This window comes from Sphingomonas sp. Root720, from assembly GCF_001428605.1.
Lineage (GTDB): Bacteria > Pseudomonadota > Alphaproteobacteria > Sphingomonadales > Sphingomonadaceae > Rhizorhabdus.
Genome location: NZ_LMID01000010.1, coordinates 674,242 through 731,052 on the forward strand (window position 1 = coordinate 674,242; position 56,811 = coordinate 731,052).

Annotated in this window: 52 protein-coding genes (2 of these 52 cut by a window edge); 16 read left to right on the forward strand and 36 right to left on the reverse strand. The window is 67.9% G+C overall.

Features of this window, described 5'->3' with window-relative positions; translation table 11 throughout:
• The 3 genes in view from ASE22_RS10540 to ASE22_RS10550 are tightly spaced (at most 17 nt apart) and all read right to left on the reverse strand, a layout consistent with a single transcriptional unit that may run on beyond the window.
• Positions 1 to 77, reverse strand: the start of a protein-coding gene (locus tag ASE22_RS10540; RefSeq protein WP_056358496.1) for an aldehyde dehydrogenase family protein. Its footprint begins 1,342 nt before the window's first position; the window shows 77 of its 1,419 coding nt (coding positions 1-77); it begins with the start codon at positions 75 to 77; its stop codon lies off the left edge, out of view.
• Between the two features lie 17 nt (positions 78 to 94).
• A complete protein-coding gene (locus ASE22_RS10545; RefSeq protein WP_056358499.1) occupies positions 95 to 1,018 on the reverse strand; it encodes a DUF6282 family protein in 924 nt (307 codons plus the stop codon).
• On the reverse strand, positions 1,015 to 1,935 hold the full coding sequence (locus ASE22_RS10550; RefSeq protein WP_056358502.1) for a hypothetical protein: 921 nt from the start codon (positions 1,933 to 1,935) through the stop codon (positions 1,015 to 1,017). The genes ASE22_RS10545 and ASE22_RS10550 overlap by 4 nt, the downstream gene beginning before the upstream one ends.
• A 221-nt stretch (positions 1,936 to 2,156) precedes the next feature.
• Between ASE22_RS10550 and ASE22_RS10555 the strand changes: the two genes are divergently transcribed.
• The 3 genes from ASE22_RS10555 to ASE22_RS10565 are packed head-to-tail and all read left to right on the forward strand — an operon-like array spanning position 2,157 to position 5,561.
• The gene (locus ASE22_RS10555; RefSeq protein WP_200933272.1) at positions 2,157 to 4,343 is read left to right on the forward strand and encodes an acetate--CoA ligase family protein; all 2,187 of its coding nucleotides are present in this window, start codon (positions 2,157 to 2,159) and stop codon (positions 4,341 to 4,343) included.
• 28 nt (positions 4,344 to 4,371) lie between these two features.
• A complete protein-coding gene (locus ASE22_RS10560) occupies positions 4,372 to 5,232 on the forward strand; it encodes a p-hydroxycinnamoyl CoA hydratase/lyase (protein ID WP_200933271.1) in 861 nt (286 codons plus the stop codon).
• Positions 5,232 to 5,561 carry a carboxymuconolactone decarboxylase family protein gene (locus tag ASE22_RS10565; RefSeq protein WP_056358509.1) on the forward strand — a complete coding sequence of 110 codons (330 nt, stop codon included), beginning with the start codon at positions 5,232 to 5,234 and terminating at the stop codon, positions 5,559 to 5,561. Before ASE22_RS10560 ends, ASE22_RS10565 begins: the two co-directional genes overlap by 1 nt.
• A gap of 126 nt (positions 5,562 to 5,687) precedes the next feature.
• Here ASE22_RS10565 and ASE22_RS10570 read toward each other — a convergent pair whose 3' ends face one another.
• Positions 5,688 to 6,482, reverse strand: coding sequence for a CoA-transferase subunit beta (locus tag ASE22_RS10570; RefSeq protein ID WP_056358511.1), 795 nt, complete (start codon positions 6,480 to 6,482; stop codon positions 5,688 to 5,690).
• A gap of 2 nt (positions 6,483 to 6,484) precedes the next feature.
• Positions 6,485 to 7,369, reverse strand: a complete 885-nt coding sequence (locus ASE22_RS10575; RefSeq protein ID WP_056358514.1) for a CoA transferase subunit A — start codon at positions 7,367 to 7,369, stop codon at positions 6,485 to 6,487.
• A 172-nt stretch (positions 7,370 to 7,541) separates the two neighbouring features.
• Between ASE22_RS10575 and ASE22_RS10580 the strand changes: the two genes are divergently transcribed.
• Positions 7,542 to 8,738, forward strand: a complete 1,197-nt coding sequence (locus ASE22_RS10580; RefSeq protein WP_082545802.1) for a helix-turn-helix transcriptional regulator — start codon at positions 7,542 to 7,544, stop codon at positions 8,736 to 8,738.
• Here the strand turns inward: ASE22_RS10580 and ASE22_RS26185 are convergent.
• Positions 8,652 to 9,410, reverse strand: a complete 759-nt coding sequence (locus ASE22_RS26185; protein ID WP_056550275.1) for an SDR family NAD(P)-dependent oxidoreductase — start codon at positions 9,408 to 9,410, stop codon at positions 8,652 to 8,654. The genes ASE22_RS10580 and ASE22_RS26185 overlap by 87 nt on opposite strands.
• A gap of 132 nt (positions 9,411 to 9,542) precedes the next feature.
• Between ASE22_RS26185 and ASE22_RS10590 the strand changes: the two genes are divergently transcribed.
• The 4 genes from ASE22_RS10590 to ASE22_RS10605 all read left to right on the forward strand — a co-directional run bounded on the left by ASE22_RS10590 (position 9,543) and on the right by ASE22_RS10605 (position 15,404).
• Positions 9,543 to 10,676, forward strand: a complete 1,134-nt coding sequence (locus ASE22_RS10590) for an LLM class flavin-dependent oxidoreductase (RefSeq protein ID WP_056358837.1) — start codon at positions 9,543 to 9,545, stop codon at positions 10,674 to 10,676.
• Positions 10,677 to 10,857: 181 nt separating this feature from the next.
• Entirely contained in the window at positions 10,858 to 13,140 is a 2,283-nt protein-coding gene (locus ASE22_RS10595) for a TonB-dependent receptor (RefSeq protein WP_056358521.1), read from the forward strand.
• A gap of 108 nt (positions 13,141 to 13,248) precedes the next feature.
• Positions 13,249 to 14,343 (forward strand): NAD(P)H-dependent amine dehydrogenase family protein, encoded by a 1,095-nt coding sequence (locus ASE22_RS10600; RefSeq protein ID WP_056358525.1) that lies wholly within the window; start codon positions 13,249 to 13,251, stop codon positions 14,341 to 14,343.
• An 8-nt stretch (positions 14,344 to 14,351) separates the two neighbouring features.
• The gene (locus ASE22_RS10605) at positions 14,352 to 15,404 is read left to right on the forward strand and encodes an amidohydrolase family protein (protein WP_056358528.1); all 1,053 of its coding nucleotides are present in this window, start codon (positions 14,352 to 14,354) and stop codon (positions 15,402 to 15,404) included.
• Here the strand turns inward: ASE22_RS10605 and ASE22_RS10610 are convergent.
• The 12 genes from ASE22_RS10610 to ASE22_RS10665 all read right to left on the reverse strand — a co-directional run bounded on the left by ASE22_RS10610 (position 15,361) and on the right by ASE22_RS10665 (position 29,521).
• On the reverse strand, positions 15,361 to 16,218 hold the full coding sequence (locus tag ASE22_RS10610; RefSeq protein WP_056358531.1) for an SDR family NAD(P)-dependent oxidoreductase: 858 nt from the start codon (positions 16,216 to 16,218) through the stop codon (positions 15,361 to 15,363). The genes ASE22_RS10605 and ASE22_RS10610 overlap by 44 nt on opposite strands.
• Before the next feature lie 7 nt (positions 16,219 to 16,225).
• Positions 16,226 to 17,485 (reverse strand): MFS transporter, encoded by a 1,260-nt coding sequence (locus tag ASE22_RS10615; RefSeq protein WP_056358534.1) that lies wholly within the window; start codon positions 17,483 to 17,485, stop codon positions 16,226 to 16,228.
• 22 nt (positions 17,486 to 17,507) lie between these two features.
• On the reverse strand, positions 17,508 to 18,203 hold the full coding sequence (locus ASE22_RS10620; protein ID WP_056358538.1) for a dienelactone hydrolase family protein: 696 nt from the start codon (positions 18,201 to 18,203) through the stop codon (positions 17,508 to 17,510).
• A 17-nt stretch (positions 18,204 to 18,220) separates the two neighbouring features.
• On the reverse strand, positions 18,221 to 18,799 hold the full coding sequence (locus tag ASE22_RS10625; RefSeq protein ID WP_056358540.1) for a hypothetical protein: 579 nt from the start codon (positions 18,797 to 18,799) through the stop codon (positions 18,221 to 18,223).
• A complete protein-coding gene (locus ASE22_RS10630; protein ID WP_056358544.1) occupies positions 18,796 to 19,554 on the reverse strand; it encodes an SDR family NAD(P)-dependent oxidoreductase in 759 nt (252 codons plus the stop codon). Before ASE22_RS10630 ends, ASE22_RS10625 begins: the two co-directional genes overlap by 4 nt.
• A complete protein-coding gene (locus tag ASE22_RS10635; RefSeq protein ID WP_056358840.1) occupies positions 19,545 to 21,683 on the reverse strand; it encodes a hydantoinase/oxoprolinase family protein in 2,139 nt (712 codons plus the stop codon). Before ASE22_RS10635 ends, ASE22_RS10630 begins: the two co-directional genes overlap by 10 nt.
• On the reverse strand, positions 21,676 to 23,436 hold the full coding sequence (locus ASE22_RS10640; protein WP_056358547.1) for a hydantoinase B/oxoprolinase family protein: 1,761 nt from the start codon (positions 23,434 to 23,436) through the stop codon (positions 21,676 to 21,678). The genes ASE22_RS10635 and ASE22_RS10640 overlap by 8 nt, the downstream gene beginning before the upstream one ends.
• Before the next feature lies 1 nt (position 23,437).
• Positions 23,438 to 23,920, reverse strand: a complete 483-nt coding sequence (locus ASE22_RS10645; RefSeq protein WP_056358550.1) for a hypothetical protein — start codon at positions 23,918 to 23,920, stop codon at positions 23,438 to 23,440.
• A 17-nt stretch (positions 23,921 to 23,937) separates the two neighbouring features.
• Positions 23,938 to 24,834, reverse strand: coding sequence for a TauD/TfdA dioxygenase family protein (locus ASE22_RS10650; RefSeq protein WP_056358552.1), 897 nt, complete (start codon positions 24,832 to 24,834; stop codon positions 23,938 to 23,940).
• A 41-nt stretch (positions 24,835 to 24,875) separates the two neighbouring features.
• Positions 24,876 to 26,609 (reverse strand): N-acyl-D-amino-acid deacylase family protein, encoded by a 1,734-nt coding sequence (locus ASE22_RS10655; protein WP_056358555.1) that lies wholly within the window; start codon positions 26,607 to 26,609, stop codon positions 24,876 to 24,878.
• 277 nt (positions 26,610 to 26,886) lie between these two features.
• Complete coding sequence (locus ASE22_RS10660; protein WP_056358557.1) at positions 26,887 to 28,383, reverse strand: aldehyde dehydrogenase family protein; 1,497 nt, start codon at positions 28,381 to 28,383, stop codon at positions 26,887 to 26,889.
• Between the two features lie 19 nt (positions 28,384 to 28,402).
• Entirely contained in the window at positions 28,403 to 29,521 is a 1,119-nt protein-coding gene (locus ASE22_RS10665) for a Zn-dependent alcohol dehydrogenase (RefSeq protein WP_056358560.1), read from the reverse strand.
• Positions 29,522 to 29,867: 346 nt separating this feature from the next.
• On the opposite strand from ASE22_RS10665, the gene ASE22_RS10670 reads away from it, so the two are divergent.
• The 7 genes from ASE22_RS10670 to ASE22_RS10700 all read left to right on the forward strand — a co-directional run bounded on the left by ASE22_RS10670 (position 29,868) and on the right by ASE22_RS10700 (position 39,036).
• On the forward strand, positions 29,868 to 31,124 hold the full coding sequence (locus tag ASE22_RS10670) for an MFS transporter (protein ID WP_235536209.1): 1,257 nt from the start codon (positions 29,868 to 29,870) through the stop codon (positions 31,122 to 31,124).
• Between the two features lie 55 nt (positions 31,125 to 31,179).
• On the forward strand, positions 31,180 to 33,459 hold the full coding sequence (locus ASE22_RS10675) for a TonB-dependent receptor (RefSeq protein WP_082545801.1): 2,280 nt from the start codon (positions 31,180 to 31,182) through the stop codon (positions 33,457 to 33,459).
• Between the two features lie 149 nt (positions 33,460 to 33,608).
• The gene (locus tag ASE22_RS10680; RefSeq protein WP_056358568.1) at positions 33,609 to 34,433 is read left to right on the forward strand and encodes an IclR family transcriptional regulator; all 825 of its coding nucleotides are present in this window, start codon (positions 33,609 to 33,611) and stop codon (positions 34,431 to 34,433) included.
• A gap of 150 nt (positions 34,434 to 34,583) precedes the next feature.
• Entirely contained in the window at positions 34,584 to 36,266 is a 1,683-nt protein-coding gene (locus ASE22_RS10685; protein WP_056358573.1) for an N-acyl-D-amino-acid deacylase family protein, read from the forward strand.
• A gap of 11 nt (positions 36,267 to 36,277) precedes the next feature.
• The gene (locus tag ASE22_RS10690) at positions 36,278 to 37,231 is read left to right on the forward strand and encodes a TauD/TfdA dioxygenase family protein (protein ID WP_056358842.1); all 954 of its coding nucleotides are present in this window, start codon (positions 36,278 to 36,280) and stop codon (positions 37,229 to 37,231) included.
• Between the two features lie 190 nt (positions 37,232 to 37,421).
• A complete protein-coding gene (locus tag ASE22_RS10695) occupies positions 37,422 to 38,129 on the forward strand; it encodes a hypothetical protein (protein ID WP_056358575.1) in 708 nt (235 codons plus the stop codon).
• A 16-nt stretch (positions 38,130 to 38,145) separates the two neighbouring features.
• Positions 38,146 to 39,036: an alpha/beta fold hydrolase gene (locus tag ASE22_RS10700; RefSeq protein ID WP_156397482.1), complete on the forward strand. Its 891-nt coding sequence runs from the start codon at positions 38,146 to 38,148 to the stop codon at positions 39,034 to 39,036.
• 55 nt (positions 39,037 to 39,091) lie between these two features.
• Here ASE22_RS10700 and ASE22_RS10705 read toward each other — a convergent pair whose 3' ends face one another.
• The 13 genes from ASE22_RS10705 to ASE22_RS10765 form a co-directional block, all read right to left on the reverse strand.
• The gene (locus ASE22_RS10705; RefSeq protein WP_056358578.1) at positions 39,092 to 39,865 is read right to left on the reverse strand and encodes an SDR family NAD(P)-dependent oxidoreductase; all 774 of its coding nucleotides are present in this window, start codon (positions 39,863 to 39,865) and stop codon (positions 39,092 to 39,094) included.
• A complete protein-coding gene (locus ASE22_RS10710; RefSeq protein ID WP_056358580.1) occupies positions 39,862 to 40,671 on the reverse strand; it encodes a hypothetical protein in 810 nt (269 codons plus the stop codon). The genes ASE22_RS10705 and ASE22_RS10710 overlap by 4 nt, the downstream gene beginning before the upstream one ends.
• Entirely contained in the window at positions 40,668 to 41,609 is a 942-nt protein-coding gene (locus ASE22_RS10715; RefSeq protein WP_056358583.1) for an LLM class F420-dependent oxidoreductase, read from the reverse strand. Before ASE22_RS10715 ends, ASE22_RS10710 begins: the two co-directional genes overlap by 4 nt.
• Before the next feature lie 19 nt (positions 41,610 to 41,628).
• Positions 41,629 to 42,783 (reverse strand): serine hydrolase domain-containing protein, encoded by a 1,155-nt coding sequence (locus tag ASE22_RS10720; protein ID WP_056358586.1) that lies wholly within the window; start codon positions 42,781 to 42,783, stop codon positions 41,629 to 41,631.
• A complete protein-coding gene (locus ASE22_RS10725) occupies positions 42,783 to 44,330 on the reverse strand; it encodes a class I adenylate-forming enzyme family protein (RefSeq protein WP_056358588.1) in 1,548 nt (515 codons plus the stop codon). The genes ASE22_RS10720 and ASE22_RS10725 overlap by 1 nt, the downstream gene beginning before the upstream one ends.
• Positions 44,327 to 44,746 carry a Zn-ribbon domain-containing OB-fold protein gene (locus ASE22_RS10730; protein WP_056358591.1) on the reverse strand — a complete coding sequence of 140 codons (420 nt, stop codon included), beginning with the start codon at positions 44,744 to 44,746 and terminating at the stop codon, positions 44,327 to 44,329. The genes ASE22_RS10725 and ASE22_RS10730 overlap by 4 nt, the downstream gene beginning before the upstream one ends.
• Positions 44,747 to 44,748: 2 nt before the next feature.
• The gene (locus ASE22_RS10735) at positions 44,749 to 45,678 is read right to left on the reverse strand and encodes a cyclase family protein (protein WP_056358594.1); all 930 of its coding nucleotides are present in this window, start codon (positions 45,676 to 45,678) and stop codon (positions 44,749 to 44,751) included.
• Between the two features lie 10 nt (positions 45,679 to 45,688).
• Entirely contained in the window at positions 45,689 to 46,867 is a 1,179-nt protein-coding gene (locus ASE22_RS10740) for a thiolase C-terminal domain-containing protein (protein ID WP_235536208.1), read from the reverse strand.
• A gap of 144 nt (positions 46,868 to 47,011) precedes the next feature.
• Positions 47,012 to 48,124 carry an LLM class flavin-dependent oxidoreductase gene (locus ASE22_RS10745; RefSeq protein ID WP_235536207.1) on the reverse strand — a complete coding sequence of 371 codons (1,113 nt, stop codon included), beginning with the start codon at positions 48,122 to 48,124 and terminating at the stop codon, positions 47,012 to 47,014.
• Positions 48,075 to 49,715: an AMP-binding protein gene (locus ASE22_RS10750; RefSeq protein ID WP_056358600.1), complete on the reverse strand. Its 1,641-nt coding sequence runs from the start codon at positions 49,713 to 49,715 to the stop codon at positions 48,075 to 48,077. The genes ASE22_RS10745 and ASE22_RS10750 overlap by 50 nt, the downstream gene beginning before the upstream one ends.
• 1 nt (position 49,716) lies before the next feature.
• Positions 49,717 to 50,418: an SDR family NAD(P)-dependent oxidoreductase gene (locus ASE22_RS10755; RefSeq protein WP_056358603.1), complete on the reverse strand. Its 702-nt coding sequence runs from the start codon at positions 50,416 to 50,418 to the stop codon at positions 49,717 to 49,719.
• A complete protein-coding gene (locus ASE22_RS10760) occupies positions 50,415 to 51,494 on the reverse strand; it encodes a hypothetical protein (protein WP_056358606.1) in 1,080 nt (359 codons plus the stop codon). The genes ASE22_RS10755 and ASE22_RS10760 overlap by 4 nt, the downstream gene beginning before the upstream one ends.
• Before the next feature lies 1 nt (position 51,495).
• Positions 51,496 to 52,611: an LLM class flavin-dependent oxidoreductase gene (locus ASE22_RS10765; protein WP_056358609.1), complete on the reverse strand. Its 1,116-nt coding sequence runs from the start codon at positions 52,609 to 52,611 to the stop codon at positions 51,496 to 51,498.
• Between the two features lie 493 nt (positions 52,612 to 53,104).
• On the opposite strand from ASE22_RS10765, the gene ASE22_RS10770 reads away from it, so the two are divergent.
• Complete coding sequence (locus ASE22_RS10770; protein ID WP_056358848.1) at positions 53,105 to 53,725, forward strand: TetR/AcrR family transcriptional regulator; 621 nt, start codon at positions 53,105 to 53,107, stop codon at positions 53,723 to 53,725.
• A 93-nt stretch (positions 53,726 to 53,818) separates the two neighbouring features.
• Here the strand turns inward: ASE22_RS10770 and ASE22_RS10775 are convergent, their stop codons facing one another.
• From ASE22_RS10775 to wrbA, 5 genes are all read right to left on the reverse strand, one after another.
• On the reverse strand, positions 53,819 to 54,565 hold the full coding sequence (locus ASE22_RS10775) for a GntR family transcriptional regulator (protein WP_056358614.1): 747 nt from the start codon (positions 54,563 to 54,565) through the stop codon (positions 53,819 to 53,821).
• 76 nt (positions 54,566 to 54,641) lie between these two features.
• Positions 54,642 to 55,532, reverse strand: a complete 891-nt coding sequence (locus ASE22_RS10780; RefSeq protein WP_056358616.1) for a fumarylacetoacetate hydrolase family protein — start codon at positions 55,530 to 55,532, stop codon at positions 54,642 to 54,644.
• 5 nt (positions 55,533 to 55,537) lie between these two features.
• Positions 55,538 to 55,813: a tautomerase family protein gene (locus tag ASE22_RS10785; protein ID WP_327196970.1), complete on the reverse strand. Its 276-nt coding sequence runs from the start codon at positions 55,811 to 55,813 to the stop codon at positions 55,538 to 55,540.
• Positions 55,814 to 55,832: 19 nt separating this feature from the next.
• Positions 55,833 to 56,507 carry a glutathione S-transferase family protein gene (locus tag ASE22_RS10790; RefSeq protein WP_056358621.1) on the reverse strand — a complete coding sequence of 225 codons (675 nt, stop codon included), beginning with the start codon at positions 56,505 to 56,507 and terminating at the stop codon, positions 55,833 to 55,835.
• Positions 56,508 to 56,536: 29 nt separating this feature from the next.
• On the reverse strand, positions 56,537 to 56,811 hold the final stretch of the coding sequence (gene wrbA, locus ASE22_RS10795; protein ID WP_056358851.1) for an NAD(P)H:quinone oxidoreductase. 325 nt of this gene lie beyond the right edge of the window; only the last 275 of its 600 coding nucleotides appear in the window; its start codon lies off the right edge, out of view — the gene reads right to left on this strand; the stop codon is at positions 56,537 to 56,539.

Consider the following 56,811-nt stretch of genomic DNA (forward strand, 5'->3'; position numbering starts at 1 on the left):
GCGGGATTGATCACGTCGAAGGTCGAGGCACCGGGGACGGCCTGTCCATCGACAAGCAGGAAATATTCGCGTTCCATTATAGCTCCTTGCGCGGTCAGGCAGTCTGCAGCGTCACCGGCTCGGCGGCCGCGCTGCCGGTCTCGTCGAGACCCATCAGCGCCGCCGCGTTGCCGCCGATCATGCGCCGGATATCGGCATCGTCGAACGCCAGATCAATGAGCATCTGGATGACGTAGCGCAACCCCTCGACCGGCGTGGGATTTCCCACCTGCCCGAGATCCGACCCGATAATCGTATTGGCGACCCCACCGGCGTCGATCAGGGCCTTGAGCCCTTCCTTGGTGTAGTTCTTTCCCTGGACCCCGGCCCACATGCAGCAGCTATGCTCGAGATAGGCGCCCATCGCCGCCAGTTCCTTCATGTCGGCATGGTTGGCGTCGATCAGGAAAGTCGGATGGTTGACCAGCAGCCGGGTGACGCCGCGCGCCTTGGCCTCAGCGAACAGCGGCCAGATCTCGCTGATATGGAGATGCCCCGCCGACAGCACCGCGTCGTAGGACGCGATCTGGTCGAGGATGATCTTCACCTCGTCGAGCAGCGCACCGCGATCGTCGATCACGGTCAGCGCGCGCGGGGGCAGCATCTTCTCCTTGGTCGGCAGGAACTGCTTGCGGTGCGAATGGCGGATATGGTTCGCGGCCGAGAAGGTCGGCATCCACACCAGCCGCGCGCCGAGCTTGAAGCCATGCTCGACCGCATAGGGGTTGATCCCCCCGCTGGTGTTGTTGAGCGGCACGCCGGTCAGCAGCATCACCTTGCCCGGCATCGTCTCCTTGAGCAGCTCGGCGACCGGGGTGACCGAATAATAATGGTCCTTGAACAGGATCGCGCGCAGCCCGGCCGCCTCGCCCTCGCGGATCGCCTCGACATGGTTGAGGCGGCGCGGCATCACCGAGGGGCCGCTGTGGCAATGCAGGTCGATCGCGCCCTTCAGGAGCTCGCTGATACGGTCGGTCATGCGCCTTTCTCCTGGTCGTCGGCGGGCATGGGATAATCGTCGGCGTTGAGCACCCAGCCCGGCTTCATCGAGAAGTCGCGACGCGGCGGGCAGAAGGTGTCGAGCAGCCGGTTGAGCCCCGGCGCGACGCCCTGCGACGTGTGGGTGGCCGGCGGCGGGATCACCGCGACCGACGGCGCGGCACAGCGTTCATGGTCGTCGTCGATCCACTGGGTCGAGTCGCTGATCCACGGCCAGCGCAGATGGTGGACATAGTCGCCGTCGAGCGCGATCGAATATTGCTCGAAATCGGCATGGTGGTGCGGCGACAGATTGTCGGGCGCGCGCGGCCCGACCCGGCCGTCGCCGAAGTTCACCATGATCGTCGACCCGCGATAGAGGCGGCCGAAACGGCCCTCCTGCGGCGGGACATTGCCCGAATAGACGCGGATCTTGCGGCCGCCGACCGGATCGGGCCAGGCGGCGAAGGGCGCGACATTGGGATCGGGTTCGGCATAGGCGGCGGCGTTGGAGCATTTCGCCACCAGGTCGGCCGACCGAGTCGTGAACAGGCGCATCAGCCGACCGCCCTTCACCACGACGATCCGGCTCCGCCCGGCGGGCACGAAGGCGACCGCCTTGTCCGCGACGGTCTCGGTTCCCTCGTCGATCTCGATCCGCAGCTCGACGCCGTCGTCGGGCAGGACAACGGCATATTCGTCGCACTGGTCGGTTCGTTCGAACACCGCCCCCGCCTCGACCTCGCTATAGGCAACGATCATCGTCTGCCCGCGCGCATACCAGTCGCGGCTGAGCGCCGACGCCTCCTGCGGATCGGCGCCATAGAAGAGCGCGTAGCTGGCTTTCTTGAAGGCGGTCGGCACCGGGCCGGACTGGGCGGGGGCCAGGCTGGTCCTCAGATCATTGCGTCCGTACATCGGACCGTCTCTCCCACATCATGTCAGCCAAGCTTAGAACTGTCGACAGGCTGGTTCCAATCGCTTATAACAGCCTCGCTGATAAATGTATAGTATTGAATGATATCCGTCTATTTCATATCCTGATTCTATCATTAACCGGCGAAATCGGCATTGGACCGCGCGCGCCGGAACGCCGCAAGGGACACAGCGCCGGAACGGCCGCCCAGGGGAGAAGAGCTTTGCCGCATGCCGATGAGAGCGATGTCGAAGGTGGTGCGGCCGTGCTGAACCGGCCCGGCGGAAACGGCGCACAGGCGGATATCGCATCGGACGTCGCGGCGGGCCTCGCGCGGATGCTGCGCCCCCGCTCGGTCGCGGTCGCCGGCGCCTCGCCCGACCCGAAGACGATGGGCGGCGCGGTGCTCGCCAATATCGAGCGATTCGGCTTTGCCGGGCCGGTCCACCTGATCAGCCCGACCCGCGACGAGATCAACGGGCGGCCCTGCCTGAAAAGCTTCGACGATCTTCCCGAGGGCGTCGACGCGGCGGTGCTCAACGTGCCGCGCGCGGCGATCCTGCCGGCGGTCGAGGCCTGCGCGCGGCGCGGGGTCGGCGGCGTCATCGTCTTCGCCTCGGGCTTCGCCGAGGCCGGCGAGGAAGGCCGGCTGGAGCAGCTCGAGATTGCCCGCCGCTGCCAGGAGGCCGGCCTGGCGATGCTGGGGCCCAATTGCCTGGGCTTCGTCAACTATGACGCCGGCATCGCGCTGAGCTTCGAACCGATCCAACCGGCTGCCACGATACGCCCGCGCAACGTCGCGGTGGTCGCACAGAGCGGCGCCACCGCATCAGGCATGCGCGCGGCGATGCAGGGGCGCGGCATTTCGGTGTCGATGTCGGTCGCGACCGGCAACGAGGCGGTGGTCAAGGCCAGCGACCTGATCGAGACGATCGTCGCCGCGCGCGCCGCCTCCGCGATCGCGCTCTATGCCGAGCAGATCCGCGAACCCGCCGCCTTCCTGGCCGCCGCCCGCCGCGCCCGCGCCGCGCGCATCCCCATCATCCTGCTCCATCCGGGGCGCAGCCAGCGCGGCCAGGCGGCGGCGCAGTCGCACACCGGGGCGATGGTCGGCGACTATGCGCTGATGAAGAGCGCGGTCGAGAACGAGGCCGTCGTCACCGTCGCGACGATGGACGAGATGCTCGACACGGTGGCGATGCTCCACCGTTTTCCCGAACCGCCGCAGGGGCGCCTCGCGATCGTCACCAATTCGGGCGCGATCCGGGGAATGGGTTACGACTTCGCCGAGGACATCGCCCTCGACCTCGCCGATATCTCCGCCGCCACCCGCGCGCGGATCGCCGAGGCGCTGCCCGAGGGCATGGAGATCGACAACCCGCTCGACGTCGGCACCACCGGCTTCGTCAGCGGCGCGATCTTCGGCAGCTCGACCGCGGCGATGCTCGCCGATCCGGCGGTCGGCGGCGTCCTGCTGGCGCTGGCCGGCGGCGCCCCGCCGCAGCAGCGCGCCAAAGCCGAGGCGGTGATCCCCGAGGCCGTCGCCGCGACCAAGCCCGTCGCGATGGCGATCATCGGCGACGAATCCCCGCTCGATCCCGAATTCCTGGCGGCGATGCGCGAGAGCGAGACGCCGCTGTTCCGATCCCCCGAACGCGCGATGCGCGCCTTCGCCGCGGTCGGCCGCTATGCCGACGCCCTCGCCGCCGCCGGCGATCGCACCCCGGCCGCGACCGGCATCGAAGGCTGGGTCGAGAGCGGCGTGAAGCCGGAATATGTCGGCAAGGACTTCCTCCGCCGGATCGGCATTCGCGTGCCGGAAGGCGGTCTGGCCGTCACCATCGAGCAGGCACTGGAGATTGCGGGCCGGATCGGCTTCCCGGTCGTGCTCAAGGCGCAGGCCGCCGAACTGTCGCACAAGAGCGACATGGGCGGCGTCATCCTCAACCTCGCTGACGAGACCGCGCTGCGCGCCGGCTGGGCGACGCTCGCCGCCAATGTCGGCACGGTGCGGCTCGACGGCGTGCTCGTCGAACAGATGTCGGCGCCGGGGCTGGAGATGATCGTCGGCGCGCGCCACCATGCCGAATGGGGCGCGTCGATCCTGGTCGGGCTCGGCGGCGTGCTGACCGAGGCGCTCGACGCCACCATATTGCTGCCCGCCGATATCAGCCATGCCCGCGCCGTCGAACGGATCCGGGCGATGCGCGGCGCGAAGCTGCTCGGCGCGTTCCGCGGCAAGCCGGCGCGCGACGTCGACGCGGTCGCCGAGGCGGTCGTCCGGCTCGGCGCCGCGATGCGCGCCGGGCTCGGCATCGAGGAGATCGATATCAACCCGCTGATGGTCCACGCGGAAGGCGAAGGCGCGGTCGCGCTCGATGCCCTGCTGGTCACCGGCACCCCGAACTGAACCGACGAGAGAGGAAGAGATGGCCACCATGACCGCACCCACAGCAGAGAAGCCCGTCCCCGGCGGCAACGACGTCCTCGTCAAATTCGACGAGGGCATCGCCTGGGTCCACCTCAACCGCCCCGACAAGCGCAACGCGATGAGCGTCGGGCTGGCGCGCGAGATGAACGCCGTGCTCGACGCGCTCGAGATCGACGACCGCTGCAAGGTGATCGTCCTGACCGGCAGCGGCGAGGCTTTCTCCGCCGGCATGGACCTGAAGGATTTCTTCCGCGCCACCGACGCCATCTCGGACGTCGAGCGCCACCGCGCCTATCGCGAGACCCGCGCCTGGCAGTGGCGGACGCTGATGTACTACGCCAAGCCGACGATCGCGATGGTCAACGGCTGGTGCTTCGGCGGCGCCTTCACCCCGCTGATCTGCTGCGACCTCGCCATCGCCGACGAGACCGCGGTGTTCGGCCTGTCGGAAATCAACTGGGGCATCATCCCCGGCGGTGTCGTCTCCAAGGCGATCTCCACCCTGATGGGCGACCGCGAGGCGCTCTATTATGTGATGACCGGCGAGAAGTTCGACGGCAAGCGCGCCAGCGAGCTCGGCCTCGTCAACGAGGCGGTGCCGACCGACAAGCTCCGGGAGCGGACGCGCGAGCTGGCGCTGATCCTCGCCGACAAGAACCCGACGGTGCTGCGTCAGGCGCGCATGGCCTATAAATATGCCCGCGAGATGAACTGGGAGCTGGCGGCCGAATATCTGACCGCCAAGGGCGACCAGACCACCTTCGTCGACGTCGAGAAAGGCCGCGCCCAGGGCATGACCCAGTTCCTCGACGAGAAGACCTTCAAGCCCGGCCACGGCCATTACAACCGCGACGGCGGGGACGCCTGATGAAGCGGCCGAGCGGCGCGAAGGGGGACGAGCTTTCGGCGGTCGTCCCCGCCTTCACCGAGATGACCGACCGCATCCTCTACAATGAGGTGTGGGAGCGCCCTGGGCTGTCGAAGCGCGACCGCTCGCTCCTTACCGTCGCGTCGCTGATGACGGCGAACCGGCATCAGCAGCTCGAGGCGCATATCGGCCTCGCGCTCGACAACGGCGTGACCAAGGAAGAGATGGGCGAGGCGCTGCTGCACCTCGCCTTCTACGCCTCCTGGCCCGCGTCGGTGACGGCGTCGCGGACCTTCCTGGAGGTCGTGAAGAAGCGCGAGGGGGCCTGACGGCCTCCTCTTTCTCTCACCCCGTCTGCTAAATCCGTCCGGGAATCCACCGGCCGGCAGGCGCATGGCAAATGCTTGCGCCGTCTTGCTCCCCTCCCGGGACAGGGAGGGGAGCTGCTTACCGCCTCACGCCCATTCGGGCCGACCCGGCGGATTTCCCTTGATGATCGTCGCGCGCACATTGTGCGGATCGAGCTTCGCGATCACCGCCAGTTCCTCGTCGGTCGGCGGCGGAGTCTCGACCTTCTCGCCGCCGTCCAGATGGATCGCGAAGCCGGTATTGTCCTGCACCTCCTCCAGCGTCACGCCGGGATGGAGCGACACCAGCCGGACCGCATGGTCGGGGCCGCCGAAGTCCATCACGCAGAGGTTGGTGACGATGATCCGAAGCTCCAGCTTGAAGGGCTTGCGCCCGCCCGGCCAGCGCGCCGGATTATAGCCCGCCATGCAGACATAATCGACCTCGCCCTCGACGAAGGCCCGCTTGTTGTGCGCCGGGAAGAAGAAGCTGTTCGGATGGTGGACCGAGTTGCCGGGGAAGCCGCGCGCGCCGAGCAGCGCCGCCTTCGGATGGGCATGGTCGCCGATCACGCTGATGTTGGTCTGTCCGAACCGGTCGATCTGGACGGGCGCGACCATCGCGTGGCGGCGGCCACACCAGAGATTGTCGAAGGTGCGCAGATAGGGCGCCCAACCCTCGACCACCGGCTCGTAGCCGTCGCGCGGGCCGAGCGGCACCGGATCGCGCGCGAACCAGTTCTCACCGTCGGTGATCATCAGGCTCGGATTGTAGAGCGTCTTGGCGAGCCCCGCCGCGAGGCGCGGCAGCGGGGTGATGCCGGTGGCCAGCCATTCGGGATCGTCGGCCCATGCCTGAGCGGCCCGGGCGACGATGAGCTCCGCGAGCGTGTGATGCGCCATGGTCAGTACACCGGCCGGGGAGCGGCGAGGATCGCGTCGCGGCCGCCGACCGCCTCGACATAGGCGGCGTGGCCGACGTCGACATAGCCCGCGTGATAGGCATTCCATGCGTCGTCGCTTTCCGCCGATGCGACATAATGGCGAAGATGCTTCATATCGATCTCGTAATCGGGGGCTGCGCTGGTCGGATGCGCGCCGAACGGCGCCTCGGCGACGCCGGTGACGAGCGCACGCTCGAACGGGTGGAAGCGGGCATTGCCCGGCAGGCCGAGTTCCTTCGTCTCGACGATGCGCTCGGCGCTGAGGAACACCTGCCTGGCGGCGCGGGCCATCAATTCGTCGAAGAAAGGATCGGGCGAAAGGGTCAGCACGTTGCCGATCTCGTCCGAACGGTGGACGTGCAGCAGCGCGGCGTCGAGCTGGATCGCCGGCATCGCGATCAGCTCCTCGCCATCGTCATAGGGGCTCTTCACCATGCGGAGCTCGGGCCGCTCGGCGACCGAGGTTGCGATGCCGCAGCGGGTCGGCAGGAAGGGCAGCTGCATGCCGGCGGCACGCAGGCCCCAATGCAGCATCCCCTCATCCATTTCCCACACCTTCAGGCCCGACTGGCGCGCCTTCTTGAAATGCGGTTCGATTGGGATGTGGTCGAGCGAGACGAAGGCGAAGACCAGCTTCGCGATCTTTCCGCTCGCGGCGAGCAGGCCGACATCGGGCCCGCCATAGGACACTACGGTCAGGTCCCTGACTTTCGACCGGGCGAGCGCCCGGACCAGCGCCATCGGCTTGCGGCGGGTCGCCCAGCCGCCGATCCCGATCGTCATCCCATCGGACAGGCGGTCGATGATGTCATCGATCGACATTCGTTTGTCGAACGCTTTCGGCATGTCTCTCTCCTCTGCCATCCGTTTGCTAAGCGATCGCTTGGTTGTCAACATCGTCCGGAGGCTCCATCCAAATTATCAGGCGCTACGGCGCGAAAATCGCGGCTCGATTGTCGACCGGACATTCGCTTGATAAGCTGCGCGAAAATCCGACTCGGCCGGAGGAGGAGAGGACATGGCTGCAAGGGACGAGACGCCGCCCGCGGCGCTTCTCGAGACGCTGTACGGCGGTATCAACGACGTCGCGGCGTGGAACCGCTTCCTGCTGGCCTTCGCCGACCATCTGGGGGCGAGCCGGGCGATCCTGCTCTTGACCCGGGCCGGCGACGACCGGCCGCGCGAGATATTGTCACCGGGCAGCGACCGGCAGCGCGCGGCGCTCTATGTCGACCGCCATTTCGCGACCGATCCCTTCGTCGGCCTGCCCCAGACGCGGGTCGTCTCCTTCGGCGAATTCCTGAGCCGCCGCGCGGCCAGCGACATCCGCGCGATCCGTTCCTACCTGTCGCAGACGGTGGGCAGCCAGATATTGGGCGTCGACATCGCGCCGCTGCCCGGGCTGGTGGCGCGCGTCCGGGTCGCGCGGCTGCTCGGCCTCGACGACTTCGGCGGGCGCGAGCGGGCACGAATGGAGGCGATGGTGCCGCATCTGGCGATCGCGTTGCGCGGCCTGGCGCTGACGATGCACAAGGATGCCGAATGCGCGATCCTGCGCGACGCGCTGGCGGCGAGCGGACAGGGCACGCTGGTGATCGACCGCGACCGCAGAGTGATGGTCAGCGACGGGATCGCCGAGGCGCTGATCGCCCGACGCGCGGGCCTGAGCGCGCCCAACACCCGGCTGCGCCTGTCGACCGCCGCCGCCGACCGCCAGCTCGGCGCCTATCTCGACGCGGGACCGATCGGAACGGACGACCGCGGCTGCAACCTCCTGGTCGACGGGGGTGGCGAGGATCGACCGATCGCCGTCGCGGTGCGACCGATCCGTCCGGCGATGCCCGTCTGGACGACCGACCGCGACCTGCTGCTGCTGCGGGTGCGCGATCCGTCGCGCCGGGTCGGATTCGACGCCGCCACGCTGCGCGCGGTGCTGCCGCTCACCCTCGCCGAGGCGTCGGTGGCGGCGGCGATGGCCAATGGCGAGACGCCGCGCGCCGCCGCGACACGGCTGCGCGTCTCCTACAATACGGTGCGTGCGCATCTCCGCGCGATCTTCGCCAAGACGGGGACGACGCGCCAGGCCGAGCTGGCCACGCTTGTCCGGAAGCTGATTCCGTCCGAGCTTCTAGCGACCGGCGCCGATCGCGGCGCTCATGCCGACATCGGCGACGATCGCCTGTCCGTTGATCGCCGCCGCCGCGCGGGACAATAGGAACAACGCGATCTCGGCGATATGCTGCGGATCGAGCGGCCCGCCGACGGGGAGCACCGCCAGTTCCTCCGGCGACACCAGCGGCGCTTCGTCGGTCACCCCGATCATCGGCGTGTCGACCCGGCCGGGGCAGATCGCGTTGACCCGCAATCCCCGCGCGGCGAAAGCGGGCGCCGCCGAGCGGACCAGCCCGAGCACCGCGTGCTTGGTCGCGGCGTAGATCGGCCCGCTCGGCAACCCCATTACCGCCGCCAGCGAGGCGGTGACGACGACGGCGCCGCCTGGCCGCACATGGCGCAGCGCGGTCGCCATGCCGTTCAGCGGACCACGAAGATTGACCCCGACGAGCGGATCGAACCGCGCCATGTCGATCGCGTCGAAGGACTCGGCCGGGCCGAGCATCCCCGCATTCAGATAGACGCCGTCGATCCCGCCGAACTCGCCCGCGCAGGCGGCGGCGACCATCTCGTTGTCCTCTGCGCTCGCAACGTCGCAGCGCATCGCGAGCGCGCGGCCGCGCTCGGCACGAATGCGCGCGGCCACCGCCTCCGCCCGGCCGACGTCGATGTCGGCGAGCAGCACGGCCGCGCCCTCGCACGCCAGCCGCCGTGCCGTCGCGGCGCCGATCCCCGACCCCGATCCGGTCACGATCATCGCCTTGCCCGCAAACATTCCGCCTCCTCCGTCCGACCGGCATCACCGTCGCCCGCCGCCGTAGCGCGGTCATCGTCCAACTGGACGACGCGGCGGCGGCCCGGCGTGGTGACAAGGGCACATCCAGACGAGCAGGCAGGAACCGACGGCATGAAATTCTCGATCATCTACGAGGCGCAGATGGTGGACACGTCGCGCGAGAACGAGGCGCGGGTCTTCCACGAGATCGTCGAGCAGGCGCTGCTCGCCGAGCAGCTCGGCTTCGACACCGTCTGGGCGGTCGAGCACACCGCGCTCACCCAATATGCCCATATGTCGGCGCCCGAGACCTTCCTGGCCTATCTGGCAGGCAGGACGACCCGGCTCGGCATCGGCCATGGCGTGGTCTGCCTGCCGCCGGCGATGAACCATCCGGTCAAGGTCGCGGAGCGCATCGCGACACTCGACATATTGTCCCGCGGCCGGGTCCATTTCGGCATGGGCAAGGGCGGCACGCAGCAGGAAGCCGGGACCTTCGGCTATGAGCTGGCCGATCTTCCGCCGATGATCACCGAGTCGATGTACCTGATCCCCCGGATCATGACCGAGGAGGTGGTGTCGCATGACGGCACCTATGTGAAGATCCCGCCGCGCGAGATTCATCCCAAGCCGTGGCAGACGCCGCATCCGCCGATCTACATGGCCTGCACGAAGGACGATGCCCTGCTGACCGCCGGGCAGCGCGGGATCGGCGCGCTGGTGCTGGCCTTCAGCGGTCCGGCCGAGGTGACGCGCAAGAGCGCGATCTATCGCGAGGCCTATGCACGGCGCGATCCGGCCGAGCAGGTCGGCTTCCGCCCGATCGAGCATCTCGCCGCGCTGTGCCCCACGATCGTGCTGAACGATCGCGAGCGCGCCCGGCGCGTCGGCCTGCGCGGCCAGCGCTTCTTCGTCGAGTCGCTGGCGCACTGGTATCAGGGGGGCCCGCGTCCCAGCGCCGAGGACCTGAGCGCCGACGAGAACGCCGCCGCCCTGGCCGAGCGCAAGGCCAATGTCGTTGCCTATATCTCGGACGAAAAGATCGAGTCGTCGCCGCGCGAGACGATCCACGACATAGCCGACGACGCCTATGGCGATGTCGACGACTGCCTGCGCCATGTCCACCGCCTCGCCGAGGCCGGAGCGGACGAAATATTGTTTCTTTTCCAGATGGGCGGAATTGCCCATGACGACATCATGGAAACGATCCGGCTGATCGGCCAGCATGTCATACCGGCCTACCGGGCGGCGAAGGCCGCCGCGTGATCGGGAGACGTGGATTTCGGCGGGATAGCGCCGCAAGAACCAAGCGATCGCTCTATCAACGTTGAAACGTGAAACGATCGGGCATTTTTATCCTTATCTACACCGGCGTCTTGACTTGTTTTGAATAACAAGCAATCACTTGGTGAACAAAACAGATCGTCCTTGGGAGAGGGGTGGAAGAATGACACGCAAAGCAGTGTGGAGCATTTTGGCCGGCGCTTCGCTGACCGCGTTGGCGAGCGGCGCATTGGCGCAGGCCGTGCCCGATCAGGGGGCGGACAACCAGCGCCAGGGCCTTGAGGAAATCGTCGTGACGGCCCGCCGTCAGGCGGAGAATCTGCAGACGACCCCGGTGTCGGTGTCGGCGGTGTCCGAGAAGATGCTCGAACGCGCCAACGTCACCCAGATCGACCGGATCACCACGATGGTGCCGAACGTCTCGATCCAGCAGCAGTCGGGCTTCCTGGGCGGCAACACCGCCTTCATCCGCGGCATCGGCACCCAGGAGCCGCTGCTGACGGTGGACTCGCCGGTCGGCATCTATATCGACGGCATCTATGTCGGCCGCAGCAACGCGGCCAACTTCGCGCTGGTCGACCTGCAGCGGGTCGAGGTGCTGCGCGGGCCGCAGGGTACGCTGTTCGGCCGCAACACGACCGGCGGCGCGATCAGCATGACCACAAAGGATCCGTCGAGGGAGATGGGCGGCGCCGTGAAGCTCGGCGTCGGCAACTACAGCGACCGCCAGGCGGCGGTCCGCTTCGACACCGGCGAACTGGGCGGAAGCGGAATCGCCGCGACGCTGTCCTACCAGCACCTCCAGCATAACGGCTATACCAACAATCCGTTCGCGCCGAGCAAGGCTTCGTCGCCGGGCGCTCTCAACAGCGACGCGGTATGGGCGAAGGTGAAGGGCGAATGGGGCGACTTCAGCGCCACCTACATCTTCGACTATAACGACCTGCAGGGCCTGCCGATGGCGCAGCAGCCACGCTTCCTGTCGGCCAATGTCCGCGCCTATTATACGAACGCCACCAATGGCGATCGCTTCCTGAACAATGTCAGCGAGAAGTATAAAGGCACGCTCGGCACCTTCGTCAACGAACGGCAGCATGTGAAGGTCTGGGGCCACGGCCTCACGCTCGAATATGGCGTGTCCGATGCGATCCGCTTCAAGTCGATCACCGGCTTCCGCTCCTATCGCGGCGATCCGCTGGGCAGCTTCTATGGACCGCCGGGCGTCTTCGGCCCGACGACCGCCGGCATCCAGGAGGTCAACCCCTTCCTCAGCGTCGACAAGGTCGAGGAAACCGACCAGGTGTCGCAGGAATTCCAGATCCTCGGCGACACCGGCCAGTTCAAATATGTCGCTGGCCTCTATTACTTCAAGGAAGACGGCTCGACGACCAACCCGTCGCGTTCGACCTTCGTCTCCTCGCCGACGCTGGCGACCAACACCTCGTCGGTGCTGCAGTTCGATTTCAAGGCGAAATCCTACGCTGCCTTCGGCCAGGCCAGCTATCGCCCGGCAGCGCTCGACGACAAGCTCGAGCTGACAGCCGGCGTCCGCTATACCAAGGACAAGAAGGAAGTTAACCAGATCCGCTCTGTCGCCCGCAGGGGCAACAACACCTTCAACAATACCTCGTTCAACGCGATCGTCTCCTACCAGTTCACCGACGGCGTGATGAGCTATGTCCGCTACGGCACCGGCTATCGCTCGGGCGGCTTCAATACCCGCGCCTCGGCGACGCAGAACTTCGTCTTCCTGCCGGAAAAAGCGAAGACCGTCGAAGGCGGTATCAAGACCGAGTTGTTCGATCGTCGCCTCCGCTGGAACGCTGCGGTCTTCAACACCGACTATAGCAACCTGCAGATCACCCAGTTCGTCACCACCACCGGCGGCAACAGCGGCGGCTTTACCTCCAACGCGAAGGCCCGTTTCAGTGGCTTCGAAGCCGAGCTTCAGGCGGTTCCGGTCACGGGCCTGACCCTGTCCAGCAGCCTCGGCTATGTCGACGCGAAGTATAAGGTGTTCATCGCTCCCAATCCGGCGGCACCGGGGACCTTCTTCAATGCCGCCGACCAGAGCGAGTTCCCCTATGTGCCTAAGTGGACCGGCAATGCGAGCGCGCAATATGAGGGCGAGGATATCGGTTTCGGCCGGCCGCTCGCCCGGCTCGCCTACTCCTACATGAGCAACCGCTTCTTCCACGCGAACCAGTTCTCGGGGAACCCGCTCTACCGGAAAATCCGCTCGGGTGCGAACCGCCGCGTGGACGGACGCGTCGGCCTGACGGAGATCCCGATGGGCGGCACGAAGGTCGACCTGTCGGCCTATGTCGACAACATCTTCAACAAGCACAACATCATCTCGGGCATCGACTTCGGTGCGCTGGGCTTCGCGATCAACAGCTACGCGCCGCCGCGGCGCTACGGCCTCGATCTCAAGGTCAGCTTCTAAGAGAACGGGGGACCGGGAGCCGTCCAGGCCAACAGCTGGGCGGTTTCCGGTTTGGGGAGGGCGTCGTCGATCGGCGCCCTTTTCAAATTCCTGGACGGGAGAAGGGCAATGGCAATTCGGGTCGGCCAGTGGGCCACGGGCAATGTCGGCAAGAACGCGCTGCGATCGATCATCAGCCATCCAGCGCTGGAGCTGGTCGGGCTGGTCGTCAGCGATCCCGCCAAGGTCGGCAAGGATGCCGCGGAGATCTGCGGTCTCGACACGCCGACCGGCATCATCGCCACCGATGACGGCGCCGCGCTGATCGCGCTGAAGCCCGACTGCGTGTCCTTCTGCTCGGCCGGAACGTCGGGGCGCGAGGGAGTGACCACGGGCGACCGCCAGTCCGGCGCGGCAGACCAGATGTGCACGCTGCTGCGCGCCGGCATCAACATCGTGTCGACCGCCATCATCCCCCTGGTCCACCCCGGCAGCGCCGATCGGGACATCGTCCGCCGCCTGGAGGATGCCTGCCGCGAAGGGGGTACGACCTGCTTCACCTCGGGCCTCGATCCCGGCTTCATGCACGACATCCTGCCACTCACCCTGTCGGGCGTGACCCGCCGGATAGACAGCATTCGGGTCAGCGAAGTGATGAGCTACGGCATCTGGGACAAGCCCGATGCGATCACCGGGAAGTTCGGCTTCGGAAAGTCGATCGACCTGGTACCGCCGATCGCGCAGCCCGGCGTGCTCGACATCATGTGGGGATCGGTGGTGCGGCTCATCGCGGAGCAGCTCGGCATCAAACTCGATCGGACCGAGGAGTTTCACGAACTCCACCCCGCCCCCGAGACCTTCACCATTCCCGCGGGCACGATCGAGAAGGGGACATCGGCCGGCATCCGCTTCGAGGTGCGCGGCATGGTCGGCGACAGGGCGGTGGTGGTGGTGGAGCACGTTACCCGGCTGCGGGTCGAGGATGCCCCGCACTGGCCGAAAGGCCCGATCGGCATGGGCGGCGGCTATCGGGTCCAGATCAAGGGCGACCCCGACTGGACGATGGAGATCGGCAATCCCGGCTATGCGGACCCGACCATCCCCGGCACGCTTGCGACCGCGCTGCGCATCGTCAACGCCATCCCCGTCGTCTGCGCGGCGCGCCCCGGGGTGGTGACCCCGTTCGATCTGCCCCACATCACCGGCAAGGGCCTGGTACGGTAAGCGGGGAGATGCGCCCGATCACCGGCGACGACGACGTCGCGATTGAGCCCGGTCTGGCGATCGTCGATCCGCACCACCATCTGTGGGACGGCATCGCCGCACTGGGCCCCAAGGGCGGCCGCTTCTATCACGCACCCGACCTGCTGGCCGATCTCGGCGCGGGCCACCGGATCGTCCAGACCGTCGCGATCGAATGCCATGCCCATTACCGCGAGGACGGACCCGCGAGCTTGCGCCCCGTCGGCGAAACCGCGTTCTTCCTGGCTTCGGCCGAGGGCGCTTCGCCCGGCCTGTGCGCGGGAATCGTCGGCCATGCCGACCTGCGGCTCGGCGACGCGGTGACGCCCGTGCTCGAAGCCCACGCCGCTGCCGGCAACGGCCGCTTCCGCGGCATCCGCCATTCGGCAAACTGGGACGGCGATCCGGTGTTCGAGGCCTGGCCGCGCCGTCCGTCGCCCGGCCTGCTCGCCGACACGGGCTTTCGGGCAGGCTTCGCCCGGCTCGCGCCGCTGGGCCTCTCGTTCGACGCGTGGATCTTCCATCCGCAGATTGGCGAGCTCGCCAATCTTGCCGCCGCCTTCCCCGACACGGCGATCATCCTGGACCATGTCGGCGGGCTGCTCGGCATCGGCGGCCATGGCACCCGCCCGGCCGAGACCTTCGCCGCCTGGCGCGACGGCATGGGCAAGCTGGCGGCGCGGCCCAACGCGCTGGTCAAGATCGGCGGCCTGGGCATGCCCTTCGGCGGCTCGCCGCTCCACATGCGCGAGCCGCCCGCGAGCGTCGCCGAGCTCGTCGAGGCCTGGCGCCCGGTGGTCGAGACCTGTGTCGAGCTGTTCGGCGCCGAACGCTGCATGTTCGAGAGCAATTTTCCGGTGGACTCGGCGACGTGCAGCTATGTCCGCCTGTGGAACGCCTTCAAGCGGATCAGCGCCCGCTGGTCGACGGACGAACGGACGGCGCTGTTCTCGGGAACCGCGCGGCGGGCTTACCGGCTGCCCGACGCCGACACGGCGATCAGTCCCCCAGCAGCCGCTCGCGCAGCGCGGGATCCGTCATGAACACCGGCAGGCCGTCCGCATCGTTATAGGGCGGCCGCGCCAGCATGCCGCCATCGACCGCGATCGTCTGTCCCGACACATAGGCGGCGAGATCGGACAGCAGGAACAGCACCACTCCGGCGATGTCCCCGGGCAGGCCGCGCCGGCCGAGCGGCACCACCGCCTTCGCCGCGCGATCCTTCTCGTCGGTGCCGCCGTCGAAGCGTTCCCGCCCGATCTTGGCGGTAGCGATGCTGCCCGGAGCGATCGCATTGACCCGGATCCCCGCCCCGCCCCATTCGACCGCCATCGTCCGCGTGAGGTTGATGAGCGCCGCCTTGGCGGCGCCATAGCCCGCGCCATAGGGCATGCCGACGATACCGGCGGCCGAGGCGATATTGACGATGCTGCCGCCCTGGCGGTGCGCGACCATCGCGCGCGCGACGGCGCGCGAGGCGGCCAGGGTCGGCACGGTGTTGAACCGCATCAGCCGGTCGAACGCCGTCATCGCGTCCTCGCCGAGCAGCGGCGCGATCAGGTCCTGGCTGGTGATGCCGCCGACGACGTTGACCAGCCCGCGCAGCGGGCCCGCCTCGGCCGCCGCACTCTCCAGCGCCGCCCTCAGCGCCTGTTCGTCGGCGAGATCGGCCTGGACGATCCGGTGGTGCGCGCCATGCGCCCCGAGCGCCTCGGCCGCGCTCGCGCAGCCGATATCGGTCTTGTCTATCGCCAGCACCGTCGCGCCGGCCTGGGCCAGCAGGACGCCGGCCGCCGTACCGATCCCGCCCCCGCCCGCGCCGGCGACGACGTGGAGTTGTCCCTTCAGGTCGATCATGGCGCGCCTATGCCGCAACGGCGGGTTCGCGATCGCCCCGGGGCGGCTTCCTGTCGGCGCGGAAGGCGAACAGCGCCCCCAGCACGATCAGCGAGCCGAACAGGATGAAAGCGGTGTGGATGCCCATCATTATCCGCAGCGGGTGCATGATGAACGGGTTGGCGAACTCGCCCAGATAATGCGCCGGCGCAATGAAGCCGACGGCGCGGCCCCGCTGCTCCGGGGTGACCCGCTCGAGGATCTGCTGCGAGAGATAGGGCGTGGCGATCCCGGCGCCGGCGCCCATCATCGCACAGGACAGGGCCATCGCCCAGATGGTGGGGATGCCGCCCATCAGGACGATGCCGCCGCCGAGCAGTAGCAGCGCCAGTACGAAGGTCATCGGCCCCGATATCCACGTCCGCAGCCGCCCGTAGTTCCACGAGCTTATCGTGAACAGGATCGTCGAGATGGAGATCAGGGTCGACTGGAGCGTCGGCCGGGTAATGCCGTTGGCGGTCATCATGAAGGAGCCCTGCACCACCGACATGAAGGCGGCGGCGTAGATCGGAATCATGATAAGCAGGATCGGCCAGATACGGCCGAACGCCCCGGCCCCCGCCGCACGGGCATGGAGCGAGACGGGCTGGTCGGGCCAGCGCCCGAGCAGCGCGATCGGCACGAACAGCAATAGGGTCGCATAGAGGCCGTAGGACCAGCGCCATTCGATATGTTCGGCGATATATCCCGAGATCATGATCGATCCCATCGAGACGACCGCCGCGACCGACGCCTGATAGCCGAGGATGCGAGCGAGGATCCGCCCCTGGAACAGCAGGCCCGCGAGGGTGAGCAGCGCGGTATAGCCGCCCGCCGCGCCGAAGCCGACCAGCAGGCGGGTGAACAGGAACAGTTCGATGCCATGCGCGAAGGCACCCGCCATTCCCGCTACGCCCATCAGCAGCGCGCTGCCGACGATCACCATGCGGATGCCGATCCGCTCGATCAGCCAGCCGGCGATCGGCCCGCCGATGATCACCCCGATGCAGGGGATGGTCACCATCATCTGCGCGGCGAACGCCCCCGATTCGCCACCGCCGAAATGCCTGGCCACGGCGGGGATGATCGGCACGACGGGCGTTCCCATCATCGCGGTGAAGACCGGCGGCACGAGCACGAGCAGCAGGGCGAGGAACGCCCTCGCCCGGCCCATCGCCGTGGGGGCTTCGGCGAGGAAGCCGCGCAACCGCCGTCCTTCCGGCTGGTGTGCGTCCACTACGATCGCCATTCTTCTCTCCTCGGTCCGCGCTCTAGTCGCGCAGATGGTGCTGTAGAAAACCCTCGGTCCGCGCCTGCGCGGCGGCGGCGGCGGCGGCATGGAAATGGACGCCCTCCGATCGCGCGAAGGCGTGGTGCGCATCGGCATAGACATGCACGGTCAGCGCCGGGGTCGTGCGGGCGCGCTCGACCAGCGCCGCCTGCGCCTCGGCCGGGACGAAGCGGTCGAGCTCGGCGACATGCAGCATGGTCGGCGCGAAATCGGCGTCGATCGCATCGAGCACATGTTCGATGCCGATCCCATAATAAGCGATCGCCGCATCGGCGCCGCCATGCGCCGCCGACAGGAAGGCCAGCTTGCCGCCCAGGCAATAGCCGATCACCCCGACCTTGCCCGAACAGCCCGGCTGGGCGCGCAGCCACTCGACCGCGGAGCCGATGTCGCGCACCGCCTTGTCCTCGTCGAAGCCTTGGTGCAGCGACATCGCCTTGTCCCAGCCGGCCGGGGTGTCGGGATCGAACACGGCGTTGCGTTCCTGCCGCCACAGCATGTCGGGGGCGATCGCCAGATAGCCCTGTCGCGCCAACCGGTCGCAGATGCCCCTTATGTCCTCGTTGACGCCGCGGATCTCCTGGATGACGACGATGCCCGGCGCAGGTCCCTCGGTCACCGGGCTGGCGACATAGGCATCGAAACGGTCCCCGTCGAAGCTGTCGATCTGCGCCATTGCCCCGTCTCCTTCCTTCAGACCGATGCCTGCTCGCCGTCGATCAATATGCTGTTGCCGGTGGCGCCGAAGCCCGCCCCGGCGGTCGCGGCGGCGATGCCGGCGATCTCGCCCGCCACATCGGCGTCGGCGGTAGCCAGCTGCGCGGTGGACAGGATGGCGCAATTGACGCAGACGCCACGGGCGCGCCATGCCTTGGCGACGGCCTTGGCCATCGTCCGGATGCCCTCCGCCGCCATCGTCTGCGCCGCCGTCCCCGCCAAACCGACCATGCCGATATTGGGCAGGACGATCAGCACCGCGCCGCCCGGCTCGCGCAGCCGCCCGGACGCCGTCGCCAGCAGTAGCCGGACGTCGTCCATCGGCCGTTCGGCCAGGTCGATCCACGCATCTTCGGCAAGGCCGGCGAAATCCGTGGTGCGAACATCGGTGATCGGCAAGGCGACGATCAGGTCGGTCGCCCCCGCCGCGCCCGACCCGGACAGGTCGTAGCCGGCCCGATCGACCGCGAAGCCCGCCGCCTCGATCGCCGCCGCGACCGAATGCACCAGGTCGCCCTCGCCCGCCACGATCGCCCGCCGCTTGTCCCCGCTCATAGCATATAGGCTCCGCCCGTGAGGATCAGCGTCTGGCCGCTGACGAACCGGCTCTGCGCGCCGAGCAGGAAGGCGACCCCCGATCCGATGTCGCTTTCGCAATCGCCGATGCGGCCGAGCGCCGCCCGGTTGGAGATCACCGGCACCATATGCGGGTGCAGCGCGAAGAATTTGTCCATCGCCGGGGTCAGCGCGACCGGGGCGATACCGTTGACCCTGATACCCATCGGCCCCCATTCGCGGGCCAGGCTCTTGACGAAGCCGCGCTGCGCGCCCTTCATCGCCGAATAAGGGGCGAGCGAGGGATTGCCCTCGATCCCCGCGTTCGAGGTCAGCACGACCAGGCTGCCGCGGCTGTCGCGCAGCGCCGGGAAGGCCGCCTGGGCGCAGTAGAGCGTGCCCCGGAAGCTGACCCGCATCTGATCGTCCCAATTGTCCTGCGGCACGTCCTCGATCGCGACCGGCACGCTCGAAAAGCCGCTGACCGCGTTGTGGACCAGCCCGTCGAGCCCGCCGAAGGCGGCGATCGTCCCGGCGATCGCGGACTCCACGCTGGCCCGGTCGCCGACGTCGCAGGTCAGCGCCAAGGCCCGCCCGCCGCGCGCGCCGATCTCGTCGGCGACCGCCTGGGCGGTTTCGATCCGCCGCGCGGTGACCGCGACGGCGGCGCCCTCGGCCGCAGCGGCAAGGGCGATGCCACGGCCGACGCCCTGCGCCGCGCCGGTGACGAGGACGGAAAGTCCGTTCAGAGACATGTGACGAGCTTCTCCCCGATCGATGCCCGATCCTCGAGGCGGTGGCGCTCGATCACGAGATTCAGGTGGCGATCGACCTCGACGACATAGCCGGGCGGGCAGATCGTGGTGGACTCGGGTTCTTCGATGATCGCCGGCCCCGCGAAGGCATCGCCCGGGCTGAGCCGTGCACGATCATAGACCTTGGTGTCGACGAAGCCGCCGGCCGCGGTGAAATAGGCGGGCCGCAGCCGCTTCACGGCCTGCTCGGCATCGCCGGGCCGGGGGGCGTGCGCCGCCTGCTCGGGCTTGCGGACATGGGCGACGACCCGGACCTTGCAGTGGACCAGCGTGCAGCGATCGGTCGGCCGCAGCCCGGCGGTCGCAGCGTAGAGCTCGCGGAAGCTGGTCTCGGCGGCGGCGATGACGGCGGCATCGATCGGCCCGTCCGGGATCGGAATGGTGAGGTCGAGCACCTGGCTCTCGAAGCGGATCGACACCGCCCGCTCGACGACGATCCCGTCCTCGAACCCGTCGCGGCGAAGCTGGTCGCGTCCCTCAGCCTCGAGCTGGGCGAGTTGTGCGTCGAGCGCAGCAAAATCGCCGCGCGAGACGTCGGCGGCCATGGTGATCTGGTCATAGGCCATGTCGGCGACGAGCAGGCCGAAGGCCGAACGGACCCCCGGCGACGGCGGGATGATCACGGTCGGGATGCCGAAATGCTCGGCCACGCCGACGACGTGGAGCGGGCCGGCGCCGCCCGAGGCGGTCAGCACATATTCGCGCGGATCGATGCCCCGCTGAAGCGTGACGATGCGGATCGCCGAGGCCATGTTGGTGTTGGCCAGCATGTGGATGCCGCGCGCCACCTCGGTCGCCTCGATGCCGAGCTTCGCCGCCAGCGCATCCGCCGCCGCGCGGCTGCGCTCGGGATGGATCTTCATCGTGCCGCCGAGGAAATAATCGGGGTCGAGATAGCCGAGCAGCAGATTGGCGTCGGTCACCGTCATGCCGGTGCCGCCGAAGCCGTAGCAGGCCGGGCCCGGCTCCGAGCTGGCGCTTTCCGGGCCGAGCTGGAGGAAGCCGCCGCGATCGACCCAGGCGATGCTGCCGCCGCCCGCGCCGACTTCGGCCAGGTCGATCACCGGCACCTTGATCGGCTCGCCCGCATCGCGGCCGCCGGCGCTCGCCTTGCCGCCGACCCGGAAGTCGTTGGTGATACGCGGCTGGCCGTTCTGGACGACGCCGGCCTTGGCGGTGGTCCCGCCCATGTCGAACGAGATGAGGTTGTCGAAGCCGCAGACGCGGCCGAGCTCGGCGGCGGCCATGATGCCGGCGGCCGGGCCGCTCTCGATCATGTAGGCGGCCTTCTGCGCGGCCGCGGCGGCGGTCATCACCCCGCCGCTCGACTGCATGATCTGGAGCGGCCGGGCATAGCCGAGCTTGCGCAGCTCCTGCTCCAGCTCGTTGACATAGCCCGAGAAGGTCGGGCCGATATAGGCCGACAGCACCGCGGTCGAGGCCCGCTCATATTCCTGATATTCGGGCCAGATGTCGGACGAGATGCAGACATAGGCGCCGGGCATGTGGCGGCGGGCGATCTCGGCCACGCGCCGCTCATGATCGGGATTGGCATAGCCGTGCAGCAGGCAGATCGCGACCGCCTCCGGCCCCTTGGCGGCGAGCGCGGCGATCCGCGTCTCGGCGTCGGCGGCGTCGAGCGGCGTGACGACATGACCGAGATGGTCGATACGCTCGTCGATCTCGGCGACCATGCCGCGTGCTACGAGCGGCTCGGGCCGGCGATAGCTCAGGTCGTAGCGGTTCGATCCGATCGGCTTCTGCTTGCTGATCCGGAACATGTCGCCGAAGCCGAGGGTGGTGACGAAGCCGACCTTGGCGCCCTTGCGCTCGAGGACGAGATTGGTCGGCAGGGTCGTCGCATGGACGACCCGGTCGAGCTGGGCGCCGGTCGCCCCGACCAGCGCCAGCGCGTCGCGCACCGCGGTCATCACGCCCTGCACCGGATCGTTCGGGGTGGTCAGCGTCTTGACGTTGCGCACCGTGCCGGTCTGGCTGCACACGATGACGAGATCGGTGAAGGTGCCGCCGACGTCGACGCCGACGAAATAGCTGGATGCCTCAACCACGGCGCCGCTCCTCGGTCGCCGCCACATCGATGTCGGTACCATCCGCGTTGAGCACGACCCCGTAAATCTCCCTTGCCGCCTCGACCGAGACGATCCCTTCTTCGAGGTCGGCGAGCACCAGCGCCGGATCGCGCTCGCGCGGGTCGCCCAGTCCGCCGCCGCCGGGGCACATGATGGTCAGCACGTCGCCCGCCTTCAGCCGATGGTTGGTGATCTTGCCCGGCAGCGAATATTCGCCCGCGCTTCCCTGGTTGACGATCCAGGCCGCGCCGCTGCCGGCCATCCCGCCGTCGAGGCCGGGCGGCGGACGGTCGAAGCGGTCGGTCGCCCGCGCGGTGATCACCACGTCGGTCTGGAACTCGATCTCCTTGACGAGCCCCGCCCCGCCCCGCCAGCGGCCGGGACCGCCGGTGTCGGGCGCGAGCCGGTAGCAGCGGTAGCGGACCGGGTGGCCCCACTCATAGCCTTCGAGATTCCGCTCATAGCCGGCCTGGCCGTGGAACAGCAGCGGCAGGCCGTCGCCACCGTCCTCGCCGTACCGCGCGCCGCACGAGCCGAAGCAGACGTCGAGCATGCTCCACAGACCAGTGCCGTCCGGGGTCGCGCCCTGGATGTTGAGGGTGTGGACCGTGGCGCCCGGCGCCATCGTCCTGGTCTCGTCGATCACCGACAGCGCCTGCAGCACCGCGTCGATCACCGCTTGTCCCGTCGCCAGCCGGATGTTGCAGGCGGACGGGTAGGAACAGTTTACCACCGTGCCTTGCGGCATCAGCACCTCGATCGGACGATAGAAGCCCTCGTTCATCGGGATGGTCGGATCGAGATGGCAGCGCAGCGCATAGTTGATGCACGATAGGGTCTGCGACGCGGTCGAGTTGATCGCCCCCGTCGCCTGCTTCGCACTGCCGGTGAAGTCGAGCCGGCATTCGGTCCCGTCGATCTCGATCCGGACATGGACCGGATAGTCGCGATCGGGGATGATGCCGTCATTCTCGACCGTGAAGCTGCCGGAATAGACGCCGTCGGGCATGTCGGCGAAGCCCTGGCGCACCAGCCGCTCCGAATAGTCGAGCAGTTCGTCGATCATCTCGCCGAGCGGCCCGTAACCGAACTTGCCGACCATCTCGGCCAGCCGCAGCGCCGCGACGTTGCCGCCCGCCGCCAGCGCGTTGATGTCGCTCATCAGCTTGGCCGGGGTCCGGCTGTTCGAGCAGATCAGCCGGGTCACCGCCTCGTCAAGCTTGCCCGCACGGTAGAGCTTGGTCGGCGGGATGGTCAGTCCCTCGTGAAAGCACTCGCTGGCATTGGCGGGCAACCCGCCCGAGGACATGCCGCCGAGGTCGGACACGATCATCATCAGCCCGCAGTAGAAGGCAGGCTTGCCGTCGTGGAACACCGGGCGGAAGGCGCCGACGTCGGTGGGATGGACGCCGCCGGCGAAGGGATCGTTGACGATCAGCACATCGCCCTCGACGAGGGTCTCGGGCGGATGATCGCGCAGCACGGCCTGCAGCATGGCGCGCAGCGCGGCCGAGTGCATGATGCCCACCTCGGTCTGCGCGATCAGCCGCGCCTGCGCGTCATAGAGGGTGCAGGCGATCTCAGCCGAGGCCGCGACGAAGGTCGATCCCGCGCTGCGGGCGGCCCGGATGCCGGCCTCCTGCGCGACCAGCATCAGGCTGTTCTTGACGACTTCGCACAGGATCGGGTCGAGCGCCCGGGTCGTATCGATGGCACCGGTCGCTACGCTCACCTCAGTTGTTCCTTGTATCCTTGAGCCAGTCCGGCATGTCGATCGGCGGATTGGGGAGCGGGACGATGCCCTTGTCGGCGAGCAGCTTCTCATAATCGTCGCGGTTCGCGGGGAAGGAGCGCGGGTCGCCCATCATCACCTCGAACAGCTTGACGCCGTTGGGACCTGCGACGAACGGGCCGAAGGTGTCACCCCGGTCCAGCGCGATGTGCGTGCCCGCGGGACAGTGGATGTCGCCGCACATCATGTCGCCGTCGATGACGAAGACGACATGATGGCTGTTGTGGCCGTGCGGGCGGACGACCATGCCCGGGTCCCATTCGGCGTAGAGCGAGAGATATTTGTCCGAGAACTCCATCCACTTCTCGCGGACCGAGGCGGTGCGGTCACCCTGCTGCTGGCGGCGGACCTCCTGCCATTTGAAGTCGTCGAGATGGGTGAAACGGGCCTTCTTGTTGATGTCGGGATCTGCGGTCTCGTCCATGATGCTCTCCGCTATGGTTACTGCGCGCGCGCGGTTGCGCGGTCGACGCTGCCTTGGACGTCCGGGCGCTGAGCATCCGGGCGCTCGGCATCGGCGATGCCCTGGATGCGCGTGCCGGCGATCGTCACCCGCTGCATCATGCGGCGCTCGCGATAGTCGGCGACCGCATAATGCTGCACGGCGCGATTGTCCCAGAACGCCACGTCGCCGCTATTCCAGCGCAGCCGTACCTGGAACTCGGGACTGCGCACATGATCGTAGAGCAGGCGCAGCAGCGCATCGCTCTCGTTCCGGCTCATCCCGTCGATCGCCACCGTCCAGTTGGCGTTGACGTTGAGCAGGCGCCGGCCGGTTTCGGGATGGACCGCGACGACCGGGTGCAGCACCGGCGGCCACTCGTCGACCTTGTCGCGCAGCGACGCGCCCATGACATGCTTGGTTCGTTCGGCCATCTGTTCCAGCGAGTGGATCGCGCTGAGCCCGTCGAGCATCGACCGCAACCCCGACGACAGCGCCTGATAGGCCGCGTACATGTTCGCGAAGCAGGTATCCCCGCCGATCGACGGCAACAGATGCGCCTGCAGGATCGACCCCATCGGCGGGGCGGGCATATAGGTGTTGTCGGCGTGCCAGCTGTCGGCGCCCTCGCCCTTCGGATTCTTCTGATCGAGGACGATCACCTCGGGCGCGGGAGACGATGCCGTGCGGAACAGCGGCAGGTCGATCTCGCCGAAATAGCGCCCGAAGCGGACGTGCTGCTCGACCGACAGCTTCGGCTGCCCGCGGAAGAACAGCACCAGATGCTCGAGCAGGGCGGCGCGGATGTCCGCCACTACGCCCTTGTCGAGCGGTTGGGACAGGTCCACCCCGTGAACGTCCGCCCCGATATTCGCCGTCACTTTGCGGATGTCCATCCGTCCACCCCTCTCCTGATTGTCCTCGGCTGCCGGCGTCTTCAGGCCGGCGAGACTACCGTGCCCGGCAGGTTGGTCGTCAGCGCCCCGTCCAGCACGATCGGCTGGCCGTTGACGATCGTCGCCTTGACGCCCTTGCCCCAGGCCTTGAACCGCCCGACATTGCCTGGCAGGTCGCGGGCAAACTCCTTGCGCCACGGGCCGATCGTCTCGGGATCGAAGATCATGATGTCGGCGGGACCGGTGACGCGCAGCGTGCCGCGATCGACGAGACCGAGCAGGGCGGCCGGAATCTGGGTGATCTGACGAATGCCCTCCTCCAGCGACCAGGCGCCGCGATCGAGCACCCACGATCGCAGGAAATAGGAGCTCCAGTCCGAACCGTCGTCCTTGGCGAGGTGTGCGCCGCCGTCGGACACGCCGATGATCATGCGCGGATCATATTGCGCCGTCTTGACCGCCTCGGCCCACTCCGGGGTCTCGGTCTGCCAGCGGAACTCGGTCTGCATATCCTCGTCGAGCAGCAGGTCGAGAACGACGTCGCCCGGGGCCTTGCCGGCCTCCTTGGCGATGTCGGCGACGCTCTTGCCCTGGAGCGCGGCATTCTTCGGATCGGCGACCGAATCGACGAACAGCGCAACCCAGAGCGGCGGCGGCAGCATCGTGCCCTTGGTGGGATCGCGATTATACTTCTCGACCGCGTCACGCATCTCGTCGCGGGCGACGGGATCGCGCAGCAGCGCGTCGCGCTCTTCCTTGGGCAGGCGCATCATCTTGTGCCACGATGCGACCGCCGGATAATGCGGACAGTTCGGGCCGAAGATCACCGGCCGATCGAACGGGCGCGAGATGAGCAGCGAATAGACCGGTGCTCCGGCCGCCGTCGCCCGATCGAGGAACTTGACCGAGGCTTCCCAGGTCGCCGTCGGGGCATCGACCTTGTTGCGCCCGCCCAGCCCCTGGATGATGATCGGCACGCCCGACCGCAGACCGAGTTCGATCAGATAATCCTTGTCGATGTCGTCGAGCCCACCGATCGAGCTTGCCGGCAGGAAGGTGATCGACCCCTTGCCGAACTTGCCGAGTTCGTCGGCCAGCGCGAGGAACTCGGAGCGATCGGCAAGGCGCGAAGGCACCGGATCGCCATTGATGTCCATATGCACCGCGGCCGCCGACGAAGAGAGCCCGGCGGCGCCTGCCTCCAGCGCCTCGGCGAGCATCGCGCGCATCTGGGCAACCTCGTCCTCGGTCGCGGCGCGGCGATGCGAGTCGTCGCCCATCACCCAGCGGCGCAGGTTCGAGTGGCCGACATAGCAGGCGAAGTTGACGCCGAGCCGACCGGTGCGGGTCTTGATGAACTCTTCGAACGTGACGAACTCGTCCCAGCGAACCGCGGCGAGCGCGATCGGGTCCATATCCTCGACCCGCGCGAAGATGCCCTTCAGATATTCACGATCCTCGGGCTTGCACGGCGCGACCGAAAAGCCGCAATTTCCCGCCAGCACCGTCGTGACGCCGTGATAGCAGGACATGGTCGCATAGGGATCGAAGGTAATCTGCGGATCATAATGGGTGTGCGGATCGACGATGCCGGGGGCGACGATACAGCCCTTGGCGTCGATCTCGCTGTCGGCGGTGGCGTTTTCGAGATGCGCGAACTTGGCGATCTTGCCGTCGCGGATGCCGACGTCGAGACGGCGGCGCGGCAGTCCGGTGCCGTCGACCACGATACCGTTGCGGATCAGCAGGTCGAAATGTTCGGCAACCCCCGTCATCCAAGCTCTCCTATCGATGGGGCGGAGCCATGTGCCGCGGACGCGGCCTGACGTGAATCGCCCGATTGACCCGCAATCTATCCACCAACCGATCGCTTGTCTATATCGCGGGAAAGAATGATGGCGCGCCGTCCGGCATGGTGGCGCACCATCATTAAATCGATAAAAACCAGTGCTTTAATTTCAGAATAGCTCTCTCATGCTGGTCTCATTCTAGAATTCGAAATCGCGAACTGCCGGAAAATTATACTAAGCGCTCGATAGGTTTCTATCCGGATCAGGCCAGATCGACCCACACCGATTTGGTCTGCTGGTAGCCGCGAAGGCTCTCCATACCGCTGTCGCGGCCATAGCCGCTGTCCTTGTAGCCGCCGAACGGGACCGCCCAGTGCAGCCGGCGATAGGTGTTGAGCCACACCGCCCCCGCCTCGACCGCCGCCGCCATCCGGTGGCCGCGCTTGAGGTCGTTGGTCCACAGGCCGCAGGCGAGGCCGTAGTTGGAATCATTGGCGATCGCGATCGCCTCCTCCGCATCGTCGAACGGCATCACGCAGGCGACCGGGCCGAAGATTTCCTCGCGCACCGTCCGCGCCTGGTTGCCGAGGCCGGCGAACAGCGTCGGCCGGACGAAATAGCCGCCGGCATGCGGCGATCCCGCGCCGAACACAGCTTCGCCCGCTTCCCCGCCGCACAGCACCTCGCCGCCCTCCTCGCGCCCGAGGTCGAGATAGGACTTCACCTTCTCGAACTGCCGGTCGAGCGCGATCGGCCCCATCTGGCTGGCGGCGTCCATCGGATCGCCGAGGCGGATCGCGGTGATGATCTTCACCATCCGCTCGATCATCTCGTCATAGATCGGCCGCTGCAGCAGGATGCGCGTGCCCGAGATGCAGGACTGGCCGGCGGCACCGTTGAAGATGCCCATCGTCGTCACGCCAATCGCGGCGGCATCGAGATCCGCGTCGGCGAAGACGATGTTGGCCGACTTGCCGCCGAGTTCGAAGCTGAGCGGCTTGATCGCCTCGGCCGAACGGCGGGTGATCGCGCGCGCGGTCAGGGTCGATCCGGTGAAGCTGATCTTGCCGACGTCGGGGTGGCCCGCGATCGCATCGCCCGCTTCCGATCCCAGCCCGGCAACGACGTTGACGACGCCGGGCGGGAAGCCAGCCTGCTCGAACAGTTCGGCGATGACGAGGATCGAGCAGGACGCGGTCTCGGCCGGCTTGACGACGACGGTGTTACCCGCCGCCAGCGCGGCGCCGACCTTCGCCGCGAACACCGATCCGGGCGAGTTCCATGGCACGATGATCCCCACCACGCCGATCGGCTCGCGCTGGACATAATTCACGCTCATCGGGCTGACCTGGATGGTCTCGCCGTGGATCTTGTCGGCGGCACCGGCCCAGTAATGGAACATCTGCGCGATCGCCGGAATGTCGCCGGCGCGGGTGTCGCTGATGATCTTGCCGTTGTCGCGGGTCTCGATGACCGCCAGCTCCTCGAGCCGGGGCCCGACCAGATCGGCCACCTTGCGCAACAGCGCGGCGCGCTGGGCGGCCGCCATCTGCCGCCATGGCCCGCGGAAGGCGCGCCTGGCGGCCGCGACCGCCGCATCGATATCGTCGGCGCGGCCATCGGGAACCTGCGCCCAGACCTGGCCGGTCGCCGGATCGATGCTGTCGATCCAGCCCCCATTGGCGGCGGGCCGCGACTGGCCGTCGATCAGGTTATGGAAGCGCCGGACGCGCGTGTCCGTGCGGTCGAAGTCCGCCATGTCAGTCTCTCCTATGCCGTCAGAGCAACGCGCGATCGATCGCGACCACGGTCTTCGCGGTCTGCGCCCGATCGGCCTCGGCGATCGCCGCGCCGATATCGTCGAAATCGAAGGTCTTTCCGACCAGTTCGTCGAGCTTGAGCATGCCGCGCTCGTACAGCCCGACGATGCGGGGTATCTCCCGGCCCGGGATGTTGCCGCCGCCGAGACAGCCCATCAGCTTGCGCTCGCCGAACAGCAGCCCGGCATTGACCGACACGTCCGATGCCCAGGGCACGCCGCCGATCATGACGGTAGTGCCGCCGCGCCCGGTGAAGCCGATCGCCTGGCGGATCAGTGCATGGTTGCCGACCACCTCGAAGGCGAAGTCGACGCCGCGCGGCTCGAGCGCCTTGACCGCCGCGTCGACCTCGGCCGGGTCGCCGCCGCTCTGGAGCAGGTCGGTCGCCCCCATGTTCGACGCGATGTCGAGCTTGTCCCTGTTGGTGTCGATCGCGATGATGCGCGAGGCGCCGGCGATCCGCGCGCCCTGGATCACGTTGAGCCCGACCCCGCCGCAGCCGATCACCGCGACGCTGGCGCCGGGCGTCACCTTCGCGACATTGAACACCGCACCGAGGCCCGTCGTCACCGAGCAGGCGCAGAAGCACAGCCGGTCGAGCGGCAGATGCGGGGCGACCTTGACCAGCATCGCCTCGCGCATCACCGCATATTCGGCGAGCGAGCCCACGCCGACCATCGGGAAGACCATATGCCCGTCCTGCGAGAAGCGGGTCGAGTCGTCCGCCATCCGGCCCACCGCGCTCTTGAATTCGGGTCCGTCGCAGAACTGCTGCTTGCCGCCATTGCACTGGTCGCAATGACCGCACGGACCGAACATCGCCATCACGACATGATCGCCGCGCTTGAGGTCGCGCACGCCGGGGCCGACCGCCTCGACCACCCCAGCGCCCTCATGGCCCAGGATGACGGGCCGATCCTTGCCGACATTGCTGCGGTTGTGGACGACGTGGAGATCGGACCCGCAAATTCCCGAGGCGGCGATCTTGACCAGCACCTCGCCGAAGCGGGGTTCCTCGACGGTCACCTCCTCCAGCCGGGGGATATGACTGTCATAATGCAACAAGGCTGCGCGCATCGCCCTCTCCTTATCCCGCCTCTGTGGGCAAGCCAGAGACAAAACTAGCAGCCGCTATCTAACCAGGCAATCGCTTGTTTGGTGAAGATCTCTGTGAAGGAGGCTCACTATCGGCGGTGCATCGGGTTGCTCCAGAACCGTCCCTGACGCGGCTAATGCTGAGTTTCCGTGGCCCGGCTGAAAGCTTCATGGCGAAGAAAAACGGAACGCTCCGCCCGAGCGCAACCGATCAGGCACGACTAACCAACCGAGCGATTGACAGGTTGTTTGTTCATATTTATCTTCGCTCGGACACATATAGGAACGATACCGCCGCCAAGGCGATACGGAACGGGAGAGGCAGGCTGTGATCAGCCAAAGTGCCAGCTTGGGCGAATATGTCGCCCTGGGCGCAGGCCCCATGGCGCGCATCCGCCGGATGCTGGCCATCTTCGTGATGATCTCGGGCGGCTGCTTCACCGGGCTGATGACCACCGCGCTGTCGCCGAGCATGGTCGCGATCAAATCCCATTTCGGCCACGACGCCTCGGCCGCGCTGGTCGCGCAGCTCGTCATTACCACGGCCAGCCTCGGCGTCGTGGTCGGCGGCCCCATCTCCGGCTGGCTGATCGAGCGCGCCGGTATCCGCCGGGTCCTGCTGACGGCGCTCCCGCTCTACGGGGTGCTCGGTTCGGCCGGGCTGTTCCTCGAAAACGCCACCGCGCTGTTCGCCGCGCGCTTCGGCCTGGGCTTCTGTGCCGCGACGATCTTCACCGCCTGCGTCACCCTGCTCGGCGATAGCCTGGTCGGCGGCGGCCGGGCGCGGGCGCTCGGCTTCAAGACGACGGTCGCCGCGGGCTTCGCGGTGCTGTCGGTGATGATGTCGGCCCGGATCGCCGAGGTCGCGGGCTGGCGCACCCCCTTCGCGCTCTACGGCGTGGTCGCGCTGGTGATGCTGTGCATCGTCCTGTTCGCGGTCGAAGCCACGCCGCGCGACCGCGAGCGCCCCACCACGGCCGCGCCGACGAACATGGCGGTGCTCATCCTCTGGCCGGTCTATGCCGTGGTGCTGGCGATCTCGACGATCACCATCCTCAACCAGACGCAGGTACCGCTGCTGCTGGCATCCGACCATGACGTACCGCCGACCACCATCGCCTGGGTGATCACCGTCGGGACGCTGGCCTACACGATCGGATCGCTGTTCTACGGCAGCCTCCAGGTGCGGCTGGGCGCGCGCCGGATGTTCGCGCTGAACCTGGCGCTGATCGGGTCGGGCGTCACCATCCTCGGGCTCTCGCACATGCTCGCGCTATCGGCGTTCGGCTGCATCCTGCTGGGCACCGGCGGCGGGCTGATGCAGCCCTATATGCTCAACATCCTGCTCGACCGCGCCGCGCCCGAAGCGCGCGGCCGGGCGATCGGGCTGCTCTCGCCGGCGATCAACATGGGCCAGTTCCTGAGCCCGCTGCTCTTCTTCCTGCTGTTCACCAACCTGGGCGGCCATGGCGCCTTCCTGGCGATCGGCACCACGCTGTTCCTGTCGGCGCTGATCGGCCTGCGCACGGGCGTGCCGGCGGTCCGCGCCAGGACCGCCGCCGGAGGCTCGCAGCCGACCAGTTGATCCGCCGCGCCCGCGCGCCTGCCAGATTCCAGAACGACAAAAGTGGAGGGGAAAGATGGTTCAGTTGACGGCACGAACGACATTGCTGGCGGGATGCGCGGCCGCCTGCCTGCTTACCGAGCCCGCATTCGCGCAGGGCGGCGGCGGTACCCAGCTCGAGGAGATCACCGTCACTGCGCGGCGGCGCGAGGAGATATTGCAGTCGACCCCGGTGTCGGTGTCGGCGCTCTCCTCGGCGCAGATCGAGCAGCAGCGGGTGCTGACGGTCGACCGGCTGAGTCAGCTCACCCCCAATGTGGCGCTCGCGCCCGCGGGCGGATCGATCGCGGGGACGGTCGCCTATATCCGCGGCATCGGCAATGCCGATCCGATCCTGGCGATCGACCAGGCGGTCGGCATCTATCTGGACGGCGTCTATATCGCCCGCTCCAACGCCGGGAATTTCGACCTCGTCGACCTGCAGCGGGTCGAGGTGCTGCGCGGGCCGCAGGGCACGCTGTTCGGCCGCAACACGACCGGCGGCGCGATCAACCTCGTCACCAAGGCGCCGTCGGCCGAGTTCGGCGCGACCGCGAAGCTCGAATATGCCGAGGGAAACCAGCTGACCGCCCTTGCCAGGATCAACACCGGCGAGATCGGCGACACCGGCGTCGCGGCGACCGTCAGCTATCAGCGGCGTCAGCGCGACGGCTTCGTCGACAATCCCTATGCGCCCGACAGCAAGGACCCCGGCTCGCTCGACAGCGACGCGGTCTGGGCTCGCGTCCGCGGCAATTGGGGCGACTTCTCGGCCGACTACGCCTTCGACTACAACCACCAGCAGGGCCGCCCCGCCGCCTATCAGATCGTCGCGGCGACCCAGACGGTGCGCAACTATTATGGGCGCTCGACCGCGCTGGGCGGCGATCCCTTCTTCGTCCAGTCGGGGCGGTCGGGCACGGTCCCGCTGGCGCTGCGCAACCCGCAGCGCACCCGCAGCTACGGCCATGCCTTCACCCTGGAATATGATGTCAGCCCGGCGCTGTCGATCAAGTCGATCAGCGCCTACCGCAAGATCTTCTCCTATGTGCCGACGATCTTCGTCGCCGCGAACCTGCTCGGCGTCGTGTCGGCGGCGGGCGCGGTCGCGCATGTCCAGCCGTCGGAAAGCGACCGCTACATCCGGCAGCATCAATATTCGCAGGAGTTCCAGCTGCTAGGGTCGGTCGGCCGGCTCGATTATGTGGCGGGCTTCTATTATTTCGACGAGCGCGGGCGTGATCAGAACACCAGCTTCTCCACCCGCATCGCGACCGTCGCCAACGTCGGGCTGGTCGGCACCAACGCGACCAACCTGACCGACTACAAGATCCACGGCACCTCCTATGCCGGGTTCGGCCAGGCGAGCTACAAGCCGCCGATCCTCGACGACAGGCTCGAGCTCACCGTCGGACTGCGCTATACGATCGACAAGAAGCGTGCCCGGCAGCTTTCGACGATCGCGCGCAGCGGCGACCGCACCTTCCACAACACCGCCTATAACGTCACCCTCAACTTCCAGGCGACCGACGAGCTGATGGTCTACGGCCGGATCGGCACCGGCTATCGCTCGGGTGGCTTCAACACCCGCGCCGCGGCGACCGGCAACTTCCTGTTCGAACCGGAAAAGGCGATGGCCTATGAAGCCGGCATCAAGTCCGAATGGTTCGACCGGCGGCTGCGCTGGAACGGCGCGGTCTTCTACACCGACTACAAGGACCTGCAGGTCAACCAGTTCACCGGCATCACCGCAGGCGGCGGATCGGGCTTCACCTCCAACGCCCAGGCGCATTTCCAGGGCTTCGAGGGCGAGGTGCAGGCGATCCCGGTGCGCGGCCTGACCATCGACGGCAGCATCGGCTACACCAAGGCGGTCTACGACGAGATCTTCTTCCCGAACCCGGCCAACAACGTCATCACCAACTACGCCGACCGGTCGCACGTCCCCTATGTGCCCAAATGGACGACGCATGTCGGCGCGCAGTACGAATTTCCGCCGCTGTCGGTGGGCACATTGTCGGTCCGGGCGGACTATTCCTGGAACAGCACCCGCTATTTCCACACGATCAACCTGTCGAACGTGAACCCGTTCAACAACCAGGTGCGCGATCCCGGCCAGAAGCTGATGAGCGCCCGTATCACCCTGGCCGACATCGCGGTCGGGCAGCGGGCCAAGCTCGAGCTGTCGGTCTGGGGCGAGAACCTGCTCGACAAGGACATCGTCACGGGCGGCGTCGACTTCGGCGGATCGGGGTTCGGCGTGCAGGTGTTCGGCCAGCCGCGCCGGATAGGGGGCACCGCGCGGATCGTCTACTGAACCGGCCGCCGGCGCCCGTCCGCGGCGCCGGCGGCTCGCCACAGCCCCTGGCACGAATCCTGTGGCCATGTGGCCGCTTCTGTAGGAGAGGAGGAGCGAATTGCGCCCAGCCGCCCGATCGACCGCCGCCCGACCGTCACGAGAGAAGCATGCCGCCACGTTCCGCCGCCGCCCCCACGCCCCAGATCGCGCCGCGCGGGTCGGCGACGCTGTCGGTCGCGCGGCTACCGCAGATCCTGGACCTGCTCTCGCGCGCGTCGCCGCACGGTGCCAGCCTCGCCGCGCTGAGCGCGCAGACCGGCATCCCCAAGAGCAGCCTGCTCAACATCCTGCGCGGGCTGCAGAGCCTCGGCTATCTGACCTCGGTCAACAACGTCTACCATCTCGGCAGCGAGGCCTATGCGCTCGCCAACCTGATCATCTCGACCCTGCGGTCGGGGCGCCTGCCCGCAATCGCGCGGCCGGCGCTCCAGCGGCTGGCGGACGAGGTGAACGAGACGGTAATCCTGGGCGCGATGTCGCAGGACGAGCGCCAGGTCGTCTATGTCGATGCGATCGAGAGCCGTCACGCGGTGCGCGTGTCGGGCATCATCGGCAACCACAGCCCGCTCTATGCCAGCACCGGTGGCTGGGTGATGCTGGCCTACCTGCCCGACGCCTTCGTCGACTCCTACCTCCGGTCGGTCGAGCGGGTCCGCCACACCAGCAAGACGCTGACCGGGATCGACGAGCTCAAGGCGATGTACCGCAAGGTCCGCGAGGACGGCGTGTCGATCGCCGTAGGCCAGATGGACGAGAGCATCCTGGGCTTCGGCGCGCCGGTCTTCGATGCCGGCGGCGCGATCGCCGGCGTGGTCATCATCTCCTCGGTGGTCAGCCGCGCACTCGATCGATCGGACGAGCTGGCCGCTGCGGTCCGCGCGGCGGGCCGCGAGATTTCAGGCCTGCTCGGCTATCAGGCCGCGGCCGTCTAGCCACCGATTCCCGCCAGGACCGTCGCCCCCGCACCGCGTCACGCGGCGCGTTGACGCATGACCGTCGTTCATATTACAGAACAGACAAACATATATCTGAACAATCACGCGCGGCCTTGGGCTGCGCCGCTCATGTGTGACGGAGAGGCTATGAGATTCGACCTGGTGATCCGCAACGGAACAGTCGTCGACGGCACCGGCGCGCCACGCTTCGGGGCCGATGTCGCCATCCGCGACGGCCGCATCGCGGCGATCGGCACGATCGAGGGCGAGGCCGCGCGGACGATCGAGGCGACCGGGATGATCGTCGCCCCGGGCTTCGTCGATCCGCATACCCATTATGACGCGCAGATGTGCTGGGACCCGCTGCTGACCCCGTCGAGCTGGCACGGCGTGACGACGGTCGTGCTCGGCAATTGCGGGGTCGGCGTCGCGCCCTGCCGGCCCGAGGACCGCGAGAAGGCGACGTGGGATCTCGTGAACCTGGAAGCGATCCCTTATGAGACGCTCAAGCAGGGGCTGAGCTGGGACTGGGTGAGCTTCCCCGAATATATGGCCGCCGCCGAGAGGCGCGGTTGCGGGCTCAACCTCGCCTTCCTCGCCCCGCTCGCGCCGCTGCGCCGCTACGTGCTCGGCGATGCAGCGATGGAGCGCCCCGCCACCCCCGAGGAGGTGGCCCGCATCCGCGCGCTGCTGCGCGAGGCGATGGACCATGGCGCGGTCGGCTTCTCCTCGACCCAGGCGCCGTCGCATATCGGCTACCAGGGCAAGCCGCTGGCCAGCGTGCCGGCGAGCGCCGACGAGCTGGTCGCCTATGCCCAGGAACTGGGCGACATCGGCCGGGGATCGATCGAGATGGCGATCGGATCGGTGGCGCCCTGGATGAAGCCGGCCGACTTCGAACTGCTCGACCGCATGCTCGAGGCGAGCCGCGCGCCGCTGACCTTCCTCGCGCTGATGAAATTCCTCGACAAGCCCGAGGAGCATTTCCGCGCGATGGAACAGGTCGCACCGCTCGTCGCGCGCGGCGCCCGGCCCCAGATGCATTCGACCAACCTCGTCAGCGACCTGAACCTGCGCGATCCCTTCATGCTGTCGCCGTTCGAATCGCTGCGCGGCGTGTTCAACCAGCCGCGCGCGGTGCAGGAGGCGATCTATCGCGATCCCGCCTTCCGCCAGGCCTTTCGCGACGAGATCGCCGAGCGCGCCTCGGCCTTCCATGGCGACTGGTCGATGGTGTGGGTGATCGCGACCGGCCGCGCCGATCTCGAACCGCTGATCGGCCAGAACCTCGTCGAGATCGGCAAGGCGCGCGGCCAGGACCCGATCGACGCCTTCTTCGACCTCGCGCTCGAGGACGACCTCGCGACCGAGTTCACCGCGGTCCGCTTCGGCGTGCCCGAGGAGTTCCTCGGCGATCCGCGCACCCTGATCGGCCTGTCCGACGGCGGCGCGCATGTCGGCATCTTGTGCAATGCCGGCTACACCACCGAGATGCTGGGCGACCTCGTCCGCCAGCGCGGGCTGCTCAGCCTCGAGACCGCGATCATGCGGCTGACCTCCGACCCCGCCGACTTCTTCGGGCTGTCCGACCGCGGCCGGCTGCAGGCCGGCCTGGCCGCCGACATCGTGATCTTCGATCCGGAAACGATCGGGTCGGACAGCGCCCGGCCGGTACCGCTCAACGACCTTCCCGGCGGTGGCCGCCGCCTCGTCGTCCGGGCCGAGGGCGTCCGCCACGTCATCGTCAACGGCGAGAGCCTGTTCGAGGACGGCCGGCACAGCGGCGCCTATCCGGGGCAGGTGCTGCGCCCGGGCCGCGTCGTCGCGTGAGGGCGGACGACATGCCGCTCGCCATCGAGAAACTGTCCCCGCATGTCGGTGCCCGGATCACCCTCGATCCGGACCGGATCGGCGACCCCGCGCTGACCAGGGCGCTGCGCGAGGCCTTCGTCGAACATGGCGTGCTGCTGTTCCCGCGGATCGGCACCTCGCCCGACGTGCATGTCGCGCTCAGCCGCTGCTTCGGCACGCTGCAGGTCCACCCGGTCAACAAGAACCAGGTCGAGGGTTTCCCCGAAGTCGTCGACATGTCCTATACCCCGCCGGAAAATCCCGGAGACCTGTCCTATCATGCGGTCTACCGGATCGAGGGGCGCGAGCTGGCCGGCTGGCTGCCGTGGCATTTCGATCTGTCCTACATGGCCGAGATCAACCATGGCAGCATGCTGCGCGCGCTCGAGGTGCCGCCCGAGGGCGGGCGCACCGGCTTCATGGACCGCATCCGCCTCTATGATCTGCTGCCCGACGACCTCAAGCGTCGGATCGACCGGCTCAGCGTCGTCTATCGCTTCCAGCCCGACATGATGAAGCGCAAATATTGCCGCCCCGCCGACATGGCGCTGGTGGCACCTTCGATGAAGGCCGGCATGTTCGACGGCGATGTGCTCGATCGCGATTTTCCGCCGGTCGCCCACCCGATGGTCTACACCCAGCGCCAGACCGGGCGGAAGGTGCTCAACGTCGCCCCGCTGTTCGCGGTCGGCATCGCCGGCATGGACGGCCCCGAAGGCGACGCGCTGCTCGCCGAGGTGATCGAGCATTGCTGCACCGCCGACTTCGCCTATTTCCACCGGTGGGAGGAAGGCGACATGATCATCTGGGACAATTGGCGCGCGATGCATTCGGCCGAGGGCGTCCCGCCGCACTATGCGCGGCGGATGCAGCGGACCAGCCTGAAGGGCGATTATGGGCTCGGCCGGGTGCTGGGCGGGCGGGAGCGGGGTGGACAGTTCTAGCCGGCATTCAAATTCGTCATGCCAGCGAAGGCTGGCATCCATGTCTGCTTCCTCACTCGATGCCATCTGGCCGATGAGAGACATGGACCCCAGCCTTCGCTGGGGTGACGATCAAAGAAAATGCTATCGACTTGAACCAACCAGTCGCTTGCTATAATTCCTTTCTTATAAACCGATGGAGGGGATAGGCATGATCGGAGCGACTCTCGAACAGGCGATGGCGGCCAATCGCGTCCAGAGCGACGGCGTCGCCAGCGCGACCGACGTCATCGGCCGCCGCCAGGTCGACAATGACGATCCGCAGGCCTTCCTCGTCCGCGCCGGTGCCGGCCATGTCATCCCCGGCCACTTCCACGCGGTCGACCAGTTCCAGATCTTCGTCGAGGGCAGCGCCAAGCTGGGCCGCTTCGACCTGCATCCCGGATCGATCCATTATACCGACGCCTATACCAGCTACGGCCCGATCATCGCGACCGAGGAGGGCTACGGCTATTTCACGCTGCGGCCGGTATCGACCACCAGCTATCACCAGATGCCGGGCGAGGCGAAGCTGCTGAAGGAAGTGCGCCACAGCAGCGGCTCGCAGCGGCGCATGCTGATGGGCGAGGTCGCCGAGGCGCCCGAAGCGCAGCCCGGTATCGCACCGATCTTCACCCAGCCCGACGGGGTGGGCGCCTATCGCCTCTCCGCCGACGCCGGCCAGGCGCTCGCCTTCCCCGAGGAGGCGAGCCACGGCCGTTTCCTGCTGATCGTCGGCGGCGGCGCGACGGTCGACGGCCAGGCCTATGGTCCGAAATCCTGCCTGTGGGCCGACGATGGCGAGGCCTTCGCCCCCGTCATCGCGGGCGAGGACGGGGTCGTCGCGGTGCTTGCGGCGTTTGGCAGCCAGGCAGGCTGATCCCGGTTCACAGGATATGACAGTGTCAGAAGCGGCCGGACCGGCCTGGTTCCGCAACGCGCTCGCCTGCGCCCCCGAGCGCGGGACGGTGCAGGCCGACGGCGCCACCATCGAAACGCTGAGCTGGGGCGATCCCGCCAAGCCCGGCCTGTTCCTTCTCCATGGCGGCGCCGCGCACGCCGACTGGTGGAGCTTCATCGCGCCGATGTTCGTCGACCGCTACCGCGTGGTCGCCTTCTCCTGGTCGGGCATGGGCCGCTCGGACTGGCGCGAAAGCTATTCTATCCGGGGCTTCGCGCGCGAAGCCTGCATCGTCGCGTGCGAGACCGGCCTGCTCGACGGGCCGACTCCGCCGATCTGGATGGCGCACAGCTTCGGCGGGCATCCGTCGCTGGTCGCGGCGGTCGAGACGCCCGAGGCGCTGTCGGCGCTGATCCTGATCGACACGGGCGGCTTCCCCGCCCCCGGCGTCGTCGAGAATTTCGTCTATTCGACCCGCGCCTCCCCGGTGTTCGAGACGCGCGAGCAGGCGCTGTCGCGCTTCCGCTTCGTGCCGCCCGACCGCGACGCGCCGTCCTTCATCCGTGACTTCATCGCCGAACGCTCGATTTCCGAACTGGGCGGCAGCATGCCCGGCTGGCGCTGGCGTTTCGACTTCTCGATGTGGAGCCGGCTCGACCGCGAGCCCGACATGCTCGACCTTCTGGCCACCGCCGACGTCCCGCTCGCCTTCATCATGGGGGCCGAGACCCAGATCATGGCCGACGACGCCAATGAGCGCATCCGTGAACTCCGCCCGCGCTTCACCCCGATCGCGACGGTGCCCGATGCGGGGCATCACATCATGATCGACGATCCGCTCGCCTTCGTCGCGGCGGTGAACGGGTTGCTGGCGGCCTGGCCTTAAGCCACCACGTCATGCCAGCGCAGGCTCGAGGATATAGGGAAGGGGAGCACACCCATCAAATCCCGAACCCGCCCGACACCGATATCTGTTCGCCGGTGATATAGGCCGCCCGGTCGGAAGCCAGGAATACCGCAGCATGGCCGATCTCCGCAGGCGTGCCATAGCGCTTGATCGACAGCGACTTCTGGGTCGCTTCCTTCCAGGCGTCGTCGAAATGGCCGATCGCGTCGAGCTTGTCGAACATGCCTCCGGCGATCACCCCGACCAGCACCGAGTTGGCGCGGATGCCGAAACGGCCTTCCTCGCGCGCGATGCCCCGCACCAGCGCCTCGTTGGCGGCCTTGGGCACCACGGACAGCCCATCCTTGCCAGGCCACAGCCGGTCGCCGGCCGAACCGATATGGACGAAGGAGCCGCCGCCCGACGCGCGGAAATGGGGCAGTGCCGCCTGGACGACGTTGAAGAACCCGTCGACCTCGATCGCGAAAGCGGCCTTCCACTGCTCGGCCGTCACTTGCGACATATAGACCTGCGCGACCAGCGGGCCGGCGGCGAAGACGATGCTGTGGACCCGGCCATGCCGTTCGACCGCTGCGGCGACCGCGGCCTCGACGCTGGCGCGGTCGGCCAGGTCGGCCTGCACCGTGCTGGCCTCGACCCCGGTCGCGGCGATTCCTGCCGCCATTTCCTCGGCCTTGGCGCGGTTGCCGCGATAGCCGAGCGCGACCGCGCTGCCGGCGCGCCCGAACTCGAGCGCGACCGCGCCGCCGAGGCCACCGCTGCCGCCGAAGATCAGCGCGGCGCCGTCAGGAAAGGGACGATCGGTCATAGCTGGTCCACATGCTTGTCCGTGCCGGGCACCGTCGGAATGAAATGGCCGGCGAACACCAGCGCGCCGCGCCCGGAAGCGGCGAGGGCCGCATCGAGCGCGCGGGGGATCGCGTCCCAGTCGGCCGGCGGCACGGTCTCGAAGAAGGCGAGCACCAGCACGCGGTGGCGGAAATAGGCGGGGTCGGGCCGCGCGACATTGCCCGGTGCATTGTCGGGCAGCGGCACCGGCCGGAAGCACAGCGCCATCGGCACCTGCGTCCCGTCGATCAGCCCGGGCAGCACCTCGTCGCGCAACCAGTCGGCGACGGCGTCGCCCTCCCCGGCCGCGTCGACTATGATCGCCATCGCGCCCGGATAGCCCCGGTCCAGCGCCAGTTCGGCCGGCACCCCATCCTCGTCGCGGAAGGCGCCGCCGGCATAGCGGTAATAGCCGGTCGAGATGTTGCGCCGGGGCGCCTCCATCCGGCCCTGCTGGTGGAGGCGCAGCGCCTGCTCGACCGACCAGCTGATCGTTTCGTCGAGCCGTTCGCCGAGCACCCAGTAGGTGACGAGGAAGCTGCCGTCGCGGATATCGCCGGTGACCGGCGTCGTCTCCGGAAAGCGCTCGGCCCGCATGGCACGCGTGGCGAGCCAGCGGCGGCCGGCGAAGAAGCCCGCCCCCGCCATGCAGCCCGCATAGAAATGATCGCGCTCGTACCAGCGGTGGAAATGCCGTTCCCAGCCCGCCTCCGGCTGGGCGAGCGAGAACAGCATGCCGCCCAGCCGGATCTCCGGCACCGGCCGGTCGTCAACGGGCGCGCTCATGCGGTGGCTGCCTGGCGCCCGCCGATCTTCGCCAGCACTTCCTCGCCGAACCACAGGACGTTCTCGACATATTGCGCCCGGTCGGCCTGCGGCAACGCGACAGCGCTCCAGGTGACGCCTGCCGCCGCCAGCTCCTCGAGCTGGTCGATGATCGCCTGCGCGTTGAGGCGGGTGCCGTTGTAGAGGGTCATGTCGAACGGGACCATGCAGACGTCGAACGGCCGGGTCCGCCCCTGCTCGGCACAGAGGTCCCTGGCGAAGGCGATCTTGTCGGCCAGCTCGGCGACCGAGGTCAGCTGGTCGGTACCGGTGATCGCGCTGAGCTTGCCGCGCGCCGGGAAGGGCGCCCAGCCGTCGCAATATTGCACCGCGCGGCGGATCGCCTTCTCGCTATTGCCGCCGCACCAGATCGGCGGGTGGGGCCGCTGGACCGGCAGCGGCAGCAGCTGGACCTCCTGCGCGTCGAACAGCTGGCCGGCGAAGCTGACCGACTCGCCGGTCCAGGCCAGCTTCATCGCCTGCAGCGCCTCGTCGACCAGCGCGCCGCGCTTCTCGAAAGGGACGCCGAGCGCCGCGAACTCGGCCTTCATATAGCCGACCCCGACCCCCATGATCATCCGCCCGCCCGAAATGACGTCGAGGCTGGCCGCCGCCTTGGCGGTGAGGAAGGGGTTGCGATAGGGCAGCACCACGATCTGGGTGTGGAGCTTCAGCCTGGTGCTGACCGCCGCGACCGCGGTGAGCTGGACGAAGGGGTCGAGCGCCGAATGGCCGCCCGCCGCGAGCCAGGCATGCGACGGCGCGGGGTGATCGGTGACGTAGCAGGCATCGATCCCAGCCCTCTCCAACGCGCCGGCCATCTCGCGGATCGCCTCGACCGACATGAACTCGGTCGGCGTGTCGAACTGGTTCAGGCCCAGCGCCATCGAAATGCGCATCGTCCCCTCCTCTATGGTGTCAGAAACATGCCAGCGCCGCGTCGAGCAGCGCGCCGTTGCGGCTGCGATCGCCCATCTCGGCGCACAAATTGGTCACATAGCCCAGCGCGAAACCGCGTTCGGGATCGGCGACCCCGATCGATCCATAGGCGCCCTTGTGGCCGAACAGCGCGGTGCCCGGCCGGTCGACATGGCCGAGCGAGACCCCGCCGGCCGGAAGCTGGTAGCCCATGCCATAGGCGACATCGTTGCCGAGCAGCGCGTCCTCGCCGCGATACTGCTCGGCGGTCGCGAGCGCGAGCCGCTCGCGCGACAGGATCGGCGCCTTGCGATCGATCAGCGCGGCATAGATGGCGGCGAGGCTGCGGGCGTCCGAATGGCCACCCGCGCCGAGCCCGTTCGCCGCGCGCCAGCCGGCCGAGCTGGCAACCGCCGGGCTCAGCAGCGACCAGTCGTCGAGCGAGGTGATCCTAGCGAAACCTTCGTCGCCGCCGGCCGCCCAGACCGGCGCGCCGGGGTTGGCCGAGGCCAGCATCGCGATGCGGTCCTTCGGCACGGCCGCCCCGCGCCAGGCGAAGCGGGCGCCGAGCGGGCCGTTGAAATGACGGTCGAGCAGCGTGTCGAGATCGTCGCCGGCGATCCGCATCATCAGTTCGCCGATCAGCCAGCCGAAGGTCAGCGCATGATAGCCGGAGCGGCGCGGCCTGGTGCCGGCGGCGGGCGACGCGGCGAGCGCGGCGGTGACCCGGTCCCAATCGAGGACATGGCCGGGCGCCGCCGGATCGGGCAGGCGGCCGAGGCCCGCCTGGTGCGCCAGCAGCTCGCGGACGGTGATGTCCGCCTTGCCGGCGGCCGCGAATTCGGGCCACCAGCGCGCGACGGGCGCGTCATAATCGATCCCGTGCTTCTCGGCGAGGATGTGGAACAGACTCGCCGCCACGCCCTTGGTGCAGGAAAAGACGCAGGCGGCGGTATCGGCCCGCCAGGGCGTGCCCGCATCATCCGCGACGCCGCCCCAGATATGCGCGACGACCTGGCCCTCGACGATCAGGCACATTGCCGCGCCGACCTCGGTCGCACCGTCGCGGCCGGGATCGAACAGGCCGAGAAAGGCGTCGGCGACCCGGCGGAAGGCCGGGTCCCAGCGCCCCTCGATGCGCTCGCGCACCGTCATCAGCCGAGCCGGCCTTCGTAGAGCGCACGAATCTCGCGGCGCAGCAGCTTGCCGCGCCCGCCCGAGGCGTCGTTGCCATGCGGCAGGCTATCGGCGACGACGATCAGGTCGGGCACCGCCTCGGCCGGCAGCATCGTCGCCAGCTTCGCCCGCAGCCCCGCCTCGTCGAGCGAGACGCCCGGCTGCGGCGAGACCGCCAGGATGATCTTCTGCTCGGTCGCCCCCGCCGGGCTGCCGGCGACGCCGGCCTCGGCGACCCCGTCGATCGCCCCGGCGACGTCCTCGATCTGGATCGGGCGGAGATAATGGCCGCCGCGCGTGATCGCGTCCTCCTTGCGGCCGAGCACGGTCAGCCGGCCGCTTTCGTCCATCAGGCCGAGGTCGCCGGTGTAGAACCAGCCGTCCTTCAGCACCTCGGCGGTCTTCTCGGGCTGGCCGTCATAGCCCTGGAACAGGTGCGGACCGGTCATGACGATCTCGCCGGGCACGCCGACCACCCGATCGCCGCCGGCGCCGATCGTCTGCACCGCCTGCCCGATGCGCGCGCGGCCCGACGTCGCCGCCATCGGTGCCTCGGTGATCGTGTTGACGCAGTTATAGGGGCCCTCGGACTGGCCGTAGAAACTGTACAGCGACAGCCCGGGCAGCCGCTCCATCAGCCGCGAGAAGATGTTGGGCGAGATCGGCTCGCCGCCGAGCAGGATCACTTTCAGCGACGACAGGTCGAAATCCTGGTGCGGATGGTTCGACAATATGTCGCCCCACTGGCTGGGGATCATGGTGATGTGCGAGATACGTTCGCGCTGGACGGCATCGAGCAGCCTGGCCGGGCCGAGATCGTCCTCGAGCGCCACCTTCATCCCCGCATAGACCGCGGCGCCGATCGTGCAGGGAAAACCGATGCCCCAGATGATCGGCCCCGATCCCCACACCGAGTTGGCCGAGCGCTCGACCTCGTACAGCACCGTGCTCATCTGGATGCAGGACGCATGGCTGTGGACCACCGCCTTGGAGGTGCCGGTGGTGCCCGACGTGTAGAAGAAGCCCATCGGATCGTCGAAACCGGCGCCGAGCGGCGGCTCCGCGTCGGAAGCCCCGGCGACCGCGTCGTCGAGCGAGACGGCGCCCTCGATGCCGGTTCCGATCGCGATCAGCTTCACATGCGGCAGCTCGGCGCGGATCAGCGGCGCGATACCCGCGTTCGGCGCGTCGAGCGCCAGCCAGTCGACCTCCGACTGACGCGCCATCGCCACCACCATCTCGGGTGCCCAGTAAGGATTGAACGCGGCGATGATCGCGCCGATCTTCGCCTCGGCGAAATAGGTCTCGGCGACGTGCAGCGCCTCGCCCAGCAGCGACGCGACCTTGTGCCCCGGCTCGACGCCCAGCGCGGTCAGCGCATTGGCGGTGCGGTTCACCCGCTTGTTGAGCGCGTCGAACGTATAGCTCCGGCCGCGATAGACCAGCGCGACATCGTCGGGCGTCCGCGCCGCGTTGTTGGTCAGTACCGCATGCGCATAATTGCCGTAGGGCGCCTTGCCGCTCATCCTTGCTCCCCTCGCTCCATGATCCTGAAATTGGGCATCGTCATCTCGCCGCGCCGTTCGAACCAGAGCTCGACGGGCAGGCCGATCCGCACCGCGTCGGGGGCGCAGCCGGTGACGTTGCCGAACACCCGCAGGCCGGGCTGTTCGGGCAGGTCGATCCAGGCGATGACATAGGGTTCGCTGTCGAAACCCGCGACGAAGCTGCGGTGGACGACGCTGAAGGTCGCGACCGTGCCGCGTCCCGAGACCTCGTCCCAGCCGAGATCCTGCGATCCGCACTCGGCGCATTGCCGCTCGGGAAAATGGATCCAGCGGTCGCAGCCCCGGCAATGCTGGATGACCAGCCGCCCCTCCGCCGCCGCGCGCCAATAGGGCTCGGTCAGCTCGGTCGGTACGGGGAGCGGCCTGGTCGCCATGTTCAGAGGATCGCCAGCGGGTTGATCGGGCTGCCGGTGCCGCCGACGATCTTGAGCGGGGCGACCACGAACTGGAAGGTGGTCGGCTGGGCCTGGGCCAGGTCCTCCAGCCACAGCATCTCCATCAGGTAGATGCCGTGCCGCCACAGGAAGATCATGTGGATGTCGCCGTCGAGATCCTCGTCGGCGCCGCCCTGCGCATTGAGGCCGCAGATCGCGCTGTTGTCGGCGGCGACGGCGACGACGTCGCGTGCGGCCAGCCACAGCGCGCCATCGGTCGCGAGGCCGGGCTCGCCGCCCCAATAGGTCTCGGCATTCTGGTAGAACTGCTTGGTCCAGCCGGTGCGCAGCACCACCGCGTCGCCAGCGCCGATGGTCACGCCGGCAGCGGCGCACATCGCCTCCAGGTCGGCGGCGGTGATCCGGTCGGCGGGATCGAGGATATCGCGGCCGCGATGGCGCGCCACGTCGAGGAACACGCCGCGCGTGGCGATGCCCGGCAGTTGCTCGATGCCGCAGCGGAGCGCGCCGTAGCTGCGAATGCGCGCGCTGTCATGGCCGTTATAGAGCCGCTGGCCGTTCCACATATGGCACAGCGCGTCCATATGGGTGGTGGTACCGTGCGGCGACACGATCAGCGCGTCGTCGGCGATCGACAGGCCGGCGGGCGGCTTGGCTCCGGCGAGATAGTCGCCGCCGTCGATCGACATGAAATGCTGCGGCAGCGGCCGGCCGCGCAGATGCGGCACCGTGCAGGGCGCGTTGCTCGACGTCGATCCCTTGATCGGCAGGCTGAGGCTCAGCACCTGCCCGCGCGCGACCGCGCCGGCGCCGCCCTTGATCACCTCGGGCGTCAGCAGATTGGCCGTGCCGATCTGGTCGTCGGCGCCCCAGCGGCCCCAATTATGCGGTTCGGGAGGTGTATCGCTCATCGCCTGTCCTTCACGCTTCCAGCCCGAGCAGCAATGCCGAGCCGAAATTGCCGCCGAAACCGGTGCACAGCGCGGTCGCGGCCTCGACCTGCCGGTCCCCCGCCTTGCCCTGGAGCTGCTCCACCGCCTCGACGACGTTGTTGAGGCCATGGACATAGCCTTCGGACAGCAGCCCGCCATTGGTGTTGAGCGCGAAGCCGCGCCCCGCCTCGCCCGCGGCGGCGAAGTCCGCCACCTCGCCCGGCGGCACGAAGCCGAAATCCTCGAGCTGCTGGAGGATCAGGTAGGAATAGGCGTCGTAGCATTGCACGAGGTCGATATCGGCCGGCGCGACGCCCGTCGCGGCATAGAAGCGCGGTGCCACATGGGCGGAAAAGATACGCGCCGGATCGTCGCCCGCCTTGTCCATCGCCCCGGCCCCGCGCCCGCCCGCCCGGATGGCGCCGAGCACATGGACCGGCCGGTTGCGCAGCGCGCGCGCGCGATCGGGGGTCGTCACCACGATGGCGCAGGCGGCGTCGGTCTCCAGGCAGCAGTCGAGCCGCCGCAGCGGCGAGGCGATCATCGGCGCGGCGCGGTAATCGTCGATCGTCAGCGGATCGCGCAGCAAGGCCTTGGGATTGGCGACCGCCTTCGCACGCTGCCGCACAACCAGCGGCCCCAGGTCGTCGGGCGCGATGCCGCGATCGTGGAGGTAGCGCTGCGCCGCCAGCGCGAACAGGTTGACCGGTCCGCGAAAGCCGTAGGGCGTGAGGAACTGCTCCTCCATCCCGTCGCTGGCGCCGAGCGCGATCTGCCCCATGCGCTTGCCGCTGCGGCCGTTGAGCGCGCGGTAGACGACGACGGTTTCGGCGAGCCCCGCCGACACGACCATCGCCGCATCGCCGAGAATCGCCGCCGCCTGGCTGCCACCGCCATAATAATCGTTGGTCCAGCCATGCTCGGCGAGACCGAGCATCCGCGCGACCATATGGGTCGGGACCGAATCGGACAGCGCGTAGGACAGCAGGCCGTCGACGTCGCGGCGTTCGAGCCCGGCATCGGCGACCGCCGCGTGGACGGCCTCCATCGTCAGGTCGAGCACGGTCCGGCCGGATTCGCGGCTGAAGCGCGTATAGCCGACCCCGGCGATCGCCGCCTTGCCCGAAAACGCCTGCCTCTCCACGCCCGCCTCCGCTCTCCTCTCCACTGGCCCGATCCTTGATGCGATCGAACCGCGCCGCATCTTTAAGCCGTCATGCCGGCGGAGGCTGGCATCTCAGGCGATTCCAGCCTCGCGCCCTTCTCCTCTCTCCCGAGATCCCGGCCTTCGCCGGGATGACGACATCCGGAACTACCGGAAGGCCGGCATCACCTCCTTGGCGAAGAAGGACACCAGACGCTTCATCTCGGGCATCGGCAACGGCCTCGTGCTGCCGAAATCGCACATCAGGTTCGAATAGCCGAAATCCTGCAGCATCCGAACCTGGCCGATCACCCGTTCGGGGTCGCCGATCACTTCCATCTTGTCCCAGCGGAAGTCGTCGCTGACCTCCCCGCCCTTCATATATTTGGCTTCCCAGGATTCGTAGCCCTTGGCGATCTTGCCCGTCTTGGGGTCGATCGGCGCGCTTTCCTTGTTGATGATCTTGCCGCGGTCGAAACCGGCCTCGAACGCCTGGAAATCCTCGCGTGCCTTTTCGTTGGTCTCGGCGACATAGACGCTGCGCATCGCGCAAAGCGAATGGCCCTCGGTGGCATGTCCGGCCGCCGCCATCGCCTCGTGCCAGGCTTCCGACGCGCGCTTGAGCGAGCCGAAGGTCGCCAGCGCGTCGGCCATGATCGGCAAGCCGCGCGTCGCATAGCGCTGCACCGTATCGGGACTGACCGACGCCACCCAGGTCGGAATCGCCGCCTGCATCGGCTTGGGCTTCAGGTTGACGCCTTCGCACTGGTAGAATTTGCCCGAATAGCTGACGTCGTCCTCGCGCCACAGCCGGTTGATCAGATCCAGCGCCTCGTCGAACCGCTCGCGCGCCTCGGACAGGTCGACGCCCAGGCGGCTGAACTCCAGCGACTGGTAGCCGCGACCGATGCCGAAATCGAAGCGGCCGTTCGACAGCAGGTCGAGCTGGGCGATCTCCTCCGCGATCAGGATCGGGTTGTGGAGCGGCAGGATCAGCACGCCGCTGCCGAGGCGGATCTTCGAGGTGCGCGCGGCGAGGTAGGACAGCATCGCCGGGATGTTGGTGCACAGGCCATAGTCGCGGAAATGATGCTCGGCGACCCAGACGCCATCGAAGCCGCATTCCTCGAGATGCTCGACCAGCTCGGTGTTGTAGTCGTAGACCTGCTTCTCGCTCCACCCGGCATGCTGGTGGTAGAGCAGGAAAGCGGAGAATTTCATGCGCGCCACTTCAGGCTTCTCCAGCGTCTGAATATTGGCGGGCGTTTGTTCGGAGTACATCTTTCGCCACCTTGCCATTTGCGTTGAGCGGAAGTTCGGTGCCGAGCACGAATGTCCGGGGAACCTTGTAATTGGCCATGTTCTCGCGGGCCCAGGCGGTCAGCTGCTCGGCCGTGGCGGTGCTGCCGGGGTGCGGAATGACGAACGCCACGCCGACCTCCCCCAGCCGCCGGTCGGCGATACCGACCACCGACGCCGCCGACATCAGCCCGGAGGAGAGCAGCAGATTCTCGACCTCGGCCGGGTAGACGTTGAAGCCGCCGCAGGTGAACATGTCCTTCTTGCGGTCGACGATGCGGATGCAGCCATGGCTTTCGAGCAGGCCGATATCGCCGCTGTGCAGCCAGCCCTCGGCATCGATCGCGGCGGCGGTCAGCGCCGGCTCGCGCCAATAGCCCTGCATGACGTTGTAGCCGCGCATGACGATCTCGCCGGTCTGGCCCTGCGGCACCGGCCGGTTCTCGTCGTCGACGATGCGGATCTCGACCCCGTCCATCGGCCGGCCGGTGGTCGTCGAGATGACGTCCTCGGGATCGTCGGCGCGGGTCATCGACACGACGCAGCCCTCGATCAGGCCATAGGCGTTGATCGCCCGCGACACGCCCAGCTCGGCGCGCACGCGGCGCAGCAATTCCATCGGCACGCTCGCCGCGCCGATGAAGCAGACGCGCAGGGTCGTCACCTCGGCCCCCGTGCGGGCGCGCTGGTCGAGCAGGCTGAGATAGAGGTTGGGCGGCCCCGAGGCGACGGTGATGCCGTGGCGCAGGATCAGTTCCAGCGCGCGCGCCGGATCGAAGATGTCCATCAGCACCATCGTCATCCCGCGCTCGGCGCTGGCGAGGATGCCCGCATTGAGGCCGAAGCCGTGCGAGAAGGGCGGGATCACCAGATAGACGTCGCCCGCACGCAGCGCCGCGACGTCGGCCCAGTCGCGATAGGCGCGCATCAGCTGGCCATGGTTGAGCTGCACCCCCTTGGGCGCGCCGGTCGAACCGGAGGTGAACATCACCTCCGCCAGCATTTCGCCGTCGATCCCGGCGATCACCGCGTCGAGATCGGCGTCGGACACCGCCTCGCCGCTCGCCAGGAAATCGACGAAGCCGATCTCGCCCGGCGCAGAGACACTGTCCTCGTCGAGCCGGACGATGTGGCGCACGGCCGGCAGGCGGTCGAACGGACGCCCGTCGCCCGCGCCATAAGCGGCCTTGACGATGTCGATCAGCCGGGTGCCGGCGCATTGGCCGACGGTGATCAGCAGCTTGGCGCCGGTCGCCTCGAGCAGCGGACCGACTTCGCGCGCCTTGAGCCGGGTCGACAGCGGCATCAGGACCGCCCCCGCCATCCAGGCGGCGTGCGCGGCGATCACCCAGCGGGTGACGTTGGGCGCCCAGCAGACGACGAAGTCGCCAGGCTCGATTCCGGCCGAGATCAGCGCGCGGGCCATGCGGCGCGCCTGTTCGTGCAGGTCGCGAAAGCTGGTCTCGCGGTCGCCGTCGCGGACGGCTATCCGGTCCGCATATTCGGCGGCGCGATCGCGCAGCAGATGCGCGATGCTGCGATGGTCGGCGGCGAGGGCCTGGGTCGTTGCCATGTCAGCCCACCATCGTCAGACCGCCGCTGACGCTCAAGGTCTGACCGGTGACGAAGGTCGAATCCTCGCCAAGGAAGAAGGCGACCGCCCCGGCGATATCCACCGCCTCGGCCACACGCTTCATCGGCGTCTTGGCGGCGAGCTTGTCCATAACGTCGCCATGCGCCGCCGACATCGGCGTGCGGACCGGGCCCGGGGAGACATTGTTCACGCGGACCCCGAAGCGCCCGACTTCCTGCGCGAGGCTGCGGGTGAAGGCGGCGAGCCCGCCCTTGGTGGCCGAGTAGACGGCTTCCCCCGCCGCGCCGGCCCGCGCCGAATCCGAGATGATGTTGACCACCGATCCGCCGCCGGCCGCGATCATCGACGGCACCACGGCATGGCAAGCCTGGATCGCGGCGGTCAGGTTGACCGCCACCAGCAGGTCCCAGCGGGGCTCCTGGTCGAGGAAGCGGCCGACCTGCGCGATACCGGCGCAGTTGACGAGGCCATGGACCGGCCCGTCGGCCAGGATGCGTTCGAGCGCGGCGCGGTAGCCCGGCGCGTCGGCGATATCCTGCGCCACCTGCTCGGCCAGCGCGGGCGCGCCGTCCGGAAAGGCGCGATCGATGCCGATCACCTGCCAGTCGCGCGCGGCGAGCAGCGCCGCGATCGCCGCACCGATCGCCCCGGCCGCGCCGGTCAGGATGACCCGCCGACTCATGCGGCTGTGCCCGGAGCGGCGCGATGCTGGCCGCGCAGATCCTCGACGGCGCCGTGCGGCTTGCCTTCGATCTCGCCCGCCAATGAGGTTTCGACCGCGATCGTCACCGGACAGGCCGCAGCGATCGCCTGGTCGATCCGGGCCAGCCACATCGGATTCCTGACCAGCGTCTCGCGGTTGAAGCCGACCTTGAGCGTCGCCGCGTCGAGCGTGCGCTCGCCGCGGTCGATCTCGAGCGTCCAGGCCGACACGCCGTCGATCAGCGCGAGCTGCCTGCGCAGCGCGGCCAGCGAAATCCAGCGGCCGCGCAGCAGCACATGGTCGCCATAGGTGCGGTCGAACAGGCCGGCATCGCTCTTCGGCGCCGCACGGAGCGTCCCCGTGCGCAACACGCTGTCCTTCAGCGCCGCGCAGAATGTCGGCCGGATGACGATCTCGGCATCGGCAACGTCGCCGGCCAAGTCCTCGGCGAGGATCTCGTCCTTGTCGGGGGATGCGAGCGCGACGGTGCCGCCCGCCGCTTCCCACTGGCCGCCGCAGCGCGACGCCAGCGGCAGGCCGAAATAGGGATCGAAATAAAGCTCGGCGACCTCGGCCTCGAATTCACGGGCGAGGCGCTTGCGCAGGCCGCCGCTCGCGACCTCCCCGCCGATGACGATCCGCTCCAGGCCCAGCTCGACCGGATCGACGTTGAACTCCATGTAGAGCCGCGCCAGGAAATCGGCGGCGCCGCAAGGGGTGATGATCAGTACATTGGGCTTGAGCGACCGGATCGCCGACAGCAACCGCATCCGGCCCCGCGCGCCGGTGACCGCCACCGACTGGACGAGCGGCGCGGCCGCGCGGGCGAGGAGCGCGACCGCCAGCGAGGCCGGCTGCTCCATCGCGATCAGGACGCGGTCGCGCGATCCGAGCTCGCATCCCCTGAGCGCCTCCCGTGCGATCCCCTCGGCGGCGTCCCAATCCTCGGGTCCGAGGGCGACCACCTCCTCGGTCGGTTCACCGGCGAACAGGATGGAGCCCGCAGGCGCGGACGGACGGGCCGCCAGGAGATCCCGGCGCGTATGCCACTGCATGTCAGCCTCCGACGGCGGCGCTGAGCTTGCGCGCGGGGACGTCGGTGCCGGCAAAGCCGGCGACTTCCGTCGCGAACAGGTTCATCGAGCTCACGATCTCACTGTGGGCGATGCCGCCCACCTCGAACTGGAGGATCAGGTCGGTCGCGCCGGCGGCGAAGAATTCCTCCATCGCCTTGCGCGAGTCCTCCGGATTGGCGATCACCACCATCCGGTTGTCGGTGAGCTCCTGGAGCGCCTTCTCCTCGGTCATGCCGACCGCGGTCTGGCCGAACAGCCGATGGGTCGCATGGCGCGCATCGGTGTAGTCGGGCGGCGCCACGAGGCTGATCTGCCGACGCAGATACCAGATATAGGCGCTGACGATCTCCTCGATGTCCGAATCCGCATGGGTGACGTGCCACGGCACCATGATCGCGATCCGGGCCTTTTCGGGATCGAAGCCGTTGCGGGCGAGCTCCGCCTTATATTCGGCGATGTCCTCGGCGAGACCGGCGAGACCCTTGAGGATCGGCATGCACAGCAGGTGATAGCCATGCTTGGCGGCGGCGAGGAAGCCGTCGAGACTGGTCGACGCGACCCACACTTCGGGGTGTGGCTTCTGGACGACGCGGGGCAGGACCGACACGCCCGGAATCTCGTAATATTTGCCGCTGCGGGTCACTTCGGCGCCGTCGGCCTTGAAGATCTCCAGCACCGCGTCGAGATGGTCCTCCCAAATCTCGCGGCTCTGCTCGAACGGGCGCTGGAAGGCCTGATATTCGAGCGGCGATGCGCCACGCCCGGTACCGAACAGGACCCGCCCGTTGCTGATCACGTCGAGCGTGCCGACCCGTTCCGCGACCCGGATCGGGCTCAGGAAGGGCAGCAGCATGACGCCGAGGCCGAGCTTGATGTTCTTGGTGGTCCGCGCCGCAGCGGCGAGCATCAGGTCGGGCGCCGAGGAATGCGAGAAGCCACGGGTGAAGTGGTGCTCCACGAACCAGGCGGCGTCGTAGCCGAGCTGATCGGCGATATCGATCTGTTCCAGCACGTTGTGGAACGTCTTCTGCTCGATCTCGGCGGAGCGTCCGCGCACCGACACCTCGAAGAATATGCCAAAATTTCGCTTCGACACCTGCTCTGCCTCTCCCTTTGGAAGCTTCGGCGGCCCCTGACCTCCGCGCTCCAACCGTATCTAAACAACAAACCTAGCGATCGCTTGGTTATGATTTCGCCGTTCCGCTCCGTCAACCCTTTTCGAGTTTGCGTCCGACAAATAATGCGATTGCGTGAGACTATATCGAATAATGAGCCACGCTCATGATATGTAAAAAGCGCTTGCTTGGCCGGGAGGCATCGGCCTAGGCTCCCTCGTATCGCCGTTTGGCCGGCCTTCCCGGGATATTCCGGAGACGGACGGGCAGCGCGGGAAGGAGAGGAGACCGCCTTCCGCCTGCCCGGACCTCGGTTCGGCCAAGCGGTTCGCCGGTCAGTTTCGCGGATTCTCGCGGTGGAGCCGACGATAGCGGCCCTCGCCGGTCGGGAACTCCGTCGAGCATCCGGTTGCTCGCCTGCGGTGCTGTTGCTAGATGATCGGCGAGGGGCCGTACCATCAGGAGGACCGAGGCTTGCCCAAAGAGGTTGCGACAGCGGAACGCTCGGCCACGCGCCGAAAGAGCGGCCGGCGCGAGGAGATATTGCAGATCGCGCGGACCCTCTTCGCCGAGAAGGGCTTCGAGGCAGCGAGCATCCGCGAGATCGGCGATGCCGCCGGCATCCTTTCGGGCAGCCTCTATTATCATTTCGCGACCAAGGACGACATGCTCGACGAGCTCGTCCGTCCGTTCGTCCTGCCGCTGCTCAAGCATTACGAGGTCATCGCCCATAGCGATGCCGATGCGCCCGAGCGGCTCCGGCAGATGGTCCACTTCGGCCTGCAGAACCTCGTCAGAGAGCCCGACCTGCTCAAGATCGTCGCCAACGACCGCAAGTTCTTCGCCAAGTCCGAACGGTTCAGCTATGTCGAGGAAGCCTGGCAGGACATATTCCAGATCTGGTACGGCGTGCTTCAGGACGGCGTCCGCCAGGGCAAATTCCGCAGCGACCTGAACCTGCACATCACCCTGCGGATGATCATCGAACTCCTCAACGGCACGGTCGACTGGTTCCGCCCCGACGGACGCTTCACGATAGAGCAGGTGATCGAGACGCAGGTCGAACTGCTGTTCGGGGGCCTTACCCCGCGCTGATCGGGGCTCTTCGCCGACGGCTCCGCGGAGAAGCCGTCAGCCCTGCCTCCTGAACGAGCTTCCGGCCGTCGTGTGGAACGAGCGCCCGCCGCTTCAGATCGCGGCAGCCCCGGCGATCGCGAAATTGAGGCCGTGACGCAGGCGCACGGTGTCATATTCGGGCGCCAGCGCAGCCAGCAGCTCGAGCGCGGTGCGCGCCAGGTGGCGCGCCGCCAGCTCGCCGGCGCGCGGCGCATCGCCACCTGCGATCGCTTCGAACAGCTGGCGATGCTCGGCCTCGCCGCGCTGCCACCAGCCGACCAGATGCGCGCCCTTGTAGGCCGACTGGTAGCGCTCGCTGCGCAATTCGAGCTGCTCCAGATCGCTGACCAGCGAATCGCCCGCTTCGGCGACGATCAGCCGATGGAGCCGCCGGTGCAGGACCTGCCACTGAGCGAAGCTGTCATGCGACTCGTCGCTTTCCAGCGACTCGACCACCGCACGCAGCTCGCCGAGCTGGTCGGGGCTCATCCGGCGGGTGGTGATCGCGACGCCCAGAGCCTCCAGCGCGAGTCGCTTCATGTAGAGCGCCTCGATGTCGCGGGGATCGAAGCCCACCACCCGGCTGCGATAATTGGGCTCGCCGACCAGCAGCCCGCCCTCCTGCAGCATGCGCATCGCTTCGCGGACGGGCGTGCGGCTGACGTTGAGCGCGCGCGCCAGCTCGACCTGCGAGAGGATGGTCCCGGGCCTGATCTGACCGCTCAGGATCGACTGCTGCAGGGCCTCATAGACCTCAACCGCGGTGCGTCGCCCGTCACCGCGATCGATCGGTTTCAGGACTTCGTGGAGAGACGCCATGGCCGTGGCGATAACATCGGCTGCGGGCCGGTCAATAGGCGCGGGCCGGTCAATGGGCGCGGGCGCGTCGCGGCCGTCATGCGATCGGGGTCACGAGTTCGCCCAACGGGCCGATCTCCATCCGCACCTCGTCGCCGGGCTTGAGATATTCGTTGCGCCCATGGCCGACCCCGGCAGGCGTACCGGTGGCGATCAGGTCGCCGGGATAGAGCGTCATGATCGAGCTGATATGCTCGATGATCGCCGCGACGCCGAACACCATCTCGGCGGTCGAGCTGTCCTGCTTGGTCACGCCGTTGACGCTGAGCCGCACGGGCAGGTCCTGCGGATCGGCGACGAAGCGCGCGGGAACCAGATAGGGACCGAACGGCGCGAAGCCGTCGAACGCCTTGTGCTGGACCCAGTCGACGCCCACCGGCGGCTTGGTTGCCAGCCAGTCGCGCGCCGAAAGATCGTTGAAGTTTACATAGCCCGCGACCACGCTCAGCGCGCCGTCGGCTGCGACGTCGCTGCAGGTCGTGCCGATGATCACGCCCAGCTCGGCCTCCCAGTCCATCATGCTCGACCGGCGCGGCACCGCGACCGGCTCGCCCGGTCCGCGCACCGTGTTGTTGACCGGCTTGATGAAGCTGTACGGGTAGGTCGGCACCATCGGGATCGGCATTTCGGCGATATGGTCGTGATAGTTGGACCCGATACAGACGATCTTCCCCGGCAAGGCCAGCGGCGCCAGGAAGTCCGCCGCCGCGGCCGGCTGGCCGCCGGCGAAGGCCGCCGCAGTCGCATCGACGAAAGCCGCAATATCTGCATCCACTTTCACCCAGTCATCGAGCAGGGGCTGAAGATCGGCCGGAGACGTGGCAAAACGGCCGGGCAGCACAGTGTCGAGCGGCAGCAGACACCCGCCATGCTCGACCACCACCGTGCCGCGACCGTCGCGCGCCCGGACCACTGCCAGACGATACATGTCACTCATTTCCGTTCCCCGTCGATTTCGGCCTTGTTGCGTAGGCCGATGCCCCAATGCTCGGGCTCGATTTCCGTAAGAATCACGCGCACCGATTCCTCGCGCACGCCCAGCGTCCGCACCGCCGCTTCCGCCAGTTCGCGCATGAAGGCTGCCCGCAGCTCGGGCGGGCGGCCCTTGATGATCTGGGCAGAGATCAGCGGCACGTGATTCCCTCTCTCGCGTCCGCGTCCAAACCGCGCGCTCCGCCGGACAGTAGCCGAGCTCGGCAATACATGCAAATAGTGGATACAGTTTTACTCATGCTGGCTTCAGGTGCCGGAACATGGTGCGTCGCGCGCGCTCGTCGAACTCGCGCTGGAAGGCATGGCGATCGCGCAGGCCCACGGCGGCGGCGGCGGCCGGCCGCGCCTCGATCGCATCGATCAGCCGCACCAGGTTCGGGAAGCCCGCTCGAAACTCGCCGCCCAGCACGAAGTCGATGTTGCGGGCCCATCCCCAGACCGCCATGTCGACGATGCCGTAGCCGTCGCCGACCATCCAGTTCCGTCCCGCCAGATGCTCGTCGAGCACGGTAAAATGGCGGCGCGCCTCGAAATCGTAGCGCTGGAGCGGATAGTCCTTGGGATCGGGGGCATAATGGCGGAAATGCACCGCCTGGCCGGAATAGGGCCCCACCCCGCTCGCTGCGAACATCAGCCAGGACAGCAACTGGCCGCGATACTCCGGCGCCGGCAGGAAGCGGCCATGCTTTTCGGCCAGATAGAGCAGGATCGCGTTGCTGTCGAAGACGGCCACACCGTCCTCGACGATGATCGGTAGCTTGCCGTTCGGGTTGAGCCTGACGATCTCCGGTGCGAACTGCTCGCCAAGCAGCGTGTCGACCGGCACCGGCCGATAGGCGAGCCCGGCCTCCTCGAGAAAGAGGGCGACCTTCATCGGGTTGGGGCTGAAATTATAATAGAAGTCGATCATCCTGCTTCCTTCCGGAGGCGCCACGCCGGTCAGCGCGCGAGCTTCGCCGCGAGCTCCGCGACGTGCCGGCCGAGGAAGCGGGCGCCGTCGAGGTCGGCGTCGCTCGGCTGGCGAGAGCCGTCGCCATCGGCGATCGTGGTGGCGCCATAGGGCGACCCGCCCTTCACCGCCTCGACGCCCATCTGCCCCTGATAGGCATATGGAAGTCCGGTGATCACCATGCCGTGGTGGAGCAGGTTGGTGATGATCGAGAACAGCGTGGTCTCCTGACCGCCATGCTGGGTCGCGGTCGAAGTGAAGGCGG

What these genes read in the sequence shown, in the direction of transcription:
- ASE22_RS10545 (WP_056358499.1), bottom strand. Translation starts at nt 1,018, where the DNA reads ATGACCGACCGTATCAGCGAGCTCCTGAAGGGCGCGATCGACCTGCAT.
- ASE22_RS10550 (WP_056358502.1), bottom strand. Translation starts at nt 1,935, where the DNA reads ATGTACGGACGCAATGATCTGAGGACCAGCCTGGCCCCCGCCCAGTCC.
- ASE22_RS10560 (WP_200933271.1), top strand. Translation starts at nt 4,372, where the DNA reads ATGACCGCACCCACAGCAGAGAAGCCCGTCCCCGGCGGCAACGACGTC.
- ASE22_RS10565 (WP_056358509.1), top strand. Translation starts at nt 5,232, where the DNA reads ATGAAGCGGCCGAGCGGCGCGAAGGGGGACGAGCTTTCGGCGGTCGTC.
- ASE22_RS10570 (WP_056358511.1), bottom strand. Translation starts at nt 6,482, where the DNA reads ATGGCGCATCACACGCTCGCGGAGCTCATCGTCGCCCGGGCCGCTCAG.
- ASE22_RS10575 (WP_056358514.1), bottom strand. Translation starts at nt 7,369, where the DNA reads ATGCCGAAAGCGTTCGACAAACGAATGTCGATCGATGACATCATCGAC.
- ASE22_RS10580 (WP_082545802.1), top strand. Translation starts at nt 7,542, where the DNA reads ATGGCTGCAAGGGACGAGACGCCGCCCGCGGCGCTTCTCGAGACGCTG.
- ASE22_RS26185 (WP_056550275.1), bottom strand. Translation starts at nt 9,410, where the DNA reads ATGTTTGCGGGCAAGGCGATGATCGTGACCGGATCGGGGTCGGGGATC.
- ASE22_RS10590 (WP_056358837.1), top strand. Translation starts at nt 9,543, where the DNA reads ATGAAATTCTCGATCATCTACGAGGCGCAGATGGTGGACACGTCGCGC.
- ASE22_RS10595 (WP_056358521.1), top strand. Translation starts at nt 10,858, where the DNA reads ATGACACGCAAAGCAGTGTGGAGCATTTTGGCCGGCGCTTCGCTGACC.
- ASE22_RS10600 (WP_056358525.1), top strand. Translation starts at nt 13,249, where the DNA reads ATGGCAATTCGGGTCGGCCAGTGGGCCACGGGCAATGTCGGCAAGAAC.
- ASE22_RS10605 (WP_056358528.1), top strand. Translation starts at nt 14,352, where the DNA reads ATGCGCCCGATCACCGGCGACGACGACGTCGCGATTGAGCCCGGTCTG.
- ASE22_RS10610 (WP_056358531.1), bottom strand. Translation starts at nt 16,218, where the DNA reads ATGATCGACCTGAAGGGACAACTCCACGTCGTCGCCGGCGCGGGCGGG.
- ASE22_RS10615 (WP_056358534.1), bottom strand. Translation starts at nt 17,485, where the DNA reads ATGGCGATCGTAGTGGACGCACACCAGCCGGAAGGACGGCGGTTGCGC.
- ASE22_RS10620 (WP_056358538.1), bottom strand. Translation starts at nt 18,203, where the DNA reads ATGGCGCAGATCGACAGCTTCGACGGGGACCGTTTCGATGCCTATGTC.
- ASE22_RS10625 (WP_056358540.1), bottom strand. Translation starts at nt 18,799, where the DNA reads ATGAGCGGGGACAAGCGGCGGGCGATCGTGGCGGGCGAGGGCGACCTG.
- ASE22_RS10630 (WP_056358544.1), bottom strand. Translation starts at nt 19,554, where the DNA reads ATGTCTCTGAACGGACTTTCCGTCCTCGTCACCGGCGCGGCGCAGGGC.
- ASE22_RS10645 (WP_056358550.1), bottom strand. Translation starts at nt 23,920, where the DNA reads ATGGACGAGACCGCAGATCCCGACATCAACAAGAAGGCCCGTTTCACC.
- ASE22_RS10650 (WP_056358552.1), bottom strand. Translation starts at nt 24,834, where the DNA reads ATGGACATCCGCAAAGTGACGGCGAATATCGGGGCGGACGTTCACGGG.
- ASE22_RS10655 (WP_056358555.1), bottom strand. Translation starts at nt 26,609, where the DNA reads ATGACGGGGGTTGCCGAACATTTCGACCTGCTGATCCGCAACGGTATC.
- ASE22_RS10660 (WP_056358557.1), bottom strand. Translation starts at nt 28,383, where the DNA reads ATGGCGGACTTCGACCGCACGGACACGCGCGTCCGGCGCTTCCATAAC.
- ASE22_RS10665 (WP_056358560.1), bottom strand. Translation starts at nt 29,521, where the DNA reads ATGCGCGCAGCCTTGTTGCATTATGACAGTCATATCCCCCGGCTGGAG.
- ASE22_RS10675 (WP_082545801.1), top strand. Translation starts at nt 31,180, where the DNA reads ATGGTTCAGTTGACGGCACGAACGACATTGCTGGCGGGATGCGCGGCC.
- ASE22_RS10680 (WP_056358568.1), top strand. Translation starts at nt 33,609, where the DNA reads ATGCCGCCACGTTCCGCCGCCGCCCCCACGCCCCAGATCGCGCCGCGC.
- ASE22_RS10685 (WP_056358573.1), top strand. Translation starts at nt 34,584, where the DNA reads ATGAGATTCGACCTGGTGATCCGCAACGGAACAGTCGTCGACGGCACC.
- ASE22_RS10690 (WP_056358842.1), top strand. Translation starts at nt 36,278, where the DNA reads ATGCCGCTCGCCATCGAGAAACTGTCCCCGCATGTCGGTGCCCGGATC.
- ASE22_RS10695 (WP_056358575.1), top strand. Translation starts at nt 37,422, where the DNA reads ATGATCGGAGCGACTCTCGAACAGGCGATGGCGGCCAATCGCGTCCAG.
- ASE22_RS10700 (WP_156397482.1), top strand. Translation starts at nt 38,146, where the DNA reads ATGACAGTGTCAGAAGCGGCCGGACCGGCCTGGTTCCGCAACGCGCTC.
- ASE22_RS10705 (WP_056358578.1), bottom strand. Translation starts at nt 39,865, where the DNA reads ATGACCGATCGTCCCTTTCCTGACGGCGCCGCGCTGATCTTCGGCGGC.
- ASE22_RS10710 (WP_056358580.1), bottom strand. Translation starts at nt 40,671, where the DNA reads ATGAGCGCGCCCGTTGACGACCGGCCGGTGCCGGAGATCCGGCTGGGC.
- ASE22_RS10715 (WP_056358583.1), bottom strand. Translation starts at nt 41,609, where the DNA reads ATGCGCATTTCGATGGCGCTGGGCCTGAACCAGTTCGACACGCCGACC.
- ASE22_RS10720 (WP_056358586.1), bottom strand. Translation starts at nt 42,783, where the DNA reads ATGACGGTGCGCGAGCGCATCGAGGGGCGCTGGGACCCGGCCTTCCGC.
- ASE22_RS10725 (WP_056358588.1), bottom strand. Translation starts at nt 44,330, where the DNA reads ATGAGCGGCAAGGCGCCCTACGGCAATTATGCGCATGCGGTACTGACC.
- ASE22_RS10730 (WP_056358591.1), bottom strand. Translation starts at nt 44,746, where the DNA reads ATGGCGACCAGGCCGCTCCCCGTACCGACCGAGCTGACCGAGCCCTAT.
- ASE22_RS10735 (WP_056358594.1), bottom strand. Translation starts at nt 45,678, where the DNA reads ATGAGCGATACACCTCCCGAACCGCATAATTGGGGCCGCTGGGGCGCC.
- ASE22_RS10745 (WP_235536207.1), bottom strand. Translation starts at nt 48,124, where the DNA reads ATGTACTCCGAACAAACGCCCGCCAATATTCAGACGCTGGAGAAGCCT.
- ASE22_RS10750 (WP_056358600.1), bottom strand. Translation starts at nt 49,715, where the DNA reads ATGGCAACGACCCAGGCCCTCGCCGCCGACCATCGCAGCATCGCGCAT.
- ASE22_RS10755 (WP_056358603.1), bottom strand. Translation starts at nt 50,418, where the DNA reads ATGAGTCGGCGGGTCATCCTGACCGGCGCGGCCGGGGCGATCGGTGCG.
- ASE22_RS10760 (WP_056358606.1), bottom strand. Translation starts at nt 51,494, where the DNA reads ATGCAGTGGCATACGCGCCGGGATCTCCTGGCGGCCCGTCCGTCCGCG.
- ASE22_RS10775 (WP_056358614.1), bottom strand. Translation starts at nt 54,565, where the DNA reads ATGGCGTCTCTCCACGAAGTCCTGAAACCGATCGATCGCGGTGACGGG.
- ASE22_RS10780 (WP_056358616.1), bottom strand. Translation starts at nt 55,532, where the DNA reads ATGTATCGTCTGGCAGTGGTCCGGGCGCGCGACGGTCGCGGCACGGTG.
- ASE22_RS10790 (WP_056358621.1), bottom strand. Translation starts at nt 56,507, where the DNA reads ATGATCGACTTCTATTATAATTTCAGCCCCAACCCGATGAAGGTCGCC.